This window comes from Pseudomonas fluorescens (assembly GCF_902497995.1).
Taxonomy (GTDB): Bacteria; Pseudomonadota; Gammaproteobacteria; order Pseudomonadales; family Pseudomonadaceae; genus Aquipseudomonas; species Aquipseudomonas fluorescens_BK.
Map to the genome: position 1 here is coordinate 111,686 of NZ_CABVII010000014.1, position 57,671 is coordinate 169,356.

The window sequence follows — 57,671 nt, forward strand, 5'->3', positions numbered from 1 at the left end:
TCATGGCCGCATGCGAACGAGCATTCTACCCGGAAACGGTGGTGAGGAAAGTGGCGTTATTCCACGATGCTGGCACTGCGCTGTGACGGGGCTCACTTAAAATAAGGGCTTTTTGCTGAACTTCAAGCCGTTCAGGGCATAAGTTACTCGTTGATTTAATGGGTAAAGCGCTCGCAACGCAATGGGCCGGGCGCAGGCGGTGCTTTCTGCTACCATGGCCGCTCTGTTACTTCAGGTGTCTGATCATGGCATTTCGCCCTCTTACGGCCAGAGCACCCGCCGTTCTGCTTCGCGAAGCCAAACCGCTCAAAGCCATTTTTGGCCACGCCCAGCGCCTGGGTCATTTGCAACGCCTGGTGGAAAGCCAATTGCAGCCCGCTGCTCGCGAACACTGCCATGTGGCATCGTGGCGCGAAGGCAGTTTATTGCTGATTGTCACCGACGGTCACTGGGCCACTCGCTTGCGTTACCAGCAAAAGCGTCTGCAACGGCAATTGCAGCTGTTCGATGAGTTCGCCAGCCTGACGCGGATTCTGTTCAAGGTGCAGCCGCCGACCGTTCAACAAGGAGCGGTTGGGCACACCATGGGTTTATCGACCGATGCGGCGGCGACCATTCAGGCGACGGCCGACGGGATTACTGATCCGAACTTGCGGGCGGCGCTGGAGCGGTTGGCGGCTCATGCCAAGCCCAAAACCTGAAATTGCCCCCCCCGTAGGAGCGAGGCTTGCCCGCGAAGCTTTTGGCGGCCTCAAGGGCCCCTTCGCGGGCAAGCCTCGCTCCTACAGGGGGAGGTCTGCATTTTAAAGATTTTATCGGCGTTTGCTGCCGCCGAGCAATGAGCCCATCAACCCGCGCACCAGTTGTCGGCCCAGCTGATTGGCCGCCTGTCGCATCGCCGATTTCAGCGCCTGTCCTGCCGCCGTGCCGAGGAATTCCCCGGCCTTGTCGGTGAAGCTCGGCTCCTCTGGCGCGGGTTTGCCGGGTGCCGTGTCCGGTTCTGGCGCCAGTCCTTTGCGCCCCATCAGCACTTCATACGCCGATTCGCGATCGATCGGTTTGTCGTAACGCCCCTTGAACGGCGAACCGGCGATCAGCACGGTGCGTTCGGTCTCGGTCAGCGGCCCGATCCGCGATTGCGGCGGAGCCACCAGCACACGCTGGACCATCCCGGGCGTGCCTTTATCCTGCAAAGTGCCGACCAAGGCTTCACCAATTCCGAGTTCGGTCAGCACCGACAAGGCATCGAACGCCGGGTTCGGCCGAAAGCCTTCCGCCACCGCGCGCAGGGATTTCTGCTCCTTGGCCGTGAACGCGCGCAATCCATGCTGGATGCGCAGTCCCAACTGGGCCAGGACGTCATCCGGCAAGTCGCCCGGCGATTGGGTGACGAAATACACGCCCACGCCTTTCGAGCGAATCAGCCGCACTACCTGCTCCAGACGGTCCTGCAAAGCCTTGGGCGTACCGGCGAACAACAAATGCGCTTCATCGAAAAACAGCGCGAGCAGGGGTTTGTCTGCATCACCGCGTTCCGGCAGTTGCTCGAACAGTTCGGCCAGCAGCCACAACAGGAACGTTGCATACACCTTGGGCGCTTCGTGGACCAGACGACTGGCGTCGAGCAAGTGAATACGCCCGCGACCATCGGCGCCCGGCTGCAGAATGTCTTCGAGTTGCAGCCCCGGCTCGCCAAACAGCGCTTCTGCACCCTGTTGTTCCAGGGTCGCCAGACGCCGCAACAGTGCCTGGCTGGAACCCGTGGTCATCAGCGCGGCGTCGTCGCCCAGCAATTCAGGCTGATCACGCAGGTGATTGAGCAGCGCCTTCAAATCCTTCAGGTCCAGCAGCAACAGCCCTTCGCGGTCCGCGACCTTGAAGGCGGCATACAGCGCCGACTGCTGGCTGTCGGTCAACTCCAGCAGGCTGCCCAGCAGCAGCGGCCCCATTTCACTCAAGGTGGTGCGCAAAGGGTGCCCGGACTGACCGTGAATATCCCACAGGGTCACCGGATAGGCCTGGGGCTTGTGGTTCAGCCAGGGCATTGCGGCGATCCGCTCGGCGACCTTGCCTTGAGGCGCACCGGCAGCGCCCAGGCCACACAGGTCGCCTTTGATATCTGCCGCAAACACCGCCACGCCGGCGTCACTGAAGGCTTCGGCCAGGCGTTGCAAGGTGACGGTCTTGCCGGTGCCGGTAGCGCCCGCAATCAGACCATGGCGGTTTGCCAGACGCATGGCCTGGGCAATCGGCTGTGCAGTGAGGTCGGCACCGATAACGAGTTGCAGTGAATCAGGCATTTTTCACCCCATGATTAATCTTTGATCCTTCACGGCCGATATAAAAGACTGAATAGCGTCGGTAATTCCCTAAGGAGAGTACGGAAGTATCAGCTTGCTTTCACTGCCGCCCATTGTGCGTTCCTTTATAAAAGCATGCCTTTGGCACCAAGACCCTAGCGGAACCCCAAGCCATGAACAAAAATCTGCGTTTCAGCCATAAAATCCTGCTTGCCGTCGCCCTTGTTGTCATTGCCGCCTTCGCCTCGTTCACGCTGTACAACGACTATTTACAGCGCAATGCCATTCGCGAAGACCTGGACAACTACCTCAATGAGATGGGGGATGTCACCGCCAGCAACATTCAGGCCTGGCTGACGGGCCGTATTCTGCTGATCGACAACCTCGCCCAGAACATCGCGATCACCCCCGAACCGTCCACGGTTGCCAGCCTGCTCGAGCAGAAAACCCTGACATCGACCTTCATGGCGTCCTACCTGGGCGATGCGACCGGCAGCTTCACGATTCGTCCGGATGCCAAAATGCCCGCCGGGTTCGACCCACGGGTGCGCCCTTGGTATAAAGGTGCCGAAAGCAGCAGCACCGCGACCCTGACCGAACCTTATCTCGATGCGGCCACTGGCCAGACCATCATTTCCATCGCCACCGCCTCGAAAAAAGCCGGGCAAAGCGTCGGCGTGGTGGGCGGCGACCTGAGCCTGCAAACCTTGATCGACACCCTCAGCGCCCGCGACTTCGATGGCATGGGCTACGCCTTCCTGGTCGGTTCCGACGGCAAAATCCTGGTTCACCCGGACAAAACCCTGGTGATGAAGACGCTGAGAGAGGCGTATCCGGACAATACCCCGCGTATCACCCGCGACTTCAGCGAAGTGGAGGTTGACGGCAAGACCCGCATTGTCACGTTCACCCCGATCAAGGGGCTGCCCTCGGTCAACTGGCACATCGGTCTGTCTGTGGACAAAGACAAAGCCTTCTCGATGCTGACCGAGTTCCGTGCCTCGGCGGTCGTCGCGACCGTCATTGCCGTGGCCATCATCATTGCCCTGTTGGGCATGCTGATCCGTATCCTGATCCAGCCGCTGCACGTCATGACCCGTGCCATGGCTGATATTGCCGACGGTGAAGGCGATCTGACCAAGCGCCTGACCATTCAAAACAACGATGAATTCGGCGTTCTCGGCACAGCATTCAACCGCTTTGTGGAACGTATCCACGGTTCGATCCGGGAAGTTTCGTCGGCAACCGGTCAGGTCAATGAAGTCGCACTGCGCGTGTTAGCCGCTTCCAATTCCTCCCTGTTCAACTCCGACCAACAAGCCTCACGTACCAGCAGCGTGGCCGCGGCGATCAACCAGCTTGGCGCCGCAACCCAGGAAATTGCCCGCAACGCTGCACAGGCGTCGACTCAAGCCAGCGACGCCCGCAACCTGGCCGAAGACGGCCAGCAAGTGGTGGATCGCAGCATCGCCGCCATGAACAAACTGTCGAGCATGCTCAGCGCCTCGAGCACCAACATCGAATCGTTGAACAGCAAAACCGTGAACATCGGACAGATTCTCGAAGTGATCACCAGCATCTCCCAGCAAACCAACTTGCTGGCACTCAACGCGGCGATTGAAGCGGCGCGCGCAGGTGAGGCGGGACGTGGTTTTGCGGTGGTGGCCGACGAAGTGCGCAATCTGGCGCATCGCACCCAGCAATCGGCGCAACAGGTGCAGACCATGATCGAGGAGCTACAAGTCGGCGCCCGTGAATCCGTCAGTAACATGAGCGACAGCCAGCGCCATAGCCAGGACAGCGTGGACATCGCCAACCTCGCCGGCGAGCGCTTGAACGGCGTTACATTGCGTATTGGCGAAATCGACGGCATGAACCAGTCAGTGGCCACGGCGACCGAGGAACAGACAGCGGTAGTGGAATCGATCAACGTCGACATCACCGAGATCAATACGCTGAACCAGGAAGGCGTGGAAAACCTGCAATCGACCTTGCGAGCGTGTTCCGACCTTGAACAGCAGGCGGCGCGCTTGAAACAGTTGGTGGGTAGCTTCCGGATTTAGGATAACGCCCGAGAGTCGTCAGGGTCGGACGACAAACTTGCAATACCGTTCAAGGCGTGGAGCTCGGTATCGCAACATGTGGTATAGATTTCAGGGGCGAAAGTCCAAGAGCCCCTGAGATCGGGCACCTAGACCAAGCGACAATTTTTGTTACTCTACTTGATAGCCGATATCAAAAACAATACTTGCTTAACATGCTCATTGAATTACAGTATTCAATACTCAGCTCCAGAAAGGGAAGTGCGTCACCATAGAAAACCCTGGCGGCTATATTTGTTACTCGCGCCCAGACGCCTCGGCAATCGAAACACCATTATAATGTCAACAGATATTACATCGCCTAGAACTTTCATACTGAAGGCCAAGCCACTAACCAAGAGGTGATAATGAAGGAAACTCCTGAAGCAACCGATTGCCAATACCGCTACGACTCTGTCAGTCGAAGCTTGCATTGGCTGATGGCGCTGATGTTCGCCGGGATTTATTGCTTGGCGGCTGTCCACAACCTGCTTTCTGACTCAGTGCTCGATAAACTTCTGTGGCCGTATCACAAACCCGTTGGGTTGTTATTGCTAGTGCTATTGATCCTGCGTGCCGGCTGGAGCTTGCTGAACCGGCACAACCGTCCGCCGAGCATGAATTTAGCGGCTAGCATTGGGCATGGGGCGCTCTACGGGCTTATGCTCCTGATTCCCCTGATCGGGCTATTACGTCAGTATGGCTCTGGCCGGGCGTTTTCGGCGTTTGGTTTACAGGTAATGGATGGGTTCGAAGGGGAGAAAATCCAGTGGATGATTGACTTGGGTAGTAACTTTCATGGCTGGCTGGGCTGGACGATGCTGGTGCTGATCGTAGGTCATATCGGTGCGGTGATCCTGCATCATCGGCAGGGTAATTCGCAGGTTTTGCGACGCATGACTGGAACAACCCACAAGACTTGAAGATAGTGCAGGACCTGACCGCCATTGAAAAAATAGTGTGCGTGACTTCCAACTATTTCGTAATTACCTTGATGGAACATAAGCGATTGAGCATCCCGTCTTGCAGAGTCAAACCGACTGCCAACAGGGCGGCAACAGCTCCCCGATTTCACTCGCTCACTGCCGAGGGTAGAAGGAAAAGAACATCCTTCAAATAGGCATACACATAATGCCCATTGAACTCGGCGCATTGGATCAATTTCATCAGCGGCATCGCACGTTTACCAAAGCCGCAATTTACTGTAACGCTTGCTCGGCGATTGTGCGGTGCCGCCAATTGATTGCATAAGGTCGATAGAAACGGAACCTGACACTGCAGGAATCGAGAAAGAGTCCCTTGAACGGGCGGTGACTGCGTCGCATGCGGCCTGCACCCCGCAAATCCCAACCGAACAACTATCCTTCATAAAGGTCAACCAAGGGAGAACAACGGACCGGAGGGATGTTCATCGTGCATATCGCTGACATAACCATGTTCTACGCCCCTGCCAGCGGTGGCGTGCGCACTTATCTGGATGCCAAACACCGTCGCCTGGGTATCAAGCCGGGCATTCGCCACAGTCTACTGATCCCCGGATCGTCCTTGAGTGAACAGGATGGCGTTTACACGGTTCCGGCTCCCGCCCTGCCCTTCGGCAAAGGTTATCGTTTTCCCCTCCGTCTCGCGCCCTGGCGCAATGTCCTGCAGGATTTGCAGCCCGACCTGATCGAAGTCGGCGACCCCTACCTCACCGCCTGGGCTGCGCTGGATGCCCGCAGGCAACTCGATGTCCCGGTGATCGGCTTCTATCATTCAGACCTGCCGCTGCTGGTCAGCAATCGTATGGGCAATTGGGTCACGACCAATGTCGAAGCCTATGTCAGCAGGCTCTATGGCAACTTCGACCGGGTCCTGGCGCCGAGCCAGGTGATGGCCGACAAGCTGATCGGCCTCGGGGTGAAAAACGTTTTCGTGCAACCGCTGGGGGTCGACTTGCAAACCTTCCATCCCACGGCGCGGGACCCGGGCCTGCGGGCCGAATTGGGGATCGCTGAAAATACTCACTTGCTGATCTTCGCCGGTCGCGGTTCCAAGGAAAAAAACCTGCCGGTCCTGCTCGACTGCATGAAACGACTGGGGCGGCGTTATCATCTGCTGCTGGTTGGCTCGTCGATGCCGGTCCTGGTGCCGGATAACGTCACCGTGATCGAGGAGTTCTGCCCGGCGGCGCAAGTCGCCCGGCTGATGGCCAGCGCCGATGCGCTGGTGCACGCCGGTGATCAGGAAACCTTCGGCCTGGTGATTCTTGAAGCCATGGCCAGTGGCATTCCGGTGGTGGCCGTGGCGGCAGGGGCCTTTCAGGAAATCGTCACCGATCAATGTGGCCTGCTGTGTCCGCCGAACAATGCAATGGCGATGGCCAACGCCGTGCGCGAACTGTTCGATTCGGGGAGCGCTGCTTTGGGCAAACAGGCCCGCCGCCATGCCGAGCAGCATTATTCCTGGGATACGGTGGTCAACAGCCTGCTGGGGCACTATCACGCCGTGCTCGGCAGCCATTGGCCGCTGACTGCCAATGGTTGAGCCCATGAACCCGCCCGCCCTGTTACTGGTGCTGCACGACGTTGCCCCCCAAACCTGGGCGGATTACCAACCCTTTGTCGCGGCCGTCGACGCCTTGGGCGCGGTGCCAATGACCTGGCTGGTGGTACCGGACTTTCATCGGCACGATAATCTTGAGGCCCATCCGGAATTTCGACGCATGCTCACCGACCGGGTCATCCGTGGCGACGAACTGGCACTGCACGGCTACTTTCACTGCGATGAAGCCCCCACGCCCAGTACGCCACGAGACTGGTTCATGCGCCGGATCTACACCCATGAAGGCGAGTTTTACAGCCTGCCCCCAGAGGCTGCCCTCGCCCGCCTGCGCGCGGGCATCGACATGTTCCGACGTTACGACTGGCCGTTGGCGGGCTTCGTCGCCCCGGCCTGGCTGATGAGTGAAGGCACGCGCCAGGCATTGCGCCAATTGCCGCTGAGTTACACCAGTGATCCGCATCATCTGTACCGCCTGCCGGATTTCTCGGCGATCGACGCTCCCGGGCTGGTCTGGAGTGCGCGCAGTGCCTGGCGTCGGGGCTTGTCGAAACTGCTCAGCGACCAGCGCGAACGACGCTGGCGGCAGGCACCGGTGATTCGTCTCGGCCTGCACCCGGTGGACATGTGTCATGAATTCTCCCGTACTTACTGGCTGCGAGCCCTCAAGCGCCTGCTCGACGAGGGGCGCGTGCCAATGACCAAGGCGCGTTGGCTGGCCCTGCAAACCGACCGTGTCGGACGCGCCGCATGAGTCGCGGGATTCTGCTGCTGGTCGCGCTACTCACTGCGGTGCTGATTCCGTCATTGCTGGGCGGGAACGAAACCTGGTCTCGACTGCGAAGCTTTCCGCTGCACTGGCTGTTGATCATGTTCGGCATGATTCTGCTGTGCTGGGTGCTGAACACGATGCGCTTGCGTCTGTTGCTGGGCGATCAGCGCGAAAAGGTGGGCCGGGTCAAGAGCCTTGGGGTGGTCATGGCCGCCGAGTTCGCTTACTGCGCCACTCCCGGTGGCAGCGGTGGGCCGCTGACCATCATGGCACTGCTGGCGCGCAATGGCGTGCGTCCGGCCAGGGGCAGCGCCGTGTTCGCCATGGATCAGCTGAGCGATCTGCTGTTTTTCCTCTGCGCACTGAGCGGGATTGTGATTTATGCCCTGTTCCAGCACTTGAGCGAACGCATGGAATGGCTGCTGACCGTCAGTGCCGTTTCGATGTTTGGCGGCTTGCTCACCTGTGTGATGGTGGCGCGCTATCACCGTTTACTGATTCGTCTGAGCGGTCGCCTGCTCGTTCGTCTCAATGTAAAAGGCGCGACACGCCTGCGCTGGGCGCGAAAACTCCTGCACTTCCTGGCAGCCTTTACTGACACCCTGAAGCTGCCCTTTCAGACGTTGATCACGGTGTTTGCCCTGACTTGCCTGCATTGGGTCTTGCGCTATAGCGTGCTGTATCTGGCGTTGCGCGGGCTCGGAGCGGATTTGCAGTGGGCCTGGAGCTTTCTGATCCAGATGCTTTCATTAAGTGCCGGGCAATTCAGCCTGTTGCCGGGCGGTGCCGGGGCGGCGGAACTGACCTCAGCGGCGTTGTTGGCGCCGATGGTGGGCAAATCCACTGCGGCGGCGGCGATTCTGATCTGGCGGGCGGTGACTTATTACTTCTATTTGCTGGTGGGCGGGCCGGTGTTTTTGTTGATGCTTGGGCGGCCGTTGTTGAAGAAGTTGCTGAAGTTCAAGCAGGCGTGAATTCTGAGGTCCTGTACAGAATTCCAGGACCCCTTCGCCGGCAAGCCGGGCTCCTACAGTGATCTTCAGCGTACCGCCAATTTAGGCTCGACCCCGATCACGGCCATACATATCCTCAGGTCAGAAACGGCAAAGGGCCTGAAGCGATTGAACGCCCAGGCCCTTCGAATTTCAACAGTGCCGTATTGCTGTCAGAACACAACGGTCTTGTTGCCATGCACCAACACCCGATCTTCCAGGTGATAACGCAGGCCACGGGCCAATACCATCTTCTCGACGTCGCGGCCGAAACGCACCATGTCTTCGATGCTGTCGCTGTGGCTGACGCGTACCACGTCCTGTTCGATGATCGGACCGGCGTCCAGCTCTTCGGTCACGTAATGGCAAGTAGCGCCGATCAACTTCACGCCACGCAAGGACGCCTGGTGATACGGCTTGGCACCAACAAACGATGGCAGGAAGCTATGGTGGATGTTGATGACCTTATGCGCATATTCGCTGCACAACGCGGGCGGCAGGATCTGCATGTATCGGGCAAGTACCACCACTTCGGCATCGTGCTGTTTGACCAGGCGCGAGACTTCGGCGAACGCCGGCTCCTTATCCTGCGCATTGACCGGCACATGGTAGTAAGGAATGCCGTGCCACTCGACCATGCTGCGCAAGTCGTCGTGGTTGGAAATCACGCAGGAAATTTCGCAATCCAGTTCGTCGCTGTGCCAGCGATGGAGCAAGTCGGCCAGGCAGTGAGACTCGCGACTGGCCATCAACACCACGCGCTTCTTCTGCGCGGTATCGGTGATGCGCCAGTCCATCGAGAATTCTTCGGCAATGGGTGCAAACGCTTCGCGAAAGGCTTCGATACCGAAGGGCAGCGAATCGGCACGAATTTCGTGACGCATGAAGAACCAGCCACTGAGATCGTCCGAGTGGTGGCTCGCTTCAGTGATCCAGCCATTGTGTGACGCCAGAAAGTTACTGACTTTAGCAACGATGCCGACGCGGTCCGGGCAAGCAATCACCAGCCGAAAAGTGCGCATGAGGGTCAAACTCCAGAACTTCGCAAAGGTCGCCATTCTAGCGATTGCGCAGCAAAACTGCAGTATTGATGACGTCTCGCGTTGCACGAAGGTCGGCGCCACGGGTTCCGGCGACACCCGTCACCCGTCACCCGCGCGATGGTGTTCTTATAGCCATTCTTCAAGTGCCCAAATGTGACTGTCTGTGATGCCTGGTTGACGATCATTTAACTGCGCCTCCAATCTGGACCTGTTCAACGCAACTAAATTAAATAAACTCCGGTTAAATGTTTACTTGATGAAACACCCTGACTATTATTGCCGCACTGTCACCTGGCACCCAGCGCCCAACATAAGGTAGTCCCCATGTCCTTGATCAACGAATACCGTGCCACCGAAGAAGCTATCAAAGAGCTGCAAGCCCGTTTGAAGAATCTGTCCCAAGACGACAAACTGCAAACCGAGCTGGAATTCGAAGGCAAACTGCGCACCCTGATGGGTGAATATTCCAAGTCCCTGCGCGACATCATCGCGCTGCTGGATCCTGAGTCCAAAACCAAAGCTCCGCGCGGTGGCGCAGTAAAAACTACCGGCACCAAACGTGCTCGCAAAGTTAAACAATACAAAAACCCGCACAACGGCGAAGTCATCGAAACCAAAGGTGGCAACCACAAGACTCTGAAAGAGTGGAAAGCCAAGTGGGGCGGCGATGTGGTCGAGGGTTGGGCTACTCTGCTGGGCTAAGCCGCAGCGCTTTGTCAAAGACTCGTCCGCGACAAAAGATAACGCCAGCAGCTGCTGGCGTTTTTTTATGCCCGGCTATCACGCCAGCGATATTTTCGTTTTCAAAGACTCAAGCGTTTGCGTAATTCCTGAACATAATGGTGCCAATCATTCAACACCTCCCGCTGAAAGGTTGTAGCAGTAGCGCTCAATTGGGCTGCGGCTTCCACGAAAGTTTCCAGCGTATTGGGCGCCCCCCACTCGGGTGCCGACAGACGTTTCTGACAGAATAATCGCCAGCGCTGTTGCTCTTCGGAACTCAACGTATCGGGGAAGTTGCGTGCGCGATATCGAAACAATAATTCCGGCAAGCGTTCATCATCGAAAGGCCACTGCGCTTGTGCCAATTGTGCAGGATCCGCCGCTCTGACTTGCTCACATAGACGCCGATCGCGATCACCGATAAAGCCATCGTATAACTGTTGCTCGGGATCCTGGCTCGGGGTGAAATCCTCGTTGGCATAAATGGCCTGAACTTTATCTCGCCAAACTGTTTGTGCGTCACTTAATCGCAGCGCGCGCTCCTGATAGAGCGCCATGTCCAGTCCCAGCCGTTGCTGATCTTCGGGGCGAAGCACCGACAGCGGCGCCACCACCGGACATTTATTGATGTGGATGAGCTTGAGCGGCACCGGCAACTCGCCCTCGGCCAGGTCGTCGCGACGGGTATACAACCGCTGGCGCAAGGCTTCGGCACTGAGGTCAAGCAAACCCCGGGGATCGAGGTGCAAGTCACAGACAATCAAGGCGTTCTTGTTGCGCGGATGCCAGGCCAGGGGCAGCACCACCCCGACATAGTTGCGCGCCGCCGAAAATCGCCCGGAGATATGTACCATCGGCTGCAACAGTCGAATCTGATCCATTACCTTCTGTTTACCGCGCAATTGAAACAGCCAGTCATATAGCTTCGGCTGCTTTTCGCGGATCAGCCGCGCAAGGGCAATCGTGGCGCGAACGTCCGATAGCGCTTCATGGGCATGGCCGTGATCGATACCGTTGGCGGCACTCAGGCGCTCCAGCTTCAGCGTCACCCGCCCCTCGTCGTCCGTCGGCCAAACGAGGCCATCGGGGCGCAAGGCGTAGGCCGCACGCACCACATCGATCAGGTCCCAGCGACTGTTGCCGCCTTGCCACTCACGCGCGTAGGGGTCGAAGAAATTGCGGTACAAGCTGTAACGGGTCATCTCGTCGTCGAAACGCAACGTGTTGTAACCGGCCCCACAGGTGCCGGGCGCAGCCAGTTGGGCATGCACCCGGGTCATGAAATCGGCTTCGCTCAAGCCTTGCCCGGCCAATTGGGTCGGCGTGATGCCGGTGATCGCGCACGCCGCAGGGTGGGGCAGGATGTCATCACTGGGCTGACAGTAAAGATTGACCGGCTCGTCTATTTCATTGAGTTCAAAGTCAGTGCGAATCCCCGCCACTTGCAGCGGACGGTCGCAACGGGGATTGATGCCAGTGGTTTCATAGTCGTACCAGAAGATGGAGGTCACGGGCTATTCCTGAGCTGAAGATCGGTGAAGTCTAGGCGTTCACATCCCGCCCCGGCCAGTCATCTTGCCATTCAATCACCTCTGCCGCTTAGCCGTGCAATACATAGTTATGTCGTTTTCCCCCGGGAGGCTGCTAGCATCCCCGGACAGAGACTCCCGATCAGGTCACATCATCAGGTTGCCCATGCTCGAGACCACAGCACTGCCAAGGAAAGCGACGCTGTCCCCGCCACTGGATACGCGGTATCAGATCGAAACACCGGAAGGCATCGACTTGCCATTGCGCCCGGCCGGGTTGATGGTGCGTGCATTGGCGTTCGCCATCGACCTTGGCCTGCGTGGGTTGATCCTTGGCCTGCTGTTTATTGTCCTGGCATTTCTCGGCAAGCTCGGCGCCGGTCTTGGCTCGCTTCTGCTGTTCGTGGTGAGCTGGTGGTACATGGTGCTGTTCGAGGTACTCAATCAGGGCCGCTCGCCCGGCAAGCAGTGGATGGGCCTGCGGGTGGTCCATGACGATGGCACGCCAGTCGGCTGGTCTGCTTCGCTGCTGCGTAACCTGCTGCGATTTGTCGACATGTTGCCGTTTGGCTATTTCCTTGGGGCCATCAGCTGCCTGCAGCATCCCAACTTCAAGCGCCTCGGCGACCTGGCCGCCGGCACGCTGGTGATCTACCGCGAACAACCGCTCACCCGACCCCAGTTACCCGCCGCCGAGCCCCGGCGCCCGGCCTTTGCCCTGGCGCTGGCCGAGCAACGCGCCATCCTCGGGTTTGCCGAACGCCAGGCTGAACTCTCCGAGGCGCGGGTCACTGAACTGGCGGCCATTCTCGCGCAACCCTTGCAGCTTTCAGCGCCCCAGGCGGTGGCCGAACTCAACGCAATTGCCCGCGGCTTGTTGGGCCCAGCATGAAGCAAAGTCTTTTCGAGAATCGCCACCAGGCCGAATGGGAGCAGTTTTCCCTGCTGCTTGAAAGACTGGAACGAAACCAGCACGCCTCGCGTACCGCCCGTTTCCCAAGTGATTATCGTCGTCTCTGCCATCACCTGGCCTTGGCCCGGGAGCGCGGTTACAGCAGTTTCCTGATCGACTCATTGCAGCAACAAGTCCTGCGCGGGCATCAACAGCTTTATCGGCATCGCAGTCGACTGGGTGCCAAGGCGCTGGGTTTCATCCTGGCGGACTTCCCCCGACTGGTGCGTGAACAGTGGCACTTCGTGCTCGCCGCCGGCCTGATGTTTTTTGCCAGCCTGATCGGTATCGCCCTGCTGGTGTATCTGTTTCCGGACCTGGTCTACAACCTGATCCCCGCCGAGCAAGTCAGCGAGATGCAGAGCATGTATGACCCCAACGCCGGTCACCTGGGGCGCTCGGCGGAACGGGCGGCCAGTGAAGACTGGGTCATGTTCGGCTACTACATCATGCACAACATCGGCATTGCCTTCCAGACCTTCGCCAGCGGCCTGCTGTTTGGCTTGGGCAGCGCGTTTTTCCTGTTCTACAACGGCTTGATGATTGGCGCGGTGGCCGGACACCTGACACACATCGGCTATGGCCAGACCTTCTGGTCATTCGTGATCGGACACGGTGCCTTCGAACTCAGTGCCATTGTCCTGGCGGGTGCCGCCGGCCTGCAGCTGGGTTGGGCATTGATCGCACCGGGGCGCCTGCGCCGCGCCGAAGCCTTGCGATTGGCGGCGCGCAAAAGTGTGCTGCTGATTTGCGGGGTGATGGTGTTTCTACTGATTGCAGCGTTTATCGAAGCCTATTGGTCATCGATCACCGGGGTCACGCCTATGACCAAATACCTGGTCGGCGCGGCGCTCTGGTTATTGGTGGCGATGTATCTGCTGTTTGCCGGACGGACCCGCCATGCGCCTGAGTGACGCCAGTGTGGTGATTCGCCCGCGCCTCGGTTGGGAAGCCATGGACCTGGGCGTGCTGCTGAGTCAGCGCCACCGACGCCTGCTGATGACCAGTTGGGCCATCGTGACCTTGCCGGTCTTCGCCCTGCTCAGCCTGCTGCTATGGGATTCACCCTCCCTCGCCTTGTTTATTTTCTGGTGGCTGAAACCCGCGTTCGAACGCCTGCCGCTGTTCATTCTGTCCAAAGCCATGTTCGGTGAAACACCGACATTGAAACAGGCGTTGCGCCAATGGCCGCGCTTGCTCAAGCCGCAACTGCTGGCCAGCCTGACCTGGCGACGCCTGGGCCTGAGCCGCAGCTTCCTGATGCCGGTCATGCAACTCGAAGGCCTCAAGGGTGAAGCGCGGGAGCAGCGTTTACAAGTGCTGTTGCAGCGTAACGCCGGTGCCGCGAAGTGGCTGACGATCATCGGCGTGCATCTGGAAGGCGCCTTGTGGATCGGCCTGATGGCGCTGTTCTACCTGTTGTTGCCGCAACAGATAGAGCTCGACTGGAGCTGGCAGACATTGATCAGTACCGCCACCCAGGAGTGGCGCTGGCTGGAACACCTGACCAACTTTTTTTACGCCTTGGTGCTGGTGGTCTGGGGACCGGTCTACGTGGCTTGCGGTTTCAGCCTTTACCTGAACCGGCGCACAGTGCTGGAGGCCTGGGATATCGAACTGGCGTTCCGCCGCATGCGCCAACGCCTGGGCAGCGCCGCCGTCACCCTGCTACTGGCGGCGCTGCTGCTGGTGCCAACGGCGCGCACCACTTGGGCCGCCGAGCCGATCATTTCACCCGACAGCCCGCGTCTACTGGAGCAGCCGCTGACCAGCCACGCCTCCCGGGACAGCATCGAGGCGATCCTCGACCAGCCTCCGTTCAAGAACAAGGAAACAGTCACACGCTATCGTTTTGGCGAGGACACGCCGACCGCCGCCGCCCCGAACGATGACCGAATACCCGAATGGCTGACAGCGCTGCTCAATCTATCGACCACATTGATTGAGGTGGTGCTGTGGGGGACAGTGATCGGCACCCTCGGCTGCTTGATCTGGCGATACCGGGACTGGTTGCAGGCCTTCGTCAGCCGTCGCCCGGTTTTACCCGGTAAAATCGTGCGGCCGTTACCGCAGCAGGCGTTCGGCCTGGACCTCGACCGCGAAACCCTGCCCGCCGACATCGCCGCCCGCGCCGAACACCTTTGGCAGACCCACCCTCGCGAAGCCCTCGGCTTGCTCTATCGTGCCCTGCTCAGCCACTTGCTGCATGACTTCGACATGGCATTGAAGCCCGCCGACACCGAAGGCCAGGTGCTGGAGCGCATCGAACGACTGCAACACCCTGCGTTGCTGGCCTTCAGCAAGAACCTGACCGGGCACTGGCAGAACATGGCCTACGGGCATCGCCTGCCCCCCGCCTCAGTGCAACAACAACTCTGTGATGGCTGGCGCGCCTTGTTCGGCCCGGGAGCCGCCCGTTGAATCGACGGACCGGGATTGCAGTCGGCGTGTTCCTCGCTGTGCTACTGGCCGCGCTAAGTATTTACCTGTACCTGCAGGCCACGCCCTATCAGGAGGTGATCGACCACGGTCCCTCGCCCGAGGCCCTGGCCAATCCATATCTCGCCGCCGAGCATTTCCTGCGCCGACAGGGCCTGACCGTCAGCCATGCCAACAGCCTCGACATCCTGCCCGCTGTCGAACCGCGCCAGCACAGCCTGTTGTTGCTCGATGACCGGTCCAACATGACCCCACGCCAGATCGATCAAGTGATGAACTGGACCCGGGCCGGCGGGCGCCTGTTATTCGTGGCCCAGTCGCTGTGGGATGAACAACTCGGCCAGAGCAATGACCTGCTGCTGGACCGGGTCCAGCTGCATCAGTTGCTGAGCAAAAACCTCAAGGGCCCGCCACCCGACAGCAGGGCCGATCCCTACCCCAGGTTGACCAAGCTGTACCTCGAAGACGAAGACGCGCCGGCCTACGCCGGCTTCGACACCGCCTTCCATCTCGAAGACCCGAAAAACCTCGCCCAGGCCTGGGCCAACAGTGGCAAGGCCACCCATATGATGCAGCTCAATCACGGGCTCGGTTCGATCATCGTGGTCACCGACGCCGACCTGTGGAAAACCCCGGCCATCGACCAATACGACAACGCCTGGCTGCTCTGGTACCTGACCGCGGATACCCACGTGACCCTGCTGTTCAACACCGATCACGACAACCTGCTGACCTTGCTGCTGCGCTACTTCCCCCAGGCGCTGGTAGCGCTCATTGCCCTGCTCGGTGCCTGGTTCTGGCAGGTCGGCGTGCGTCATGGCCCGGTGCTGGAACCGGCGCCGCGTGCCCGTCGGCAACTCCAGGAACACCTGCGCGCCAGTGCCGATTTTCTGTTCCGGCGCAAGGGGCAGGACACCCTGCTGCACGCCTTGCAACAAGACATCCTGCGCCGCGTTCGACGCCGGCATCCCGGTTTCGAACAACTCGGCATCGCCGAACAATGGCTGGTGCTCGCACGCCTGACCGGCCAACCCACACGCGCAATCAGCCAAGCCATGAGCCCGCGACCGAAGCAACGGCTTTCCAGCGTTGAATTCAGCCGGCAGGTCGCCCACCTGCAGACCTTGAGGAATGCCTTATGAGTGAACAGATCGAGCCCGACGCCCCGAGTCACGCCGACCAGCAACGCCAGCGCGCCAGTCAATTGGCCCAGGCAGTGCGCAGCGAATTGCAGAAGGCCGTCATCGGCCAGGACGCGGTCATCGACGACGTGCTCACGGCCCTGATCGCTGGCGGTCACGTGCTGCTCGAAGGCGTGCCAGGGCTGGGCAAGACGTTGTTGGTACGGGCATTGGCGCGCTGCTTCGGCGGCGAGTTCGCGCGCATCCAGTTCACCCCGGACCTGATGCCCAGCGATGTCACCGGGCACGCGGTGTATGACTTGCAGACCGAGCAATTCAAGCTGCGCAAGGGGCCGTTGTTCACCAACCTGCTGCTCGCCGACGAAATCAACCGCGCCCCGGCAAAAACCCAGGCGGCGCTGCTCGAAGCCATGCAGGAACGGCAAGTGACCCTCGAAGGCCGCGCCCTGCCCATCGTGCAGCCGTTCATGGTGCTCGCCACGCAAAACCCCATCGAACAGGAAGGCACCTACCCGCTGCCGGAAGCCGAGCTGGATCGCTTCATGCTCAAGGTCCGCATGGACTACCCCGACGCCGACCAGGAGCTGGACATGGTCCGCCAGGTCAGTCGCTCGACCCGGGCCGACATGCTCGACGTGCAACCGCTGCGCACGGTGTTGCAAGCCCGGGACGTGCTGGCGTTGCAGCGCATTGCCAGCGACCTGCCGCTGGACGATCAGGTCCTCGACTACGCCGTACGCCTGGCCCGCACCACCCGCAGCTGGCCCGGGCTGACCCTCGGAGCCGGACCCCGGGCTTCCATCGCGCTGGTGCGTTGCGCCCGGGCGCGGGCGCTGTTGCGCGGGGGCGAGTTCGTGATTCCGGATGACATCAAGGGGTGTGCCCTGGCGGTGTTGCGTCATCGCGTACGCCTCGCGCCGGAGCTGGACATCGAAGGGCTTGAGGTCGATCACGTGCTGCGCCAACTGCTCGATCAAGTGCCGGCGCCGCGGTTGTGAAACCCTCGCGCCTGCTGTTGATCTGGCTCGCGACCCTGCTGGTCATCGGCATCGTCCTGGGTACATTGCGCGCGCTGCACATCGCAATTCCAGCCAGTCTGCCGCCGATCAACTGGGGATTGCTCCTGGCACTACTGGCCCTGGCGATACTCGATGGCATTCGCCTCAAACGCCTGCCCTCGCCCCGCATACAACGACAAATGCCCGGCAGCCTGGCGCTCGGCCGTTGGGGCGAAGTGCGACTGGAGGTCGAGCATGACTTTGTCCAGCCACTGAACATTCAGCTCTTCGATCACTTGCCGCACGGCCTGAGTTTCGAAAACCTGCCCCTGTCGGTCGAGCTTCAACCCGGCCTGCGCAGCCAGATCGACTACCGCCTGCGCCCGCTCAAGCGCGGCCACTTCAGCTTCGAACTGTGCGAAATCAGCCTGCCGAGCCCATTGGGCCTGTGGTCCGACAAACGCCTGCTGAGCGTGACCGACGCTACCCGCGTCTACCCCGACTTCGCCCGCCTCTACGGCGGCCAGCTGCTGGCGGTGGACAACTGGCTCAGCCAACTCGGCGTACGCCAGCGCCCGCGACGCGGCCTGGGCCTGGAATTTCATCAACTACGGGAATTTCGCGAAGGCGACAGCCTGCGCCAGATCGACTGGAAAGCCACCGCCCGCCAGCGCACACCGATTGCGCGGGAGTATCAGGACGAGCGTGACCAGCAGATCATTTTCATGCTCGACTGCGGCCGGCGCATGCGCAGTCAGGACGATGAACTATCGCACTTCGACCATGCACTCAATGCCTGCCTGCTGCTCAGCTACGTCGCCCTGCGCCAGGGTGATGCCGTGGGCCTTTGCACCTTTGCGCACGAGCATCCGCGCTACCTCGCCCCGGTCAAGGGTGCCGGCCAACTCAACCGCCTGCTCAACCAGGTCTACGACCTCGACAGCGGCCAACGCAGTGCCGACTACCAGGGCGCTACAACCGAGCTGTTGGCTCGGCAAAAACGCCGGGCGCTGGTGGTCGTGGTCACCAACCTGCGGGACGAAGACGACGAAGAACTGCTCACTGCCGTCAAACGCCTGGGCAAGTCACATCGGGTGTTGGTCGCCAGTCTGCGCGAAGACGTGCTCGACCGCTTGCGTCAGGCACCGGTGCAGACCTTTTCCGAAGCGCTGACCTATTGCGGTACCGTGGATTTCCTGAATGCACGGGCCGAACTTCATGAGCGATTGAACGCTCATGGCGTGCCGGTAGTGGATACGACCGCTGTCGAGTTAGGTGCCGCGTTGGTGACGCGCTACCTGGAATGGAAGAAGGCCGGGGTGTTTTAGTGGCTGTGATGCGGTGTGCGGATCGGGAGCGTCAGACGTCCAATCTTCGATGTCTGATCGGACGCTTTCGCGAGCAGGCTCGCACACAGTGGATTGGCGGTGAACTCATTCTTTGTGATCACCACCGATCTACTGTGGGAGCGAGCCTGCTCGCGAAGGCGGTCGCCTGGGCGCTACAGACTTCAGGCCGAAGCCGGCAACGGCTGAAAACTGAAGTACTGCTTCAGCGCGCCCACCAGTTGCCCATATTCCGGGGGGGCCCATTGCAGGCTGAACCCGGCATCGTAATGGTGGGGCGTTGCGTCTTCATGGCACCACAGGCAGCAGCCCTTGACGTCTATAACCTGGTGGCAGCCACCGGCCATGGGGATTTTCAGGCGCAAATCGAAATCGGCACCGATCATCATCGGCAACTGGCTGATGAGCATCAGCCCGTCTTCGGAGACGTTACCCAGAAAACCAATGGGTTTGTCGGTAATGCTGTTGAACACTCGAAGAAAATACGGCAGTTGATGCCGCTCGATACGGCGGACAGTGAACATGCTGAATTCGCTATGCAAGGCCCTTAAGCAGAGCCGCACTAATGCTTCGGAACGTGCCTTCCACTATAAAGGCGCGCTCTCCCTGATCCTGGTGCGACAGTCCTTGAACCGCTGCCACTTACTCCTGCCGATCACAGGTGTTTCCCCGGTTTTGAAACCGATCTATTCGACTATAGCTCACCACCGCCGCTGATCCAGTCTTCAAGAGGGCTACCGCCATCAGAACCGGGTCGGGCGCACCACGGCGGCAGAGCGAGTCGGGTAATGTCCCAGGCTCTGCAAGGTTTCCAGACGCGCACGGGCGCGGTAGGCGTATTCGCTTTGCGGATACGAAGCAATGATGAACTGGTAGGTCTGGGCCGCATCGATGAACAGCTTCTGCCGCTCCAGGCATTGCCCGCGCATCATCGACACTTGCGGCCACACATAAGGCCGCGCCCTGCTTGCGCGTTCGACTTTGGACAATTCGAGCATCACCTGCTCGCAATTGCCGCGATCATAGGCGCTGTAGGCGTTATTCAAATGATGGTTCATCGACCAACGGGTACAGCCCGTGACACTGAGGGCAAGGGCGGCCATGAGCACGAATCGCATGAGGGTTCTCCTGTCTTGAGCCCTGTATCGACCCGTTGTCGGAAATCTTCAGGAACGTTCGTTTTAAAGAAACAAGCGAATAACAAAGTTCTTCACAAAAAGTAGTGCACACGAACAATGACTACACCTGCAGAGCATAGTAGCCTCACTCAGCGCTTGAACTCAGGAGTCTTTGCATGACAGTCCGTCGTACCAAAATCGTCGCTACCCTTGGCCCGGCCAGTAACTCGCCGGAAGTTCTCGAACAGCTGATTCTGGCTGGCCTGGACGTCGCCCGTCTGAACTTCTCCCACGGCACCCCCGACGAGCACAAGGCTCGCGCGAAGCTGGTGCGTGACCTGGCCGCCAAGCACGGTCGCTTCGTCGCCCTGCTGGGTGACCTGCAAGGCCCGAAAATCCGTATCGCCAAATTCGCCAACAAGAAGATCGAGCTGAAGATCGGTGATCAATTCACCTTCTCCACCAGCCATCCTCTGACCGAAGGCACCCAGACCGTGGTCGGCATCGACTACCCGGACCTGGTCAAGGATTGCGGCGTGGGCGACGAGCTGCTGCTCGACGACGGCCGCGTGGTGATGCGCGTCGACACCGCCACGGCAACCGAATTGCACTGCACCGTGCTGATCGGAGGCCCGCTGTCGGACCACAAAGGCATCAACCGTCGCGGCGGTGGCCTGACTGCACCGGCGCTGACCGAAAAAGACAAGGCCGACATCAAGCTCGCCGCAGAAATGCAGGTCGACTACCTCGCCGTGTCCTTTCCCCGTGACGCCGCCGACATGGAATACGCCCGTCAACTGCGCGACGAAGCCGGCGGTACCGCCTGGCTGGTGGCGAAGATCGAACGCGCCGAAGCCGTGGCCGACGACGACACCCTCAATGAGTTGATCAAGGCCTCCGACGCCGTCATGGTTGCCCGTGGCGACCTCGGTGTGGAAATCGGCGACGCCGAGCTGGTGGGCATTCAGAAGAAGATCATTCTGCACGCACGCCGTCATAACAAGGCCGTGATCGTGGCGACCCAGATGATGGAGTCGATGATCCAGAACCCGATGCCGACCCGCGCCGAAGTGTCCGACGTGGCCAACGCCGTGCTCGACTACACCGACGCCGTGATGCTGTCAGCCGAAAGTGCGGCCGGCCTGTACCCGCTGGAAGCCGTGCAGGCCATGGCCCGCATCTGCATCGGCGCTGAAAAGCACCCGACCAGCAAGACCTCCAGCCACCGCATCGGCAAGGTCTTCGAAAGCTGCGACCAGAGCATCGCCCTGGCCGCCATGTACACCGCCAACCACTTCCCGGGCGTGAAGGCGATCATCGCCCTGACCGAAAGTGGCTACACGCCGTTGATCATGTCGCGCATCCGTTCCTCGATACCGATCTACGCGTTCTCTCCGCACCGCGAAACCCAGGCCCGCGCGGCCATGTTCCGTGGCGTCTACACCGTACCGTTCGACCCGGCATCGTTGCCGCCTGAGCAAGTCAGCCAGGCCGCGATCGACGAGTTGCTCAAGCGCGGTGTCGTGGAGAAAGGCGACTGGGTCATCCTGACCAAGGGCGACAGCTACCACACCATCGGTGGCACCAATGGCATGAAGATCCTGCATGTCGGCGATCCAATGGTCTGAGTGATCGGCTGCTGAAAAACAAAAGCCCTGCCATGTGAATGGCGGGGCTTTTTGGTTTTTGATCCGGAAGATGTGTTGGCTGGGCCGGCCCCTTCGCTGCGGTGCGGCGATCCGACAAGCCAGCTCCTACAGGGGATCTGCGTTGGACACGCGGTCAATGTGGAAGCGAGCCTGCTCGCGAAGAGGCCCGCTGAATCACCACACATTCAATGCCGGTTGATAAACCCCGACAACGCCGCAATCGCTTCCGGCGAGCGCAAGCGCTGGGCGAACAGCGCGCCCTCTTCTTCGATGGCTTTGCGCAGCTGCTCGAGATCCGGTGCTTTCATCAATTGCTTGCTGATCCGCACCGCCTCCGGGGGCAGGCTCTCAAACCGCAAAGCCATCTCCCGCGCCTTGGCCAACGCCGCTTCGCCACTGTCCAGGGCTTCGGTCGCAATGCCCCATGCGGCCGCTTGCTCACCACTGAAACCTTCGCCCAGCAGCAACAATTGCGCCGCTTTGGCCTGCCCCAGCAACCGCGGCAGGATCAGGCTGGAACCGAATTCCGGGCACAGACCGAGATTGACGAACGGCATGCGCAACCGCGCATCCGAGCTGATGTACACCAGATCGCAATGCAGCAGCATCGTCGTGCCAATGCCCACCGCAGCACCGGCCACCGCGGCGATCACCGGCTTGCGGCATTCGAGCAGGCTGAGCATGAAGTGGAACACCGGGCTGTCGAGGCTCGTCGGCGGTTGCTGCAGGAAGTCGGCGATGTCGTTGCCGGCGGTGAAGCACTCGGCGGAACCGGTGATCAGCACTGCGTTGATCTCCGGGTCGGTATCGGCCTGTTTCAGCGCTTCGGCCAGCTGGCTGTACATGGCGCGGGTCAGGGCGTTTTTCTTGTCGGGGCGGTTCAGACGCAGGGTCAGCAGGCCGCGTTCGCGCTCAAGTTGGATGGCGTTGGTCATGGAGGTCTCGCGTCTGAAAAAATCAGCGCTCAACCGCGAGGCAGAAAAACATCGGCCAGCAGTTGATTGCGCGGCAGTCCCGCCAGGTACAGGCGCCGGGCAAAGGCGTCGACACTGTCGGGGGCCCCGCAGAGTAAGGCCTGGGTTTGCCGGGAAACAAGCCGCAGTTGTGCCAAAGCCGCGGGCAACTCGGCCGGGGTCCACAGCTCGACACTGAGATTCACACGATTGATGGCCATGGCTTGCAGGGGTTTGGCCAGATAATGCTCATCGGTATCATGGGCCAGATGAATGACACGGATAGCGCCCTGGTGATCCTGACGCAGCGCTTCACGCAAGATGCCGAACAACGGGCCAAGCCCGGTACCGGCGGCCATCAGCCACAACGGCCGGGTGTTCCAGTCCGCATCGTAATGCAATGCCCCGCCGCGCAACTCGCCAAGACGGATCCCATCGCCGATCCTCAATTGACGGGCCGCATCGCTGAATTCCCCAGGCTGGCGACAGTCGAGGTGAAACTCCAGGAAGCGGTCTTCGTCCGGCAGGCTGGCGAGGGAGTACGGCCGCGCGATGTTGCCCGCCCACAACACCAGGTGCTGCCCGGCGCTGTAGCGCAAAGGACGTTCAGGTGTAAGGCGCAATCGCAACACACTGGCGCTCAGCCAATCGACGGCAGCCACCTGGGCCGGGCGGCCGTCCTGTTGCGGGTCGAAGGTGTGCACCTGCAAGTCTTCGACCACCTGACACTGGCACGCCAGGCGCCAGCCTTGCTGACGCTGGTCGGCGCTCAGGGCATCCGGACGACTGTCGCTCGGCAGCCCTTGCACACACTGCACCAGGCACGCATGACAACTGCCGGCGCGGCAACTGTAGGGCACTGACACACCGTTGCGATTCAAGGCATCGAGCAGATTGCTACCGGCTGCAACAGACCATTGGCGCGCGCCGACCCGTAACTCGGGCATCAACGTTCTCCCATGCCGCCGACGGCCACGCTGGTCGACGGCTCATCGAAATGGCCCGTGAAAAACGCCAGCCACAGCAGCAGCAAAGCCAGGGCGCAGGTGTCGGCTGCGAGGGCAAAGCGTTTTAGCAAGAGGCGCTGGATAGCGTTATGGGTCAATCGTTGACTCACCATGCGAGGGGGGTTGTCAGAGTGTCCTACTCTACAGACCGATTGCCACTTTAGTGGGGCGACCGATAAATGACCATTCAATTTTCGGGGTGAAGAACCGGCGCCGACGCCATGGCCCCTAATACCTATGCGACCAACGTTTGACCGACCAAGCGTGTGCAGGCCGGCGAGGCGCGGTATACTGCCGCGCCTTTTTAGCGTCGCGCCAGCTTGCCCGGCGTGCCTTGAAAGGTGCTTGCAACCGACCGATGCACCCAAGCTGCAAGCACCTTATTGAATGTTCCCGTCTTTTAGAGGAGCGCGACCCATGACCGTGATCAAGCAAGACGACCTGATTCAGAGCGTTGCCGACGCCCTGCAGTTCATTTCCTATTACCACCCCGTGGATTTCATCCAGGCGATGCACGAGGCCTACCTGCGCGAAGAATCGCCAGCGGCCCGCGACTCCATGGCGCAGATCCTGATCAACTCGCGCATGTGCGCCACCGGCCACCGCCCGATCTGCCAGGACACCGGCATCGTCACCGTATTCGTACGCGTGGGCATGGACGTGCGTTGGGATGGCGCCACCATGGGCCTGGACGACATGATCAACCAAGGCGTGCGCCAGGCCTACAACCTGCCGGAAAACGTCCTGCGTGCCTCGATCCTCGCCGACCCGGCGGGCGCTCGCAAGAACACCAAAGACAACACCCCGGCCGTGATCCACTACTCCATCGTTCCGGGTAATACCGTGGAAGTGGACGTGGCGGCCAAGGGAGGCGGTTCCGAGAACAAGTCGAAAATGGCCATGCTCAACCCGTCCGACTCGATCGTCGACTGGGTCCTGAAAACCGTGCCGACCATGGGCGCCGGCTGGTGCCCACCGGGCATGCTCGGCATCGGCATCGGCGGCACCGCCGAGAAAGCCGCGGTGATGGCCAAGGAAGTGTTGATGGAATCCATCGACATCCACGAGCTGAAAAAGCGCGGCCCGTCCAACCGTATCGAAGAGATGCGCCTGGAGCTGTTCGAGAAGGTCAACCAACTGGGCATCGGTGCCCAGGGCCTGGGTGGCCTGACCACCGTGCTCGACGTGAAGATCATGGATTACCCGACCCACGCGGCTTCGTTGCCGGTGTGCATGATCCCCAACTGCGCCGCCACCCGTCACGCGCACTTCGTGCTCGACGGTTCCGGCCCGGCCTCCCTGGAAGCGCCACCGCTGGACGCCTACCCGGAAATCGTCTGGGAAGCCGGCCCGTCGGCCCGTCGCGTCAACCTCGACACCCTGACCCCGGAAGACGTGCAGAGCTGGAAGCCGGGCGAAACCGTCCTGCTCAACGGCAAGATGCTCACCGGTCGCGACGCCGCGCACAAGCGCATGGTCGAGATGCTGAACAAGGGTGAAACCCTGCCGGTGGACCTCAAGGGTCGCTTCATCTACTACGTCGGTCCGGTCGACCCGGTACGCGAAGAAGTAGTGGGCCCTGCCGGTCCGACCACCGCGACGCGGATGGACAAGTTCACCCGCCAGATCCTCGAGCAAACCGGCCTGCTGGGCATGATCGGCAAATCCGAGCGCGGCCCGACCGCCATCGAAGCGATCAAGGACCACAAAGCCGTTTACCTGATGGCGGTTGGCGGCGCGGCTTACCTGGTGGCGCAAGCCATCAAGAAATCCCGCGTGGTGGCTTTCGCCGAACTGGGCATGGAAGCGATCTACGAGTTCGACGTCAAGGACATGCCGGTGACGGTTGCTGTGGATAGCAAGGGTGAGTCGGTGCACATCACGGGTCCTGCTATCTGGCAGCAGAAGATCAGTGAAAGTCTGGCGGTGGAAGTGCAATAAACTGCGCTGAAACGCCTGATTAAAAAAACCGGCCCGTCGGCAGCGACAGGCCGGTTTTTTTTGGTTCAAGAGAACCTGGTGTTCATTTCGTGCCGATTAAATCGCGGTGACCTGTCAGTTGTGACAGGTCACAAGCCTTGCATCCCCTGATAAGTTGAACGCACTCGTTGCTTTCCTTTCAAGTGGAAATAGAAATGGCCACGGAAGAACAAAAAGGCTCCATCAATATTTCAGCCCCCGCCCAACCCAAAATAGGCGGGGCCATTGCCAGTTTTGGCGGCTGGGGAGCAGTGGGCACCACCGGTTCAGCTTCTCTGGAATTGCCACTGCCTGTTTCCAACGCACCCAACCGTGGCCTGGCGCCCGCCCTTTCGCTCGGTTACGGCAGCCATGTAGGCAACAGTCAGTTTGGTATCGGATGGCATTTGACCGTCAACGCCATTACGGTGCGCACGAGCAAGGGTGTTCCACTTTATGACCAACGCAAGGATCTGATCGTAGGCCCCGACGGTGAAACCTGGATGCCGGAGCTCGATGCCAGCGGCGAGCTCGTCGAAACACCCCATACCATTGGCGCGACGACCTATCGAAGAGTCCGATACCAACCCCGGATCGAGGGCGGTTTCGCCAAAATCGAGAGGTGGCTCACTGACAACGACGCGGCAGGCTTCTGGCTGATTCATAGCGCCGACGGCAGCATTCATATGTATGGCAAGACGTTGGCGTCGCGCCGGGCCGAACCCCGGGATGACGGTAAACCTCAGGAACCCGAACGAGTGGGAGTGTGGCTGCTGGACGAGACCGTCACCACTCGCGGTGAGCACATCGTCTATGAGTACAAGGCGGAAACGGAAGCGCCCAGCGCACCGCAGTTTCGCGATTACCGCGCCCAGCGATATCTGCACCGGGTGCTTTATGGCAATGCAGTACCGGAACCGACGCTGTACTCCTTGAAAGCCGGTTGGGAGGATGTGCATTTCCACTTTCATCTGCTGTTCGACTATGGCGAACGCAGTCACGATCTTACGACAACACCGGCCTATGGCCCGCCCTACCTACAGGACGGCGACCCGTTCGGCGATTGGCTCGAACGCAGCGACCCCTTCTGGAATCACGACTACGGTTTTGAATTGGGCACTCGACGCCTGTGCCGTCAAGTGTTGATGTTTCACCATTTCACCGCCGAGCTGGGTGACTCGCCGATCCTGGTTCAGCGCCTGTTGCTGGAGCACCACAAGGGGGATCTGGACTACCACCATTTGACCGCCGCCCACCTTCAGGCTTTTGACGGCCAGGGAAAAGTGGAAAGCCGGCCACCCATGGAGTTCAGCTACGCGCCTTTTGAGCTCGACGGAAAACAGCCCGGCTGGAAAACCTTTCCTGAGATGCCGGGGCTCAACGACGGCCAGCGCTACCAGTTGGTGGACTTGTACGGCAAAGGTATGCCGGGCATCTTATGCCGCTATGACAAGGGATGGTACTACCGCGAACCGTTGCGCGCCGACAGCGGCGGCGATGACGTGCGCTATGGCGATCTGCAAGAACTGCCGAACATTGCGCTGGCCGACAGCAGCAAAACCATGCGCCAGACCCTCAGCGACCTGAACGGTGACGGCAAGCTGGAATGGGGGCTGCACGCCCCGACCATGAGTGGTTTTTTCACGATGCACCCCGACCGTCAGTGGTCGACGTTCGTCACCTACAAAGCCTTCCCGTTGGAATACTTCCATCCCCAGGCGCAAATGGCCGATCTGGTGGGCGACGGTCGGACCCATGTGGCCCTGATCGGCGGCAACAGCGTGCGTCTATACACCAACCTGGGTGATGACAAAGGTTTCAGTGCAGGTCGTGATGTTGAGCACGACGATGACGCCCTGCCATTGCCGAGCAGTTCGCAAACGGAAGTGGTGGGCTTCAGCGACGTGTTGGGCAGTGGTAAACAGCACCTGTTCCGTATTCGCCACAACAGCCTGGAGTGCTGGCCGAACCTGGGCCACGGTCGCTTTGGACAACGGATCGAACTCACTGCGCCCAACATCCCCTACGAGCATTTCAACGCGTCGCAGGTGTTGCTGGCGGATCTCGACGGCTCAGGCGCAGCTGACCTGATCTACCTGGAATCCGACCGCCTGCGCGTATTCATGAACCATTGCGGCAAGGGCTTCGCCAGCGACTCCATCGACCTGCCCTGGCCGGATGGCGTGCGTTACGACCGCTTGTGCCAGGTCACCACGGCTGACTTGCTGGGACTGGGCTGCACCAGCCTTGTCCTGACCGTACCGCACATGTCCCCGCGGCACTGGCGCTATGACTTCGTCCACGCCAAGCCCTACCTGGTGAATCGCAGCAACAACAACATGGGCGCCCTGAGCTTCATCGACTACCGCAGTTCGGCGCAGGAATTCCTCGATGAGGAATACGAGTACCACCAGATCGACCAAGATCAGGTCGTCGAATCCGGCGTGCCGTTCGCGATGCATCTGGTCAAACGTCAAACCCAGGTCGACGAAATCACCGGTAACCGGCTGACCCAAGTGATGAGCTACCGTCAGGGTTATTACGATCCTTTTGAACGCGAGTTCCGCGGCTTTGGCCTGTTGCTGCAAACCGACACCGAGGCCAGCGAGGCGGAACGCGCGAGCGTGGGGTTCACGGCGCCAATCCTGAGCAAGACCTGGTTTCATACAGGGCAATTCATTGATCAGACCAGGGTCGGCTACTACGCCGGGGACTCACAAGCCAAGCCGTTGGAAACCACCCGGTTGGAACGTTTCCACCTGCGAGACCGGGCAGCAGAGCCCGTCGAACCACCGGACGAGCCAACCGCCCGGGAGATCGCCCGCGCCCTTAGCGGCTCGACACTGCGCACTGAAGTGTTTGCTGCCGACACGCCAGAGGTGCCCTATGCGGTGGCAGAGCATCGCTTTCAGGTACGCATACTGCGCGCGAAAAGCGAGCACTACCCTTATGCGGTACTGCAACCCATGGCACTGGAATCGATCAGCTATCAGTACGAACCTGAAATGCCCGATGACCCACGGTGCGAACATTCGCTCAATCTGAGATGGGACGAGTATGGCAACCTGCTCCACGCCTGCGTTGTCTACTACGCCCGGCGCAAAACCGACGCTGCCCCGCCCTTTGAAGACGAATACGATAACCGCTGGTGGAAGGACGCCCACGACGATGCGCAACAGTGCTGGTATATGACTGAATCCAAAGCCGAATACATTCACCTCAATCGTGACGACTGGGAACCCCTGACGCCCTTCCGACTGGGACTGCCCTACCGGGAACGCAGCAATGCGCTGGTATTGGACAAGGCGCAGCTGACCATCGAAGACATCCACCATGATAACTTCGTCGAGTGGAGCGAGGACGATGGTGAATGGGCAAAACTATCAGTGCTCGCCGGAATGTCCATGCAGTTCTATATCGATCCAGCCACCGGCCTGACGATGGAAAAGAGCAAGGCGACGGTCCATGCGCTGCCGGGCTACGTGGAAATCGCCGAACTGGATGCCAAGGCCTTGAGTGCTTACGACAAGCTCAAGGATGACAATGGCGACATGCCTTTCAACCTCAAGGAAAAGCTTGAATCACCTGAGGTGGGGTACCACATCATGCCGTGGTTTTTGCCCGAGGTCGAACCCGCTGAACCTGCCGACCCGACCGACGCGAAGCACTACCTGTGGTCCGTGCATCGTGGTTTCCCCAGCTACCATGGCGCGGAGGGCTTCTACAACATCAAACAGTTCCAGCAGACGCAGAGCCACGGCATCACCAAAGTCACCTACGACCCCTACTGGTGCCTGCACACTGCCATCGAACTGCCAGACGGTTGCATCACCCAAACCCTGAACACCGATTACTGCACGTTCCTGCCCGCGGCCATCGAAGATCCTAATCGCAATATTCAGGAAGCGCGCTACAACGCCTTCGGCGAAGTGCTGGTCACCAGTTTTTATGGCACCGAGCTGGGTGTGGAGGTCGGCTTCGATCCGCTCACCGACTATGTGAGACCCGACGACCGCAGCCCGGCCACTGCCATCGACACGCCCAAAACAGCCATCGGTAATTACGCCATGGCCATGTTCAGTGATGCGTTCAGTTGGATGGGGCAGATACCGGCGAGCGAGTCGCCGAGCGACGATTGGCTGGAGTGGGCACGCGCAGAAGGCTTTGTCCTGCCCAGTCGGCACCTCTGCGACCGCGCCCGTCAGCATCTGTCGGGGCTCGAAAACCCCAGCGAAAACGAAAAGCTTCTGCAGCAATATGTCGACGACGCCCACCGGGAACCGGTCCACGTCGCGACCTTGCAGGCGGACCGCTATCCGGGCGATCCGGAGCTGCAGATCCGCATCGCGATCATCCATCAGGATGGCTTCGGCCGGGTGTTGCAGACCAAGCAGGAAGTCGAACCCGGCAAGGCCTGGGTGGTGGCGGACGACGGCACCTTGAAACTCAAGGAGGACAACACGCCCGAAGAAGCCGAAGCCGTGCGCCGCTGGCGCGTCAGCGAACCGGTCGAATACAACAACAAGGGCGAAAAAGTACGGATCTACCGGCCTTACTTCGCCGATAAGTTCCAACGCATCAAGGACGAGTCGCTACGCGCGTTCGCCTATCACGATCAACAGTTCTACGACGCCGCCGGCCGCCCGACCCACACCGTACTGGCGAAAAAAATGGCGCAAGGGCCCGATTCGGAGCTCCTGCCATTGCGCCGGGAGATGCGCTATCGCTGCTGGTACACCATCGCGTTCGATGAAAACGACTTGTTCGACCCGCCACCGCCTGCGAAAAAGCGCAATGGCTGGACCCTCCATTGAACACAGATCGAGCCAGGGAGGCCACTGGCGCAAGATAGCTCACATGCTATCTTGCGCCTCCTTCGATTGGCCTGACTACCGCCCATGCTCCCAACACCCCGCCCCCTGCGCCTGACGCTCTATACCTTTGTTATCGTTGCCGGCGCAGCCCTCGCAGCCACCCTGGCCATCCGTCACGCCGAACGCCAGGCCCTGGTGGAGGACGCTGCCCGCGCCAATCAGCAATTGGGTCTCTACGCCACATCGCTGCACACCCTGATCGAACGCTACCGCGCCCTGCCCGCCGTGCTCGCCCTGGACCCGGAACTGCGTTCGGCACTCAAGGGCCCGCTGAGCCCTGAGCACCAGGACGCGCTGAACCGCAAACTGGAAAAAATCAACGGTGCAGCCGAATCCTCGACCCTGGAACTGCTCGATCACACCGGCCTTGCCATCGCGGCCAGCAATTGGCGTTTGCCCAGCAGTTACGTCGGCCATAACTACAGTTTTCGCCCCTATTTCAGCCAGACCCGCACCCAGGGCACCGGGCGCTTTTATGCGGTGGGGGTGACCAGCGGGATTCCCGGTTACTTCCTGTCCAGTGCGGTCACCGATGACGATGGCCGGTTTCTCGGCGCGATGGTGGTGAAGCTCGAGTTTCCGCAACTGGAGCGCGAATGGCGCCAGGGCAGCGACACGCTGCTGGTCAGTGACGCACGCGGAATCATTTTCATCGCCAACCAACCGGGCTGGCGCTATCGCCTGTTGCAACCGCTGAACGACAGCGATCATGCCGAGCTCAAAGCCACCCGCCAATACGACAAACAGCCGCTGACGCTGCTGGACTATCAATCCCTGCACCGCTTCGACGACGACAGTGATCTGACACGGGTCGATGGCCCTGACGGCAAGGCCGATTACCTGTGGGAATCCCTGCCGCTGGCCGCCGAAGGCTGGACGCTGCACCTGCTGCGCCGCCCGCAAGTGGCCTTTGAAGATGTGCGCAATGCGGCGCTGGCCGCTGCCGGGTTGTGGCTGGCGCTGGTATTCCTGCTGCTGTTCCTCAACCAGCGCTGGCGTCTGGCGAAAATGCGCCAGCGCAGTCGCGAAGAGCTCGAACAGCTTGTACAAGAGCGTACTCGCGACCTGCGCACGGCTCAGGACGGTCTGGTGCAATCGGCCAAACTCGCCGCCCTCGGCCAGATGTCTGCCGCGCTGGCTCATGAAATCAACCAGCCGCTGACCGCCCAGCGCATGCAGCTTGCTACCCTGAGGCTCCTGCTCGATCACGGTCGAGTCGATGAGGCCTACAAGGCGCTCAAGCCGGTGGATGACATGCTGACGCGCATGGCCGCCCTCACCGGTCATTTGAAAACCTTCGCCCGCAAAAGCCCCAGCGGCTTGCGCGAACGCCTGGACCTGGCGGCGGTGGTGGACCAATCGCTGCAGCTGCTCGACACCCGCCTGCGCGATGAACAGGTGAGCACGGTGTTGCATCTGACCCGTCCGGCCTGGGTGCGCGGCGATGCGATTCGCCTGGAACAGGTGCTGATCAATCTGCTGCGCAACGCCCTCGATGCGATGCGGGACAAACCCTGCAAGCGCCTGGAAATCCGCCTCGAAGCTGACGAACAACTATGGCGCCTGAGCGTGATCGACAACGGCAGCGGCATCGCCGAGGAAAACCTGGCGAAGGTGTTCGATCCGTTCTTCACCACCAAACCGGTGGGCGATGGCCTGGGCATCGGCCTGGCGGTATCCTTCGCCATCGTGCACGAATCGGGCGGACGCCTGAGTGCCGCTAATCACGACAACGGCGCGGTGTTCACCCTCACCTTGCCGATCGATCCAGAGGCCAATGGCGCATGCTGAACTCAGTGATAGTGGTCGACGATGAAAGCAGCATCCGCGACGCCGTACAACAATGGCTGAGCCTGTCGGGTTTCGAGGTGCAGCTGTTCAGCCGTGCCGATGAATGCCTGGCGCAGTTGCCGAAACATTTCCCCGGGGTGATCCTCAGCGACGTGCGCATGCCTGGCATGACCGGCCTGGAACTGCTGGCCGAAGTGCAGCGACGCGATGCCGATCTGCCGGTGATCCTCCTGACCGGCCACGGCGATGTGCCGATGGCGGTCGAGGCGATGCGCGATGGCGCCTACGACTTCCTCGAAAAGCCCTTCAGCCCCGAAACCCTGCTTGGCAGCCTGCGTCGCGCGCTGGACAAGCGCCGGCTGGTCCTGGAAAACCGTGCCCTGCACGAGCAGGCGGACAATCGCGCCAAACTCGATGCCACGCTGCTGGGCGTATCCCGGGGCTTGCAGACCTTGCGCCGGCAAGTGCTGGACCTGGCGGCGCTGCCGGTCAACGTGCTGATCCGCGGTGAAACCGGCAGCGGCAAGGAGCTGGTTGCCCGTTGCCTGCATGACTTCGGGCCACGAGCAGCCAAGCCGTTCGTGGCCTTGAACTGCGCAGCGATCCCCGAGCAGTTGTTCGAGGCCGAGCTGTTCGGTCATGAGAGCGGTGCGTTCACCGGCGCTCAGGGCAAGCGCATCGGCAAGCTCGAATACGCCGATGGCGGCACGCTGTTTCTGGATGAAATCGAAAGCATGCCCCTGGCCCAGCAGGTGAAATTGCTGCGCGTATTGCAGGAGCAGAAGCTGGAGCGACTGGGCTCCAATCAGAGCATCCGCGTGGATTTGCGGATCATCGCCGCGACCAAACCCGACTTGCTGGACGAAGCTCGGGCCGGACGCTTTCGCGAGGATCTGGCCTACCGCTTGAATGTGGCCGAGTTGCGCTTGCCACCGTTGCGCGATCGTCGCGAAGACATCCCGCTGTTGTTCGAGTCGTTTGCGCAGAATGCCGCCGAGCGTCTGGGGCGAACTTTCCCACCCTTGAGCGGGCCGCAGTTGAGCCATCTGCTGAACCACGACTGGCCAGGCAACGTGCGTGAACTGGCGAACGTCGCCGAGCGTCAGGTGCTGGGACTGGACGAGCCGGAACCGCCGGGCATCGATCCCGGGCAGTCGCTGGCGGCGCAGCAGGAAGCGTTTGAAGCGCATTGCCTGCGCGCGGCATTGACCCGGCATAAAGGTGATGTGAAAGCGGTGCTCGAAGAACTGCAACTGCCGCGCCGCACCTTTAATGAAAAGATGCAACGGCATGGGCTGACCCGGGAGATGTTTGTGCAAGGCAGCTGAATCTGGAGTGTCTGGACTGGCCTCTTCGCGGGCAAGCCCGCCCCCCACAGTGCTCAAGGGTGTCCACACATTATGTGATTGCCACAAATCCTGAGGGAGCGGGCTTGCCCGCGAAGAGGCCAGCACTGACAACACAACGCCACTCCCCCGATAAGCAATTTTCCGCTCACGGCAACCTTAAACCAAGCGGATTTCCGCTCACCCATGCTCCAACCCCCCCTCTAAACCGGCCCTCTCCCCGATTGGCACAGCTCCTGCTATAGCCCCTGCAGGCTGCGTTTAACCGCGCTCCACCACAACAATTAAATGAGGATCCTTCAATGGATAACTCCACTACCCTGCCCCTTGGCTCGGCTGCCGCACCGGCCAAGGCAAGAACCACCGCCAGCCGAATCAAGTCGATCTTCAGCGGCTCTGTCGGCAACATGGTCGAGTGGTACGACTGGTACGTCTACGCCGCCTTCTCCCTGTACTTCGCCAAGTCTTTTTTCCCCGCCGGCTCCTCTACCGCGCAACTGATGAACACTGCAGCAATCTTCGCCGTGGGCTTCCTGATGCGCCCGATCGGCGGCTGGCTGATGGGCCTGTACGCCGACAAAGTCGGGCGCAAAGCGGCATTGATGGCCTCGGTGTACCTGATGTGCTTCGGCTCGCTGCTGATCGCCCTGAGTCCCGGCTATGAGACCATCGGCATCGGCGCGCCGATCCTGCTGGTGTTTGCCCGCTTGCTGCAGGGCCTGTCGGTCGGTGGCGAGTACGGCACCTCGGCAACTTACCTCAGCGAAATGGCCACCAAGGAACGTCGCGGCTTCTTCTCCAGTTTCCAGTACGTGACCCTGATCTCTGGCCAGCTCATAGCGCTGGGCGTGCTGATCGTGCTGCAAAATACCCTGACCACCGAAGAGCTGTACGCCTGGGGCTGGCGCATCCCGTTCGCCATCGGCGCGCTGTGTGCCGTGGTCGCGCTCTACCTGCGTCGCGGTATGGAAGAAACCGAGTCGTTCACCAAGAAAGAGAAGGCCAAGGAAAGCGCCATGCGCACCTTGATGCGCCATCCGAAGGAACTGATGACCGTGGTCGGCCTGACCATGGGCGGCACCCTGGCGTTCTACACCTACACCACCTACATGCAGAAATACCTGGTGAACACCGTCGGCATGAGCATCTCCGACTCCACCACCATTTCCGCCGCCACCCTGTTCCTGTTCATGTGCCTGCAACCGCTCGTTGGCGGGCTGTCGGATAAAATCGGTCGTCGGCCAATCCTGATTGCCTTCGGCATCTTGGGGACGCTGTTCACCGTGCCGATCCTCACCACCCTTCACACCATCACCACCTGGTGGGGCGCGTTCTTCCTGATCATGGCGGCGCTGATCATCGTCAGCGGCTATACCTCGATCAACGCGGTGGTCAAAGCCGAACTGTTCCCGACCGAAATCCGCGCGCTGGGCGTAGGCTTGCCCTATGCACTGACCGTGTCGATCTTCGGTGGTACCGCGGAATACATCGCGCTGTGGTTCAAGAACATCGGCATGGAAACCGGCTACTACTGGTATGTCACTGCATGCATTGCCGTGTCGTTGCTGGTCTACGTGACCATGAAGGATACCCGCAAGCATTCACGGATCGAGACGGACTGATCCTTGTATAAACAAACTGTCACACAAGCCTGAAGCCGGATTAATCACCGGTTAATGCCCTCCATGGACCCTCCAGGTGTCTGATTTACAAGCACCTGGAGTGCCCCATGAAAACCAAGCTGTTCCTCACCCTGATCCTTGCCGTTCTGGCAGCCAACACCTACGCCGCCGACGGCTACGACAAAACCGGCTCGGCCGCCTTCACCGCCCAGGCCCACACCCCTGCGGAACGCGCCCAGTCGGGCACTTATGCTGCTGATGATTCCGCTAAAACGGGCAAAGCAGAAGCCAGCGACGGATAATGGATGGAAGGTTCACAGCCCGGCTTCGGCCGGGCTTTGTCATGTCTGGAGGAACACAAAACTTCAGGATCAGCGCATCCTCGTAGGAGCGAGGCTTGCCCGCGAAGGCGGTATGTCTGGCAATAAATAGTTGGATGAAATGGCCTCTTCGCGGGCAAGCCTCGCTCCTACAGGGGCACGTCGACTGGAAATAACGCGCTCGTCCTTGCACTATGGCCCGATCCGCGAATTAGCCCCAGGAAACCTCTCCATGCCCGACGACATCCACTTCTACGAACCCGCCAACGGCCACGGCCTGCGCCACGACCCGTTCAATGCGATCGTCGGCCCGCGCCCCATCGGCTGGATTTCCTCGCAGGATGCCAACGGCCGCTTGAACCTGGCGCCCTACAGCTTCTTCAATGCCTTCAACTACATTCCGCCGATCATTGGTTTTTCCAGCGTCGGGCGCAAAGACAGCCTGAACAACATCGAACAGACCGGCGAATTCGCCTGGAACCTGGCGACCCGGCCACTGGCCGAGCGAATGAACCAGAGCAGCGCCATGGTCGCGCCTGAGGTCAATGAATTCGAGCTTTCCGGACTGACGCCAGCCGCCTCGAAAATCATTCAGGTGCCACGGGTGGCGCAAAGTCCGGTGTCGTTCGAGTGCAAGGTCACCCAGATCATTCAGTTGCAGCGAGCCGACGGCAACGTGGTGCCCAGCTGGTTGATCCTCGGCGAAGTGGTTGCCGTACACATCGCCAAATGGTTGCTCAAGGACGGGGTGTACGACACCGCCGCGGCAGAACCGATTCTGCGCGGGGGCGGGCCAGCGGATTATTTCCAGCTGGGGCCTGAGGCACTGTTCAAGATGTTCCGCCCGGGGGCGGTCAAATGATTACCAGATCAGCTCGCCGTCTTCGCTGACGCGCTTGAGGCGGGTCAGTTCCAGTGCGGCAGCCTCGTTCGCTTCTTTGGCGGTCTTGAAAATTACCAGATCAGTTCGCCGTCGCCGCCGACGCCCTTAAGGCGGGTCAGTTCCAGGGCGGCCGCTTCATCCGCCTCTCTGGCGGTCTTGAACGTCTGCTCTTCCAGCAGTTTATTGAAGCGTGGTGCACCGGAGCCACCGATTTGCTTGGTGGCAATCGCCGCGTAGTAACCGCCCTCACGGGGCACTACGGCCGATACGGCTTCGAAGGTTTCAAAGGCTTTGCGTGCCATGTCGCGGATCCTGGCTAATGGAGAATGGCGCCATTAAACCCTCAACCGGCCAATTTGTGTACCGGTGCCTGTGGCTGGCCGAGGGCCTGGCCCACCGATACGTCCCTGAAGGTATGGAAATCCAGACTGTTGACCACCAGTTCCTGCACCAGCTCGGTAAAGATCTCCATGGCCGGGCTGTTGAAATAGGCGGTCATGGCCGGTTGGTTGATCCAGAAACCGGACACCAGCCACAATTGGGCATCGCACTGCGAATGTTGCAAGGCAAAGCTCAAGCAACCCGGTGCATTGCGCGACGGCTCGATCAAGGCACTCAGGCGCGCACCGAGTTCTGCCGAACGCCCGGCGCGGGCACGGACAAAGGCCATATGACTGACGGGGATCTGCGTAGACATGTTCAACCCTCCCAGGTAGTCGACCGCAGCCGTGGGACGGGCTGCGACAGGATCCAAGGTTAAGCGCCCGGGCGCGTCCCCGTTAGTCGATTCCTGCCGCCTTGTTGCACAATCCTGCGAGCCTGCATCCTGCACCTGTAACAACGTGTAAAAACTGCAACAGGGCTGTCATACGACTTTCAAGCAAGTTTTCCGGGCACTGAACGGCCATGGCAGCGCGACCTCTGCAGCCCGTGCAGAATCAGGCAAGCTTTTCGCAGGATGTGTCTACCGCTTTGCCTTGCACAAACTTAAGCTCTGCTCATTACCGCCCCCTGTAGAAGCTGGCTTGTCGGATCGCCGCGCCGCAGCGAAGGGGCCATCACTTTCGACAATAATGTCTGCTGATCCACCGCCTTCGCTGCGGTGCGGCGATCCGACAAGCCAGCTACTACATACCCGAAGAGGATGCCTGCATGTCGTCACTCGATCATTTTCAGGCTCCGCTGGACGCCGACATGGAGAAGCAGCGCACGGAACTGGCCGCCATCATCCGCCGCAACACGCAAGACGATGGCACTTATGCCACGGCCGTCGGCTCGCTGTTCATGTCGCGCCACAGCCAATCCCATGAATTTGCCCCGGTGCTGGCGCAACCGGCGCTGTGCATCATGGCCCAGGGGCGCAAGGAGGTGCGGCTGGCCGATGAGTTCTTCAACTACGACCCGCTGAATTACCTGGTGGTGTCGGTGTCGATGCCCTTGAGCGGACGGGTCGTGAATGTTTCCCCCCAAGCCCCCATCCTCGCCGTGCGGCTGGACATCGACCCGGCCGAAATCACCGCACTGATTGCCGACGCCGGCCCGATCGGGGTACCCGCACGGCCCACCGGCCGCGGCCTGTATGTCGAACGCCTCGACAGCGCGATGCTCGACGCCGTGCTGCGCCTGGCGCGCCTGCTGGACACCCCGAAAGACATCGCCATGCTCGCGCCGTTGATTCGGCGGGAGATTCTCTATCGATTGTTGCGCAGCCAGCAGGGCCATCGGCTGTATGAAATTGCCATCGCCAACAGCCAGAGCCACCGCATCAGCCAGGCGATCAAATGGCTCAACGGCAATTATGAGCAACCGTTGCGCATCGATGATCTGGCCAAGGAAGTGAACCTGAGCGTGTCGACGTTGCATCATCGGTTCAAGGCAATGACGGCGATGAGTCCGTTGCAGTATCAGAAGCAGTTGCGCTTGCAAGAGGCGCGGCGGTTGATGCTGGCCGAAGGGCTGGAAGCGTCGGCGGCGGGGTATCGGGTGGGGTATGAAAGCCCGTCGCAATTCAGCCGGGAGTACAGCCGGTTGTTCGGGGCGCCACCGTTAAGGGATTTGGCGCGGTTGCGGTTGACGGTTTGATCCGGCAGTTGTGGTGTTGCGGATGACGCCTTCGCGAGCAAGCCCGCTCCCACATTCGACCGTATTCTCATGAAGGAACTCGGTCAAAAGTGGGAGCGGGCTTGCTCGCGAAGGGGCCCTTACAGTCAACCCACCTCCAGAGTCAGGCGCCGAGCACCCTGCACGCCTCAGCCGGCAACGTCACCGACACCGGATTGCCAATGCTCAACCCAAACCCCTGACACGGCGTGCTCAACGCGGTAAACGACACCCCGGAACACTCCACGGTGGTTTCAATCGTCGCGCCGATATCGCGCACGAACGTCACCTTGCCCAGCAAGCGATTACCCGCTGTAGCCTGCGGCTGCGACAGTTGCAGGTCTTCCGGGCGAATCAGCATCTTGATCTTCTCCCCGACCACGATACTGCTGCAGATAGGTACTTCCAGCGCATCGCCACCCGGCAAGCCCACCTTGCCGTTGCCCAGCGCGGTGGCCGGGAAGATGTTGCCCGAGCCGATGAAGTCCGCGACGAATTCGTTGGCCGGGTGGCGGTAGATTTCGATCGGCGTCCCCACTTGCTGCACGCGATGTTCGCCCAGCACCACGACGATATCGGCCATGGTCATGGCTTCACGCTGATCGTGGGTCACCATGATGGTGGTGATGTTCAAGCGCTGCTGCAGTTGACGGATTTCCACCTGCATGGATTCGCGCAGCTTGGCGTCCAGCGCCGACAGCGGTTCATCCAGCAACAGGATTTTCGGATGGTTGGCAATCGCCCGGGCAATCGCCACGCGCTGGCGTTGACCACCGGAGAGTTTCGACACCGGACGGTCGATCATTTTCTGCAGTTGAATCAGTTGCAGCAGCTCCACCACCCGCGCCTGCTGTTCAGCCTTGCCGACCCCGCGCAGTTTCAGCGGATAGGCGATGTTCTCCCCCACGGTCATGTGCGGAAACAGCGCCAGGGATTGAAACACCATGCCGAAATTGCGCTGGTGCGCCGGCGTGTGGCCAATGTCCTCACCGTCCAGGCGAATCTCGCCGCCGCTCAGGGTTTCAAGCCCGGCGATCATGCGCAGCAAGGTGGTTTTGCCGCAGCCGGACGGGCCGAGGAAACACACCAGTTTGCCCTCGGGCAAATGCAGGTTTACATCCTTTACCGCGCAGGCCGAGCCATAATGTTTCTCGACGTTTTCCAGAATCAGACCAGTCATGTTGCACCTCAAGAATCAGAACGAAACGCCACCTTCACCGACCAGCTTCTCCAACGCCCAGATCAGGACGAAGTCGATCAGCACAATCAGCACGGCAAACGAGAACACGGTAGGGTCGAGCGAAGACACGGTGCGGCTGTACATCCAGATCGGCACGGTCATGACATCGATGGTGTAGAGGAAATAGGTCACGGTGAATTCGTTGAACGAGACGATGAACGCCAGCAGCATCCCCGCCAGGATCCCCGACTTCATCAACGGCACCACCACATCGACAATCGCCCGCAGCGGTGAGGCGCCGAGCATTTGCGCGGCCTCTTCCACTTCGCTGCCGATGGATAACATCGCGGCGGTGCAGTTCTTCACCACGAACGGCAGCGCCAGAATCACGTGGGCAATCACCAGACGCGAAGTCGTCATCTGGAACGGCAGGCTGTCGAACACCAGCAGCAACGCCAGCCCCAACACCACCATCGGGAATACCAAGGGCAACGACATCAGCTGCAGCGCCACGGCCTTGCCGCGGAACTCGCAACGGGTCAAGGCATAGGCGGCGGGCACCGCGACAATGGTGGCGAAGACCATGGTCAGGCACGCGACCATCAGGCTGGTGGTCATGGCCTTGCCCAGGCTCAGCACATCGCTGGAATCCGGCGAGACAAAGGTGTGCCAGGCGGCCTTGTACCATTGCAGGCTGTAGCTGCTGGGCGGGAAGTCGAGGTTCGACGCACCGCTGAACGACATCACGATCATGGTCAGGATCGGCAACACCGCCAGCAGCAGGATGAAGCCCGACAGGATCCCGGCAAACTTGCCGGTCTCGCCGGGCAGCAGCCCATAACGTTTCTTGATCAGGGTGCTCATTGGGAAGCCTCCAGCATGCGCCGACGACGGCCGGTGATGAATTCGGACAAGGTCATGATCGCGAGCGTGGTGACAATCAGCACCACACCGGCAGCGGATGCGGCGGGCCAGTTCATCAACGGGGCGATCTGGTCATGGACCATTACCGCCAGCATCGGTACGCGACGGCCACCGAGCAGCAAAGGCACCACGAAACTGCTGGCGTTGTAGGCGAACACCAACGTCGCGCCGGTAATGATCCCCGGCATGCTCATCGGCAGCACCACCTGGCGGAACACCTGCAAGCGACTGGCGCCCAAGGTGGCCGCGGCTTCTTCATAAGTACGGGCGACGCCGCGCATGGCGCTGGCAATCGGCAACACGGCCAACGGGAAGGCGGTTTGCACCAGGCCCATCAGTACGCCGTTCTGGTTGTAGAGCAGCATGATCGGCCGCTTGATCAGGCCCAGGCCCATCAACGCCTGATTGAGCATGCCGCCAGGTCCCAGGATCACCAGCCAGCCGTAGCTTTGCAGCAGCAGGTTGACCAGCAACGGCAACAGCACCGCTGCGAGGAAGATCCGTCGCACAAAGGGCGAGGTCAGCCGCGACATGGTGTAGGCCACCGGGATCGCCAGTACGACGGCGATCACTGCGCTGATCAGGGCCAGGCGCAGGGTCAGCAGCAAGGACTTGAGGTAGTAGGGTTCCAGCAGTTGGGCGTAACTGGCCAGGCTGAACCCGGTCCATTCCGCGCCCTTGGTGCCTACGCTCATGCGCAGGACCAGGAGGCTGGCGGCAATCAGCACGCCCAGAAACAGCATCGATGGCGAGAGGAAGAACCAGGCGCGGGTCGTTGGCGAAACGCCGAGGCGTGGGCGCACTGGCGCCGCGCTTACCGGGTGAGTCAGAGGTTGGTGTTCCATGGCAGTGGTCTCGTCAATGGAAAGCAGCTGGCAAATACAGCCCTCAAAACCACCGTGAACCCTGTGGGAGCGGGCTTGCCCGCGAAAGCAATCTGTCAGTCACATCAATGTCGACAGGAAGACCGTCATCGCGGGCAAGCCCGCTCCCACAGGGTTTTGCAGTGTTCTAGAGACTTGTGATCACCAAATGATCAGGAAGAAAAGATTTCCGTATAACGACGAATCCATTGGTCATGCACGGAGGCCAGGAAGGCGTTGTCGTGCATGATCGCCTTCTCGGCAATCTGCTCCGGCGTGAGGATGTAGGGGCTCTTGCGCGCTTCGGCGGAGATGATCGCCTTGGCGTTGACCGGACCGTTGTAGATGTCCTCGGCCATCTTGCCCTGCACCAGCGGGTCCAGGGAGTGGTTGATGAAGGCGTAGACCAGGTCGGTATCGCCCGGACGATTCTTCGGCATCACCGACAGCATCAGGTCGGTATAGAAGCCTTCCTTCATGCCGAAGGTGGCGCCCAGACCGTAGGCCGGATCGCGGATCTGTTTCGGGAAAAACGCCGGCGCGTACAGGCCGCCCATGTCCAGGGAACCGGTGCGGAACAGTTCGGCGATCTGGTTCGGGTTTTCACCCAGGGTGACCACGCGATCCTTGAGTTCGGCGAGTTTCTTGAAGCCCGGCTCGATGTTGTGTTCGTCACCACCGGCCAGTTTGGCGGCGATGATGATCAGGTCCATGGCCTCGGTCCAGTTCGGCGGCGGCAGGAAGATGTTCGGTGCCAGGTCGGCGTCCCACATCGCGGCGTAGCTGTCCGGCGCTTCTTTCACGGTGCGGGTGCTGTAGACCAGACTGTTGCACCACAGCAGGTAACCAATGCCGTGGCCGCTGGCGCCGGTGCGGTATTTCTCCGGCACGTCGACCAGATTGGGAATGCGGTTGAGATCGGGTTTTTCCAGCAGCCCGGCAGCGGCCAGACCCTCGGCACCGACGCCGGCCAGGGTGATGACGTCGTACTGCGGACGATCACCGCCGGCCTTGAGTTTGGCGACCATTTCCGAGGTGCTGCCGGTGCGGTCGGCGATGACCTTACAGCCGTACTTGTCTTCGAAGGTTGCCGCGATGTTGCGCAGAGCGGCCAGACCCGTGTCATCGGACCAGGTCAGCAGGCGCAGGGTCTTGCCCTGGAAGCGTGTGTCGCTGGCATTGGCCCGGACGAAGGGCAGGCTCATGGCCGCTGCGGCTACGGACGCCACACCCACGGTTTTGATGAATTGACGTCTGTTCAGATCATGCTCGCCCATGAAGGACTCCCTTTGTTTTTGTAAGTATGAGGTGGGTCGCAACCCTTGCATCCGCGCGGTCGGATCTGCTTGAAGCCCCGGTTTCAAAGGGCAAGAGCGGCGCCGACAGCTTCATCCTGAGGTCGTGCAGAACACCTGACTATCGATAAAAAATCATTGAAGCCATGACGCCAGCGCATGCCTCATCAAGAGGCATGCCCTGACCGTTTTCGAGCCGTCAGAGCGCCCGAATCACGTGTTTGATTTCCTGAAAGGCCTGCAAGCCCCACGGCCCCAATTCGCGACCGATGCTGCTCTGCTTGTAACCACCCCAGGCGGTCTGCGGGAAGATCACTTGCGGCGCGTTGATCCATACAAGCCCTGCCTGCAAGGCGTTGGCGACCCGATCGGCTGCTTCGGCGTCGCGCGTAACGACGCTGGCCACCAGACCAAACTGGCTGTCGTTGGCCAGGGCAATCGCCTCGGCTTCGCTGGCAAAACTGCGCACGCAGATCACCGGGCCGAAAATCTCCTCACACCACAACGCACTGTCCAGGGGCACGTCAGTGAAAATGGTCGGCTGCAAAAAATAGCCGCGTTGCAGGTCTGCCGGGCGATTGCCGCCGCAAACCAGCCTGGCCCCGGCACTCAGACCGCGATCGATGTGACCGAGTACGCGCTGGTATTGCGCCTGATTGACCAGGGCGCCCATTTCCACGTTCGGGTCGAACGGATCGGCGACGCGAATCGCTTTGGCGCGGGTTTTCAGTTTCGATAGAAACTCATCGGCCAACTCATCGGCGACCAGCACGCGGCTGGTGGCCGAACACATCTGCCCGGCGTTGAAGAAACCGCCGCCACAGGCCACTTCAACGGCCAATTCGAGATCGGCATCGGCGAGCACCAGCAGCGAGGATTTACCGCCCAGTTCCAGGCTTACGCCCTTCACCGTTTCCGCTGCCCGTTGCATCACTTGCACGCCGACCGCATTACTGCCGGTGAAGGAGATCTTGGCGATTCGCGGATCAGCCGACAGCGGCGCACCGACCGCCAGGCCCGTGCCGCAGACCAGGTTGAACACGCCCTTAGGCAGGCCCGCCCCGGCGATGATCGCCGCCAGTTCCAGCTCCGGCAGCGGGGTGACTTCCGAGGGTTTGAGCACCACGCAGCAACCGGCGGCCAAAGCCGGGGCGAGTTTCCACGCTGTGGTGACCATCGGGAAATTCCACGGCACGATCAGGCCGACCACACCGCAAGGGTCACGGCGCAGGCGGGCGCTGAAGTCGTCGGTGGGTAGCTCCACAGCACTGTCTTGCCTGGCGTCGAGTCCTTCGGCCAGACCGGCGTAATACTCGAACGTGGCGATCACGTCATCGACGTCGATGGCCGCTTCGAACAGCGGTTTGCCGTTGTTGCTCGACTGCAAGTGCATCAACTGCTCGCGACCGGCCTGCACGCCCGCGGCGATGTTGCGCAGGATGGCGCCACGCTCGGCGCCGGTAGTGGTCGACCAGCCCTTGAAGGCTTCGGTCGCAGCGCTGACGGCTTGATCGACAGCGCGTTCATCACCGCCGTTGACGGTGGTCAACAGGGCTTCCGTCGCGGGGTTGATCACCCGCAGATGTTCGCTGCCGGCAGACCATTGGCCATTGATGTACACGCCATCGAGCGTCGTAGGAAAACTCATTTCGACACCGCCTTCATCCACTGGGTCTGGTCGATTTCGATCAGGGTCGGGCCTTGGCGATCGGTGGCGGCGCGCAGTGCGCTACGCAGGTGCTCGACACCGCTGACGGCTTCGGCGGCACAACCCAGCGCCTTGGCCACGCCGATGAAGTCCGGGGTATAGATATCCACGCCGACCGGCTCGATGGCGCGGTTGACCATGTATTTCTTGATCTCTTCGTAGCCCTGGTTATTCCACAGCAGGACGATCACCGGGGTGCGCGCTTCAACGGCGCTGGCCAGTTCCGGCAGGGTGAACTGCAGGCCGCCATCGCCGATCAGGCACACCACCGGGGGCCGAGCACCCTTTTCAACACTGCCGCCGAGCCAGGCGCCAATCGCTGCCGGCAACGCATAGCCGAGGGTGCCGTAGCCGGTGGACGAGTTGAACCAGCGACGCGGGCGTTCCGGGTTGAACGTCAGGTTGCCGGTGTACACCGGCTGGGTCGAATCGCCGACGAACACGGCGTCCGGCAGTTCATGCAGGACGGTTTCCAGGAAGCGCGTCTGCGCCAGGGTCGGCGCGTCCCAGGTGGCGGCGAGTTCTTCGCGCAAGCGTGCAGCACGCACCTGGCCCCAATCGTTGCGGCGTTCGGCCAGCGACTTGTGGGACAGCGCGCTCAGCAAGGCTTGGGCCGCATTGCGCGAGTCGGACACCAGCGCCACGTGCGGCGGATAGTTGCGCACGGTCTGGTCCGGGTCGATGTCCACCCGCAGCAATTTGCCAGGAATCTCGAAACCACCGGCGAAGGTCACGTCGTAGTCGGTCTCGGCCAGTTCGGTGCCGATCGCCAGCACGACATCGGCCTCGGCCACCAGCGCACGGGTCGCGACCAGGCTTTGGGTCGAACCGATCAGCAGCGGATGATTGGATTCGAGCAGGCCTTTGGCATTGATGGTCAGGGCCACCGGCGCGTCCAGCAGTTCGGCCAGTTCAGTCAACTCGGCGGCGGCATCGATGGCGCCGCCACCGGCCAGAATCAGCGGACGCTTGGCACCGGCCAGCAACTCGGTCATGCGGGAAATGGCGGTTGGCGAGGCTCCGGCGCGGTCGATGTTCACTGGCACGCTGGCGAGCAGGTCATCGGCCTCTTCGACCAGCACGTCCAAGGGGATTTCGATGTGCACCGGACGCGGACGACCGGCCTGGAACAGAGCAAAGGCACGGGCCAGCACACCCGGCAACTCGGACGCCGACATCAGAGTGTGGGAAAACGCCGCCACTCCGCCGACCAATGCGCTCTGGTTCGGCAGCTCATGCAGCTTGCCGCGACCGCCGCCCAACTGATTGCGGGTCTGTACGCTGGAGATCACCAGCATCGGGATCGAATCGGCGTAGGCCTGGCCCATGGCGGTGGTGATGTTGGTCATGCCAGGGCCGGTGATGATAAAGCACACGCCCGGTTTGCCGCTGGTGCGCGCATAGCCGTCGGCCATGAAGCCGGCGCCCTGTTCGTGACGCGGAGTGACGTGGTTGATGCTCGAACGGGCCAGCCCGCGGTACAGCTCCACGGTGTGGACCCCGGGAATGCCGAACACCTGCTCCACACCGTAATCTTCGAGTAACTTGACCAATACTTCGCCGCACGTCGCCATGTCATTGCCCTTCTTGTTCGTTTGAGACGCCGGGCCTGCGCAGTGTTTATGATGAGTCGGCAGGACCAGGGATGGCCTCATTGGAACGGGCGACACGTAGCCGCAACAATGGATAAAAAGTCATACTAGCCATGACCTCACGTCATACCTTGGATCCCAATGAAACGATTGCCTCCCCTGCCGGCGCTGCACACTTTTCTGATCACCGCGCAGTGCTGCAACTTCACCAGGGCCGCCGAGCAGCTGTACATCACCCAGGGCGCGGTCAGTCGGCAGATCGCCGGGCTGGAAGATCATCTGGGTTATGAACTGTTCATTCGCCAGGCCCGGGGCCTGGACCTGACCGCCGAAGGACGGGAGTGGCTGCCACGGGTCCAGCAGATTTTCGGCTTGATCGACGAGGCGGTGGAGCAGATCGGCGAGAAGCGCGAAACCCTGCAACTCAAGGCCCCAACCTGTGTCATGCGCTGGTTGTTGCCGCGGCTGTTGCAGTGGCAACGGGAACGTCCGGATGTGCCGGTAGAACTGACCACCACGGTCAAGCATGGGGTGGATTTTCATCGCGAGCAGTTCGATGCGGCGGTGATGTACGGTGCACCGCCCGACAGCGCACTGGCCTCTTATCACCTGTTCGATGAGCAACTGACACCGGTCTGTTCCCGGCCAATGCTGGAAGGGCCGATGGCCTTGCAATCACCTGCAGATCTGCAACAACACCTGCTGCTGCACCCGACGCGAGATGAGCGAGACTGGAGCGCCTGGTTGAAAGCGGCGGATATTCAGTTGAGCAATGTCGGCAAGGGCCAGCATTTCGAAACACTGGACCTGGCGATGTCGATGGCGTCCCAGGGGACGGGGGTGGCGATTGGGGATTGGTCGTTGATTGGCGATGACCTGAGTGCCGGAAGGCTGGTCATGCCGTTTGAATTGAAGGTAAAGACCGGGTTGGCGTATTACCTGGTTTTCCCCGATAAACCCGGGCCTTCGCCGAAATTGCGCGAATTGATGGGGTGGTTGGTGGAGCAGGCTCAGTCGCGCTGAGTATCGGGTTTCATGGGCAGACCGCATCATTGGCATCTGATCGGCACTGACCTATGCTCAATGTAATACCCGAGGGTATTCGTTCAGAGGTCAGCGCCATGAACATCAAAACAAGAAGGTACCTCGCGATTTTCATCACCTGCGCAGCCACGCTTGCGCTGTATGGCACGGCGGCCTGGCGCGTCGAGCAGTTGCGGCAACTGCCCCGTGAAGCCGCGAGCTGCAACTTCGAGCGCTGCATGCCCCACAACACGACCTTCAACGCCCTCCGTTGACGAAGGGGATCAGGTCTCGTTGCCCTGATCGGCCTTCAAGCGGTCGCGAAAAGCCTTGGGCGAGATCCCTACCCGGCGTCGGAACAGGCGCGTGAAGTTGGTCGGATCGGAAAACCCCAACACCTCGGACATTTCATAAATGGTCATGCTGGTGTAGGTCAGCAAGCGCTTGGCCTCCAGCAACTGACGTTCATGCATGATCTGCAACGCCGGTTGCCCCGCCAGCTCACGGCATGTGCCATTGAGGTGGGACACGGAGATTCCCAACCGATGCGCCAGGTCCTCGACCTTGACATGCTGGCGGTAGGTTTCTTCCACCAGCTGAATAAAACCGTTGAGGTATTCCCGGGCTCGCTGCGGACGCTGGCTGGCGGAGCGACGCTCAAGCACCTGACGGCTGACCCATACCATGATCACGCTGACCAGCGAATGCATGAGCATTTCCCGCGCCGGTTGATGGCCGGTGTACTCGTTTTGCAGTGCGCAAAACAGGCTGTTGAGGTACTCGCCGTCCTTGCCCGCCGGATAACTTTCAGCCTGGGCCAGGGCACTCACCGAGTGGCCCAGTTGCGCCTGCAGATGGGCGACCAGCGGCGCGGCGAGGGTCACGACAAACCCTTCGACGTCCTCGGAAAAGCGAAAGCCGTGCACCGCCAGCGGTGGCAGGATCTGGATCGCCGGTTCAGTCAGTTGCGTACGTTTGCCTTCGATTTCAAGTTCCGCCTGACCTTTGAATACGAAGAGCAACTGGCATAAATCGGCGTGACGGTGGGGTTTGATTTCCCATTGGTGTTCGCGGCTGCGGTTGGAAATGGTTTCACAGTGCAGCAAGTCCGGAGTCGGCCAGTCCAGGCTTTCACCATAGAGCTTGAACACTGGAATCGAAGGCAGGTCAGGCTTGTTCATCACTTCAATCCAGGCCTCAGGGGTAGCGGGCGATAATCGCACCGATTGGCAGAATGTACGGTTTCGGCTCAGTTTTCACCTTCAATCGACAGACCCGCAAGTGAAAAATGCAAGCACCGAAAAACCGTTTGCAGAAAATCCCGTCGGTCTTGCGTATGAGGCTATCGAATAGCCTACTACCGACTTACACTGGCGAGCATCCCCCGCTCGCCTTGCCTCCGGCGGGTCAATCACTGCCCGCAGGTTTATCCGTGACCAATCTCAACCAGCCTGAGACGCCCAAACCGGCCATTCGCAGCGTGCTGACCGCCCTGATGCTGGCGATCTTCCTGGGCGCGCTGGACCAGACCATCGTCGCCGTTTCAATGCCAGCCATCTCCGCGCAATTCAAGGACGTCAGCCTGTTGGCCTGGGTCATTTCCGGCTACATGGTGGCAATGACCGTTGCAGTGCCGATCTACGGCAAACTGGGCGATCTGTACGGCCGCCGCCCGTTGATGCTGTTCGGCATGGGCTTGTTCACGCTGGCTTCGTTGTTCTGCGGCATGGCCCAGAGCATGGAGCAACTGGTGCTGGCGCGGATTTTTCAGGGCATTGGTGCCGGCGGGATGATTTCGGTCAGCCAGGCAATCATCGGCGACATTGTGCCGCCCAGGGAACGCGGTCGTTATCAGGGTTATTTCAGCAGCATGTACGCGGTGGCCAGCGTCGCCGGTCCAGTGCTCGGTGGCTACATGACCGAATATCTGTCGTGGCGCTGGGTGTTCCTGATCAATCTGCCGCTGGGCCTGGGCGCGTGGCTGGTGGCCAATCGCACTTTGGTGGGGCTGCCGGTGCCGCAGCGCAAACCGATCATCGATTATTTCGGCACGTTATTGATGATCATAGGGTTGACCGCATTGTTGCTGGGCATCACCGAGGTCGGCCAGGGCCATGCGTGGCGCAGTGCAGAAGTGTTGGGCCTGCTCGCCTGCTCGGTCGTGGTCCTGGGGTTGTTTGTCTGGCATGAGCGTCGGGCGCGGGAGCCGTTGCTGCCGATGCATCTGTTCGCCAACCGCACTGCAATCCTGTGCTGGTGCACGATCTTCTTCACCAGTTTCCAGGCGATCTCGCTGATTGTGCTGATGCCGCTGCGCTACCAGAGCGTCACTGGCGCCGGGGCCGACAGCGCCGCGCTGCACCTGCTGCCATTGGCCATAGGCTTGCCGATCGGGGCGTATTTCGCCGGTCGCCGAACCTCGGTGACCGGACGTTACAAACCGATGATCCTGACCGGCGCCGTGCTCATGCCGGTTTCGATCCTTGGCATGGCGTTCAGTGCGCCCCAGGCCTTTTTCCTGAGCAGCCTGTTCATGGTACTCAGCGGTATCGCTGCCGGCATGCAGTTCCCGACTTCGTTGGTGGGGACCCAAAATTCGGTGGACCAGCGCGATATCGGTGTGGCCACCAGCACCACCAACCTGTTCCGCTCCTTGGGTGGCGCCGTGGGCGTGGCGTTGATGTCCGCGTTGCTGCTCGCATTGCTGCAGGATTCGAGTTTCGCTCACCTGGCCGGCTCGTCGATGGTTGCCGAGGGCAGTTCGGGCAATGTGTTGTTGGACGGCTTGAACGCCACGCCGGGGGAGGCGCAGAACGCCTTGCGGGCGGAGTTGCTGCTGACTTTCCGGCATTTGTTGATGGTCAGTGCGGCGGTGTCGCTGTTGGGGCTGGCAGCGGCGATTGCCATGCCGAACAGGGTTTTGCGGGGGCGCGAGGATAAAGTTCGGTAGATGGACCGAGTCGCGGCCTTCGCCGTAGGAGCCAGGCTTGCCGGCGAAGAACGATAACGCGGTGGAACAGATACACCGCAGCGCCTGGTTCGCTGTAGGAGCCAGGCTTGCCGGCGAAGAACGATAACGCGGTGGAACAGATACACCGCAGCGCCTGGTTCGCTGTAGGAGCCAGGCTTGCCGGCGAAGAACGATAACGCGGTGGAACAGATACACCGCAGCGCCTGGTTCGCGGGCAAGCCTCGCTCCTACAGGCGAAGAACGATGACGCGGTGGAACAGATACACCGCAGCGCCTGGTTCGCGGGCAAGCCTCGCTCCTACAGGGCGAAGAACGTTAACGCGGTGGGACAGATACACCGCGACTGCAGTCTGTCAGCCAGACGATCATGGGCGGGCGCGCAGCTGCTGCGCCAGATTTTGAACCTGCGCCTGCAGGGTGTTGATGTTGCGCGTGACCTGGCCACGGAAGGCGTCGAATTCGGCGGTCGAGGCGCCTTGTGCCGCACTCGGACGATTGTCTTGCTGGCTCTTGAGCACAATCATGTCTTGCTCCAGACGGTCGATGGCAGCGCTCGGGTTGCCTTGCTTCTTCAGTGCGGCGATGTCGGCGCCGAGACTTTTCAGCTGAGCGTCAATCTTGCCGGTGTCGGCCGGGGCACTTTTCAGCGTGGCCAATTCACTGTCCAACGCTTTGACCTGCGCCTGCAACTGGGTGTTGGCGCTCTGATGTTCAGTGTTCTGGGTGACCATCTGCGCCAGTCGTTTGTCCAGCTCGGTGTTCTGGGTGGCCATCTGCGCCAGTCGCTTATCCAGCTCGGTAGTTTGCGCAGTCATCTGCGCCAGGCGCTTGTCCAGCTCGGAGGTCTGGCCGGCGACACCTTGCTGCTGCCGGCCCTGGTCCTGAAGTTTGCTTTCCAGCTGTTTGATCTGCAGTTTCAAGGCTTCGCTGTCGCTGCTGACGTTGGTCTGGCTGGCGACCACCTTGCCGGAAATGTCCTGCAGGCGCCCCGCCGCGTCCTCGCTGATACGGGCGAAGCTTTCCTGAGTCGCCACCAATTGCTGTTCCATCAGCGAGATTTGCTGAAAGCTCCACCAGGCAAGGCCGGCGAACGCAAAGAACAAGGCGCCAACCAGCGCCCACAACGGGCCGGTGCTAGGACTTTTGACCTTGGCCACGGGCGTTGGGCGCGAACGCACCGAGTTGCGAGCGGTGGGCACAAAATCATCGTCGTCGAGGCTGTCGGCACGCAGGCTCGGTACATCGTCGAAGTCGTCGTTGGCATCGTTACGCATGGACATTGAGTCAACCTTTGTGGAACGCGGTGATGGCTTGATGCGGCGAGTATAACCCCCACTGCCGCACCGATTGACCCTGAACCCCCGGACTCGGTTCATTACTGGATTTTTCAGTGGATGTCCTGAGCCTTCCACCAGCCACAGAACTCATCCAGTGCCGTCCAGAGACTGACCTTCGGATCGTAATCCAGATAGTGCCGCGCCCGGCTGATATCCAGGGTGAAATTTTTGTTCATGACCTGCATGCCCAGGCGCGACAGGGTCGGCTCGGGACGGCCCGGCCATAGCTTGCACACGCCTTCGTTGAGCGCCGCCACGGTGTAGGCCAGACCGAAGGAACGGTAGCGGGTGACCTGTGGCACATCCATCTTGCGCATCACGTAATTGACCACATCCCACAACGGCACCGGCGCACCGTTGCTGATGTTGTAAGCCTTGCCCAAGGCTGAGCCCGTCGCCAGCAAGCTGCTGAGCAACGCTTCATTGAGGTTCTGTACGCTGGTGAAATCCACCTTGTTCAAGCCGTTGCCGATAATTGCCAGGCGACCTTTGCGTTGCATGTTCAGCAACCTTGGGAAAATGCTCATGTCGCCGGCACCCGTCACAAAGCGCGGGCGCAAGGCCAGGGTTTCGAGGCCGAATTCCTGGGCACCGAAGACCTTTTGCTCGGCCAGGTATTTGGTCGCCGCGTAGGGATGCTTGAAGCGCTTGGGCACCTGGTCTTCGGTCAATCCCAGATGATCGCGGCCATCGAAATAGATCGATGGCGACGACAAGTGAACCAGCCGCCGGACGCGCTGTTTCAGGCAGGCTTCGACCACGTTTTCGGTGACCTGAACGTTGCCTTGATGAAAATCCTGGTAGCGCCCCCACAAACCGACAGCGCCAGCGCAATGCACCACCGCTTCGACGTCGGAACACAGGTCTCGCGCCAGTTGCGGGTCGCTCAGGTCGCCCTGAATGAACTCGGCGCCACGGCGCACCAAGTGCTCCACACTCTCGGCCCGGCGACCGTTGACCCGCACGTCCAGGCCCTGTTCCAAGGCGAAACGCGCAAAGCGCCCGCCAATGAAACCGCTGGCGCCGGTAACCAGAATCTTCATGAATTGCTCCAACAAATGCTTTTGCAAGCTTCAAGCTGCAAGCTGCAAGCTGCAAGTAAAAAACGGTCCGCAAGCGCTCGCTTGCAACTTGCAGCTTGACGCTCAAGGCTGCTCCCAAGGCACCAGCCATTGCTTCGATGAGCGCACCAATTGATCGGTGAGCAACCCCAACAGCTGACCGCCATTGCGCCAATGATGCCAGTACAGCGGCACATCGATCGGCTTATCTGGCAAAAGCTCGCGCAACACGCCTCGCTCCAGTTGATCGCGCACCTGCAGCTCAGGCACCAGCCCCCAACCCAGGCCCGCCTCCGTGAGACGGATAAAGCCTTCGGACGATGGGCATAAATGGTGTTCAAAACCGCCGTCCACGCCCAGAGAGGCCAGATAGCGATGCTGCAGGAAGTCGTCCGGACCGAATACCAGCGCCGGGGTTCGGGCCAACTGATCGGCACGCACACCTTCGGGGAAATGCCGGGCAATGAAGGCCGGGCTGGCCAGCGCGCGGTAGCGCATCGCGCCCAGCAACACACTGCGCGCGCCAGCCACCGGGCGCTCGCTGGCGCAGACGCAGGCCGCCACTTCGCCTGCGCGCATGCGTTTGAGGCCGACGGTCTGGTCTTCGACCACCAGGTCCAGCAGTAGATGTTGTTCGGCACAGAAGTCGCCCACCGCCACCGCCCACCAAGTGGCCAGGCTGTCGGCATTCAGGGCGATGCGCAGGCGTTCCGGCTGCCCTTCTTCGTCCAGCGCCGGTACCAGCGTTTGCAGATCCCGCTCAAGCAACCGCACCTGCTGCACATGGTTGAGTAATCTGCGGCCGATGTCCGTCGGGGCGGGTGGCGTCACCCGCACCAACACCGGCTGGCCAACCCGCGCCTCCAGCAACTTGATGCGCTGGGAGACAGCCGATTGGGACAAACCCAGCACCTGCGCCGCGCGCTCGAATCCAGCCTGCTCGACCACCGCGGCCAAGGCAGAAAGCAATTTATAGTCGAACATCAGTTTTCCTAATGAGCGATCAGTACTATTGGTTTTTCTTATACAACGTTGCACCGCAGAATAGCCAGCAAGCACTCTTGAACAAGGAACATCCACATGGCTGGCGAAACCTCATTGGCAACCCTGCTGCGCAGCATGAGCCCGCAACTCAACGCCGGCGAATACGTGTTCTGCACCCTGCGCGATGGCAAGCTGCCTGTTGGCCTTGAGATCGTCGGCAGTTTCCGCGAACAGGAAGGGTTGACCGTGATTCTCGAACGTTCCCACGCCGAGAAGGCCGGTTTCAGTTTCGACTACCTCGCGGCCTGGATCACCCTGAACGTGCACTCGGCCCTCGAAGCCGTCGGCCTGACCGCCGCGTTCGCCACCGCATTGGGCCAGGCCGGAATCAGCTGCAACGTGGTTGCCGGCTACTACCACGATCACCTGTTCGTCGGCCTGGCCGATGCCGAACGGGCCATGCAGGTGCTACGGGGCCTGGCAGCCAACGCGGAGTAAAACCTTATGTGGCAAAGCTATGTGAACGGCCTGTTGGTGGCCGCGGGGCTGATCATGGCGATCGGCACCCAGAACGCCTTTGTGCTGGCCCAGAGCCTGCGGCGCGAACATCACCTGCCGGTGGCGGCGCTTTGTGTCATCTGCGATGCGTTGCTGGTGGCGGCCGGGGTATTTGGCCTGGCAACGGTGCTGGCGCAGAACCCGACCCTGCTGGCCATTGCCCGTTGGGGTGGCGCGGCGTTTCTGCTGTGGTACGGCAGCCTGGCGCTGCGTCGGGCCTGCTCGAAACAAAGTCTGCAACAAGGCGAAAATCAGACAGTCCGCTCACTTCGGGCAGTGATGCTCAGCGCGCTGGCCGTGACCTTGCTCAACCCGCATGTGTATCTGGACACCGTGCTGCTGATCGGCTCCCTCGGAGCGCAACAAACAGAGCCGGGCGCTTATGTCGTAGGCGCGGCGAGCGCTTCGTTGCTGTGGTTTTTCACCTTGGCGCTCGGTGCCGCGTGGCTGGCGCCGTGGCTTGCCCGCCCAAGTACCTGGCGAATTCTTGACCTGTTGGTGGCTGCCATGATGTTCGCCGTGGCGTTCCAGTTGATCAGCGCGCCCTGATTTATTCCAAAAGGCTCTGGAACCTCTATTCCACACAGTTGTTGCGTGGTTATGCCGCCCCCCCGGTGCTATGATCCGAACCCTGCGCCGCAAAGAGTACAAACTCCCCGGCGCTTGTTTGGCCGCCCGTGATCGGCCTTGCGCTCACCGCAACTGACCTGATTAGGAGAATCATCATGGCTTTCGAATTGCCGCCGCTGCCGTACGCACACGATGCCCTGCAGCCGCATATTTCCAAGGAAACGCTGGAATACCACCACGACAAGCACCACAACACCTATGTCGTGAACCTGAACAACCTGGTGCCAGGCACCGAGTTCGAAGGCAAGACCCTGGAAGAGATCGTTAAATCTTCCTCGGGCGGTATCTTCAACAACGCCGCTCAGGTCTGGAACCACACCTTCTACTGGAACTGCCTGGCGCCAAACGCCGGCGGTCAGCCAAGCGGCGCACTGGCGGAAGCAATCAACGCTTCGTTCGGTTCGTTCGACAAGTTCAAGGAAGAATTCAGCAAGACGTCCATCGGCACCTTCGGTTCCGGTTGGGGCTGGCTGGTGAAAAAAGCTGACGGTTCCCTGGCCCTGGCCAGCACCATCGGCGCCGGCAACCCACTGACCAACGGCGACACCCCGCTGCTGACCTGCGACGTCTGGGAACACGCCTACTACATCGACTACCGCAACCTGCGTCCGAAGTATGTTGAGGCGTTCTGGAACCTGGTCAACTGGAAGTTCGTGGCTGAGCAGTTTGAAGGCAAAACCTTTACTGCTTAAGATCGATGCCAGTCAGAAAACCCGGCTTATTGGCCGGGTTTTTTATGTGTGGATCTTGAGTCACCCCATTTGACCGTATTATCCGCCGCAAACGAAGCGTCGATTAACGTCCGGTAGAGCTCGTAAAATTCACTCTCTCTGAAAAAACGATTATCCGGTTTCGTTACAATCACAATGATCTAATTAAGGGTTCGCACTGAATCTCAAAATTGACGGAATTGGCCAAAAAGCACTCACGGTGAGCCTGTTCATGTAGTTTACTGGCGAGCATTCTGTCTGAATTCAAAGTAATCTCAACTTCCGGATGCAATATCACCTTGGTGAAATGCCCTTTACGAGTAGGGTGTTCATCCACCATGAACCCCACCGCGTTATCAACGTAACCAGTGACGACGATCTTATTGATGGCGCATAAATGCAAATACCATAACTTGTGGCAAGCAGCAATCGACGCCACCAGCATATCCTCTGGATTCCATTTGGCGGGATCGCCCAAAAATGCGGGGTCTGACGATCCTTGCAGGACAGGTTTGCCTTTGGATGTGACGGTATAATCTCGATCGTAAGCGCCATAAGTAGACGTGCCCACGCCGCGATTACCGGTCCAGCGGATTTCTACCTGGTAGCTGTGTTCACTCATGTAGTGCTCTCTCGCTGGTCAAAATTTTGAACTGGTTTAGGCGTTTTTGCAAACGGCCTTTTCGTTAGAATTTTTGGGTTTTAAGATAAAGTAAACGGGCGATTTTTTGGTTCCGCGCCGACTAAACATAGTCTCAGAGTAGCTATAAAATACTGCAAGCCTATGATTTTTTTTCAAACCCGGCCTGCAGTATTTTTAAACATTTAAATCATTAAGTGCAAAATCAATAATAGGCGTAACTGGAAGTAGGTCAATCGAAATCCTCGTAAGACATTTCGCACATTTGTGTAGTTCGACTCCTACAGATTAGCCATCCAAAAGCAAACAATTAATAAAGGTAATATTTTACGCTCGAACAACTGAAGGATACGCTGATTCTAGTAGGTCCGACTTCACAAGAAAGCCGGACCGGTCAAGACGATAACGCGGTTAAACAGACTTGACGTTTACCCCTGCGGATCGACGTTATCCAGCGCCCGATTCACCGCCAGTTCCGCCAGCATGACGATCTGCGCGATGGCCAGCGCGGTGCTGCGCTGGGGGCCGGTCAGGTAGGTGGCGAAGTCATTGGCGATGACGTTGGCTGAAGCTAATGATTCGCAGGCGTGGGCGAGGAGGGATTCGGTATCCGTGTCGGGGACGATCATGAAGAGGGTGTTGGGGCTGTAGGGTTTGGTGGTGTTGCAGGGGGGATCGGGGATTAACTTATTCATGTAACACTCCTTAAAAAATCGGAGCCATCACTTGCCGTTTCTCACGCGGGCGAAGAGGTGGCAGCTATGTGCGGAGTGAGAAACCGGCAAGGAGCAATCCGGCCAGACCGAGGTCTGCCCGCACACAGCCGCCATAACGAATCTGCAGGCAGCGGATAAGCTGGCAGCAATTATGGTGGTACTGGCACTGGATTAACACTCTCTGCCGGGTTCTCACGCCCGATCGCTGAGTTTTCAGCGACAGCTACAGGCTATTGAGTCGGCTTCCGACGGGCAACCTGAAAACTGTGTGGGAATCGTCTGATGTTTTTACATGTGTTTAAACACGTAAAAACGGAACGCGGAGTGTCCCTCGCTGCTTGCCACGCGAGAAGGTGGCAATGTGATCAATCGGGTACAACGGGAATTGATTGGTCGGCCTTCAGGCCCTCATCGCTGGCAAGCCAGCTCCCACAGGGTTTTGGGTACATCTGCAGAATCAGGTCGGCTGGCAGGCCGTCTTCGCGGGCAAGCCTCGCTCCTACAGGGGTTTCGTGTACATCCGCAAAATCAGTGCGGCGGGCAAGCCTCAATGCCGGTCAGGAAATTGTAGGAGCGAGCTTGCTCGCGATGGACTCAAGAGCGCCGCGTTTAACCAGTAAACACGCGTTATCGTTAACGACCATCGCGAGCAAGCTCGCTCCTACCGGGGGCCGGGTACACCGGTGCTTCTCACCACTCATCAGGCCGAGCGTTAGCTCGCCTGCAGCTCTTGATCTTGATCCACCCGCCCCTTCGGGAGGCTGAGTGGAGGTGTTCATCCGGGGAGTGGCGCGCAGCGCCGTTCGACGCAGTCGAACACGCTGCATGTAGGTCGTAGCGAAGCAGACCGGAGGGCAGTGTCCCCGGATGAATACCGGAGCGAAGGAACGCCGAGCCTTAGCGAGGGGCCGGACGCCGGGGCGAGCCTTTTTGGGTACTTTTTTGGCGTTTGAAAAAAGTGCCTCGCCGTAAGGGCGAAACCATAGGTGGCCGTTACCG

50 protein-coding genes and 2 pseudogenes are annotated in these 57,671 nt (G+C 60.3%); 29 read left to right on the plus strand and 23 right to left on the minus strand.

From position 1 onward, the window contains the following. Positions 1-245: 245 nt before the first annotated feature. Entirely contained in the window at positions 246-701 is a 456-nt protein-coding gene (locus F8N80_RS17670) for a DUF721 domain-containing protein (RefSeq protein ID WP_150745912.1), read from the plus strand. A gap of 111 nt (positions 702-812) precedes the next feature. On the opposite strand, the gene F8N80_RS17680 is transcribed toward F8N80_RS17670, so the two are convergent. Next, a complete protein-coding gene (locus F8N80_RS17680; RefSeq protein WP_150745911.1) occupies positions 813-2,300 on the minus strand; it encodes a helicase HerA-like domain-containing protein in 1,488 nt (495 codons plus the stop codon). Between the two features lie 173 nt (positions 2,301-2,473). On the opposite strand from F8N80_RS17680, the pseudogene F8N80_RS32195 reads away from it, so the two are divergent. From F8N80_RS32195 to F8N80_RS17690, 3 genes and pseudogenes are all read left to right on the plus strand, one after another. Then, positions 2,474-3,505, plus strand: a pseudogene (locus F8N80_RS32195) (HAMP domain-containing protein); the annotation flags it as partial. Between the two features lie 132 nt (positions 3,506-3,637). Then, positions 3,638-4,363 (plus strand): methyl-accepting chemotaxis protein, encoded by a 726-nt coding sequence (locus F8N80_RS32200; RefSeq protein ID WP_440131189.1) that lies wholly within the window; start codon positions 3,638-3,640, stop codon positions 4,361-4,363. 386 nt (positions 4,364-4,749) lie between these two features. After that, positions 4,750-5,304: a cytochrome b gene (locus F8N80_RS17690; RefSeq protein WP_150745909.1), complete on the plus strand. Its 555-nt coding sequence runs from the start codon at positions 4,750-4,752 to the stop codon at positions 5,302-5,304. Between the two features lie 108 nt (positions 5,305-5,412). On the opposite strand, the pseudogene F8N80_RS32205 reads toward F8N80_RS17690, so the two are convergent. After that, positions 5,413-5,569: pseudogene (locus tag F8N80_RS32205) on the minus strand (transposase domain-containing protein); the annotation flags it as partial. Between the two features lie 216 nt (positions 5,570-5,785). Between F8N80_RS32205 and F8N80_RS17695 the strand changes: the two are divergent. From F8N80_RS17695 to F8N80_RS17705, 3 genes are read left to right on the plus strand one after another with little or no spacing between them, the layout of a single operon-like run. Beyond that, positions 5,786-6,907, plus strand: a complete 1,122-nt coding sequence (locus F8N80_RS17695) for a glycosyltransferase family 4 protein (RefSeq protein WP_150745908.1) — start codon at positions 5,786-5,788, stop codon at positions 6,905-6,907. Then, positions 6,900-7,676 (plus strand): DUF2334 domain-containing protein, encoded by a 777-nt coding sequence (locus F8N80_RS17700; protein WP_150784340.1) that lies wholly within the window; start codon positions 6,900-6,902, stop codon positions 7,674-7,676. The genes F8N80_RS17695 and F8N80_RS17700 overlap by 8 nt, the downstream gene beginning before the upstream one ends. Then, positions 7,673-8,668, plus strand: a complete 996-nt coding sequence (locus F8N80_RS17705; RefSeq protein ID WP_150745906.1) for a lysylphosphatidylglycerol synthase transmembrane domain-containing protein — start codon at positions 7,673-7,675, stop codon at positions 8,666-8,668. Before F8N80_RS17700 ends, F8N80_RS17705 begins: the two co-directional genes overlap by 4 nt. Before the next feature lie 191 nt (positions 8,669-8,859). On the opposite strand, the gene purU is transcribed toward F8N80_RS17705, so the two are convergent. Beyond that, on the minus strand, positions 8,860-9,708 hold the full coding sequence (gene purU / locus F8N80_RS17710) for a formyltetrahydrofolate deformylase (protein ID WP_150745905.1): 849 nt from the start codon (positions 9,706-9,708) through the stop codon (positions 8,860-8,862). 345 nt (positions 9,709-10,053) lie between these two features. Between purU and mvaT the strand changes: the two genes are divergently transcribed. Then, positions 10,054-10,431: a histone-like nucleoid-structuring protein MvaT gene (gene mvaT, locus F8N80_RS17720; RefSeq protein WP_007933316.1), complete on the plus strand. Its 378-nt coding sequence runs from the start codon at positions 10,054-10,056 to the stop codon at positions 10,429-10,431. A gap of 101 nt (positions 10,432-10,532) precedes the next feature. Here the strand turns inward: mvaT and sbcB are convergent, their stop codons facing one another. Continuing rightward, entirely contained in the window at positions 10,533-11,963 is a 1,431-nt protein-coding gene (sbcB, locus tag F8N80_RS17725) for an exodeoxyribonuclease I (RefSeq protein ID WP_150784342.1), read from the minus strand. Between the two features lie 184 nt (positions 11,964-12,147). On the opposite strand from sbcB, the gene F8N80_RS17730 reads away from it, so the two are divergent. The 6 genes from F8N80_RS17730 to F8N80_RS17755 are packed head-to-tail and all read left to right on the plus strand — an operon-like array spanning position 12,148 to position 18,840. Beyond that, on the plus strand, positions 12,148-12,873 hold the full coding sequence (locus tag F8N80_RS17730; protein ID WP_150745903.1) for an RDD family protein: 726 nt from the start codon (positions 12,148-12,150) through the stop codon (positions 12,871-12,873). Beyond that, positions 12,870-13,847 (plus strand): stage II sporulation protein M, encoded by a 978-nt coding sequence (locus tag F8N80_RS17735; RefSeq protein WP_150784343.1) that lies wholly within the window; start codon positions 12,870-12,872, stop codon positions 13,845-13,847. Before F8N80_RS17730 ends, F8N80_RS17735 begins: the two co-directional genes overlap by 4 nt. Further along, complete coding sequence (locus F8N80_RS17740; RefSeq protein ID WP_150784344.1) at positions 13,834-15,354, plus strand: DUF4129 domain-containing protein; 1,521 nt, start codon at positions 13,834-13,836, stop codon at positions 15,352-15,354. Before F8N80_RS17735 ends, F8N80_RS17740 begins: the two co-directional genes overlap by 14 nt. Next, a complete protein-coding gene (locus F8N80_RS17745) occupies positions 15,351-16,514 on the plus strand; it encodes a DUF4350 domain-containing protein (RefSeq protein WP_150745900.1) in 1,164 nt (387 codons plus the stop codon). The genes F8N80_RS17740 and F8N80_RS17745 overlap by 4 nt, the downstream gene beginning before the upstream one ends. After that, positions 16,511-17,512, plus strand: a complete 1,002-nt coding sequence (locus F8N80_RS17750; protein ID WP_150784345.1) for an AAA family ATPase — start codon at positions 16,511-16,513, stop codon at positions 17,510-17,512. The genes F8N80_RS17745 and F8N80_RS17750 overlap by 4 nt, the downstream gene beginning before the upstream one ends. Then, positions 17,509-18,840, plus strand: coding sequence for a DUF58 domain-containing protein (locus tag F8N80_RS17755; RefSeq protein ID WP_150784346.1), 1,332 nt, complete (start codon positions 17,509-17,511; stop codon positions 18,838-18,840). Before F8N80_RS17750 ends, F8N80_RS17755 begins: the two co-directional genes overlap by 4 nt. Positions 18,841-19,022: 182 nt before the next feature. Here F8N80_RS17755 and F8N80_RS17760 read toward each other — a convergent pair whose 3' ends face one another. Further along, on the minus strand, positions 19,023-19,382 hold the full coding sequence (locus tag F8N80_RS17760; RefSeq protein ID WP_150749180.1) for a PilZ domain-containing protein: 360 nt from the start codon (positions 19,380-19,382) through the stop codon (positions 19,023-19,025). Between the two features lie 219 nt (positions 19,383-19,601). Then, positions 19,602-19,976, minus strand: a complete 375-nt coding sequence (locus F8N80_RS17765) for a tetratricopeptide repeat protein (RefSeq protein ID WP_150749179.1) — start codon at positions 19,974-19,976, stop codon at positions 19,602-19,604. Positions 19,977-20,152: 176 nt separating this feature from the next. Here F8N80_RS17765 and pyk point away from each other — a divergent pair, with 176 nt between their 5' ends. Continuing rightward, on the plus strand, positions 20,153-21,604 hold the full coding sequence (pyk, locus tag F8N80_RS17770; RefSeq protein ID WP_150749178.1) for a pyruvate kinase: 1,452 nt from the start codon (positions 20,153-20,155) through the stop codon (positions 21,602-21,604). A gap of 206 nt (positions 21,605-21,810) precedes the next feature. Here pyk and F8N80_RS17775 read toward each other — a convergent pair whose 3' ends face one another. Genes F8N80_RS17775 through F8N80_RS31215 form a run of 3 tightly spaced genes read right to left on the minus strand, consistent with a single transcriptional unit; the run spans position 21,811 to position 23,683 of the window. Further along, positions 21,811-22,560, minus strand: coding sequence for an enoyl-CoA hydratase-related protein (locus tag F8N80_RS17775; protein ID WP_150784347.1), 750 nt, complete (start codon positions 22,558-22,560; stop codon positions 21,811-21,813). Positions 22,561-22,589: 29 nt separating this feature from the next. After that, the gene (locus F8N80_RS17780; protein WP_150784348.1) at positions 22,590-23,525 is read right to left on the minus strand and encodes an iron-sulfur-binding ferredoxin reductase; all 936 of its coding nucleotides are present in this window, start codon (positions 23,523-23,525) and stop codon (positions 22,590-22,592) included. Further along, a complete protein-coding gene (locus tag F8N80_RS31215) occupies positions 23,525-23,683 on the minus strand; it encodes a hypothetical protein (RefSeq protein WP_191632944.1) in 159 nt (52 codons plus the stop codon). Before F8N80_RS31215 ends, F8N80_RS17780 begins: the two co-directional genes overlap by 1 nt. Positions 23,684-24,002: 319 nt before the next feature. Here F8N80_RS31215 and F8N80_RS17785 point away from each other — a divergent pair, with 319 nt between their 5' ends. The 7 genes from F8N80_RS17785 to F8N80_RS17815 all read left to right on the plus strand — a co-directional run bounded on the left by F8N80_RS17785 (position 24,003) and on the right by F8N80_RS17815 (position 36,359). Then, on the plus strand, positions 24,003-25,526 hold the full coding sequence (locus tag F8N80_RS17785; protein WP_150748390.1) for a fumarate hydratase: 1,524 nt from the start codon (positions 24,003-24,005) through the stop codon (positions 25,524-25,526). Between the two features lie 194 nt (positions 25,527-25,720). Further along, the gene (locus tag F8N80_RS17790; protein ID WP_150784349.1) at positions 25,721-30,358 is read left to right on the plus strand and encodes a SpvB/TcaC N-terminal domain-containing protein; all 4,638 of its coding nucleotides are present in this window, start codon (positions 25,721-25,723) and stop codon (positions 30,356-30,358) included. 84 nt (positions 30,359-30,442) lie between these two features. Further along, positions 30,443-32,209, plus strand: coding sequence for an ATP-binding protein (locus F8N80_RS17795; RefSeq protein ID WP_150784350.1), 1,767 nt, complete (start codon positions 30,443-30,445; stop codon positions 32,207-32,209). Further along, positions 32,203-33,537 carry a sigma-54-dependent transcriptional regulator gene (locus tag F8N80_RS17800; protein WP_150748393.1) on the plus strand — a complete coding sequence of 445 codons (1,335 nt, stop codon included), beginning with the start codon at positions 32,203-32,205 and terminating at the stop codon, positions 33,535-33,537. The genes F8N80_RS17795 and F8N80_RS17800 overlap by 7 nt, the downstream gene beginning before the upstream one ends. A 320-nt stretch (positions 33,538-33,857) precedes the next feature. Further along, positions 33,858-35,177 (plus strand): MFS transporter, encoded by a 1,320-nt coding sequence (locus tag F8N80_RS17805; RefSeq protein WP_150784351.1) that lies wholly within the window; start codon positions 33,858-33,860, stop codon positions 35,175-35,177. Positions 35,178-35,284: 107 nt separating this feature from the next. Beyond that, positions 35,285-35,479, plus strand: a complete 195-nt coding sequence (locus tag F8N80_RS17810; protein ID WP_150748395.1) for a hypothetical protein — start codon at positions 35,285-35,287, stop codon at positions 35,477-35,479. 250 nt (positions 35,480-35,729) lie between these two features. Continuing rightward, positions 35,730-36,359 carry a flavin reductase family protein gene (locus F8N80_RS17815; RefSeq protein ID WP_150748396.1) on the plus strand — a complete coding sequence of 210 codons (630 nt, stop codon included), beginning with the start codon at positions 35,730-35,732 and terminating at the stop codon, positions 36,357-36,359. Between the two features lie 92 nt (positions 36,360-36,451). On the opposite strand, the gene F8N80_RS17820 is transcribed toward F8N80_RS17815, so the two are convergent. Together F8N80_RS17820 and F8N80_RS17825 are read right to left on the minus strand one after the other, a co-directional pair. Further along, positions 36,452-36,682 carry a hypothetical protein gene (locus tag F8N80_RS17820; protein ID WP_150784352.1) on the minus strand — a complete coding sequence of 77 codons (231 nt, stop codon included), beginning with the start codon at positions 36,680-36,682 and terminating at the stop codon, positions 36,452-36,454. A 41-nt stretch (positions 36,683-36,723) separates the two neighbouring features. Then, positions 36,724-37,077 carry an antibiotic biosynthesis monooxygenase family protein gene (locus F8N80_RS17825; RefSeq protein WP_150748398.1) on the minus strand — a complete coding sequence of 118 codons (354 nt, stop codon included), beginning with the start codon at positions 37,075-37,077 and terminating at the stop codon, positions 36,724-36,726. A gap of 455 nt (positions 37,078-37,532) precedes the next feature. Between F8N80_RS17825 and F8N80_RS17830 the strand changes: the two genes are divergently transcribed. After that, positions 37,533-38,462 (plus strand): AraC family transcriptional regulator, encoded by a 930-nt coding sequence (locus tag F8N80_RS17830; RefSeq protein WP_150784353.1) that lies wholly within the window; start codon positions 37,533-37,535, stop codon positions 38,460-38,462. Between the two features lie 142 nt (positions 38,463-38,604). On the opposite strand, the gene F8N80_RS17835 is transcribed toward F8N80_RS17830, so the two are convergent. The 6 genes from F8N80_RS17835 to F8N80_RS17860 all read right to left on the minus strand — a co-directional run bounded on the left by F8N80_RS17835 (position 38,605) and on the right by F8N80_RS17860 (position 46,024). Continuing rightward, positions 38,605-39,660 carry an ABC transporter ATP-binding protein gene (locus F8N80_RS17835; protein ID WP_150748400.1) on the minus strand — a complete coding sequence of 352 codons (1,056 nt, stop codon included), beginning with the start codon at positions 39,658-39,660 and terminating at the stop codon, positions 38,605-38,607. A gap of 15 nt (positions 39,661-39,675) precedes the next feature. Continuing rightward, the gene (locus F8N80_RS17840) at positions 39,676-40,524 is read right to left on the minus strand and encodes an ABC transporter permease (RefSeq protein WP_150748401.1); all 849 of its coding nucleotides are present in this window, start codon (positions 40,522-40,524) and stop codon (positions 39,676-39,678) included. Then, a complete protein-coding gene (locus F8N80_RS17845; RefSeq protein ID WP_150748402.1) occupies positions 40,521-41,429 on the minus strand; it encodes an ABC transporter permease in 909 nt (302 codons plus the stop codon). The genes F8N80_RS17840 and F8N80_RS17845 overlap by 4 nt, the downstream gene beginning before the upstream one ends. Before the next feature lie 191 nt (positions 41,430-41,620). After that, entirely contained in the window at positions 41,621-42,724 is a 1,104-nt protein-coding gene (locus F8N80_RS17850) for an ABC transporter substrate-binding protein (protein ID WP_150748403.1), read from the minus strand. Positions 42,725-42,941: 217 nt separating this feature from the next. After that, positions 42,942-44,390 (minus strand): aldehyde dehydrogenase family protein, encoded by a 1,449-nt coding sequence (locus F8N80_RS17855; RefSeq protein WP_150784354.1) that lies wholly within the window; start codon positions 44,388-44,390, stop codon positions 42,942-42,944. Then, positions 44,387-46,024, minus strand: coding sequence for a 5-guanidino-2-oxopentanoate decarboxylase (locus F8N80_RS17860; RefSeq protein ID WP_150784355.1), 1,638 nt, complete (start codon positions 46,022-46,024; stop codon positions 44,387-44,389). Before F8N80_RS17860 ends, F8N80_RS17855 begins: the two co-directional genes overlap by 4 nt. A gap of 159 nt (positions 46,025-46,183) precedes the next feature. On the opposite strand from F8N80_RS17860, the gene F8N80_RS17865 reads away from it, so the two are divergent. Together F8N80_RS17865 and F8N80_RS31220 are read left to right on the plus strand one after the other, a co-directional pair. Next, positions 46,184-47,065: a LysR substrate-binding domain-containing protein gene (locus tag F8N80_RS17865; protein ID WP_150784356.1), complete on the plus strand. Its 882-nt coding sequence runs from the start codon at positions 46,184-46,186 to the stop codon at positions 47,063-47,065. 98 nt (positions 47,066-47,163) lie between these two features. Then, the gene (locus tag F8N80_RS31220) at positions 47,164-47,340 is read left to right on the plus strand and encodes a hypothetical protein (protein ID WP_191632941.1); all 177 of its coding nucleotides are present in this window, start codon (positions 47,164-47,166) and stop codon (positions 47,338-47,340) included. Positions 47,341-47,349: 9 nt separating this feature from the next. On the opposite strand, the gene F8N80_RS17870 is transcribed toward F8N80_RS31220, so the two are convergent. Continuing rightward, positions 47,350-48,246, minus strand: coding sequence for a helix-turn-helix domain-containing protein (locus F8N80_RS17870; protein WP_150748407.1), 897 nt, complete (start codon positions 48,244-48,246; stop codon positions 47,350-47,352). A 251-nt stretch (positions 48,247-48,497) separates the two neighbouring features. Between F8N80_RS17870 and F8N80_RS17875 the strand changes: the two genes are divergently transcribed. Then, a complete protein-coding gene (locus F8N80_RS17875) occupies positions 48,498-50,015 on the plus strand; it encodes an MDR family MFS transporter (protein ID WP_150748408.1) in 1,518 nt (505 codons plus the stop codon). A 386-nt stretch (positions 50,016-50,401) separates the two neighbouring features. Here F8N80_RS17875 and F8N80_RS17885 read toward each other — a convergent pair whose 3' ends face one another. The 3 genes from F8N80_RS17885 to F8N80_RS17895 form a co-directional block, all read right to left on the minus strand. Next, positions 50,402-51,316, minus strand: coding sequence for an ATPase (locus F8N80_RS17885; protein WP_150784357.1), 915 nt, complete (start codon positions 51,314-51,316; stop codon positions 50,402-50,404). Between the two features lie 107 nt (positions 51,317-51,423). Continuing rightward, the gene (locus F8N80_RS17890) at positions 51,424-52,416 is read right to left on the minus strand and encodes an NAD-dependent epimerase/dehydratase family protein (RefSeq protein ID WP_150744522.1); all 993 of its coding nucleotides are present in this window, start codon (positions 52,414-52,416) and stop codon (positions 51,424-51,426) included. 102 nt (positions 52,417-52,518) lie between these two features. Continuing rightward, entirely contained in the window at positions 52,519-53,418 is a 900-nt protein-coding gene (locus tag F8N80_RS17895; protein WP_150744523.1) for a LysR family transcriptional regulator ArgP, read from the minus strand. A gap of 96 nt (positions 53,419-53,514) precedes the next feature. On the opposite strand from F8N80_RS17895, the gene F8N80_RS17900 reads away from it, so the two are divergent. The 3 genes from F8N80_RS17900 to F8N80_RS17910 all read left to right on the plus strand — a co-directional run bounded on the left by F8N80_RS17900 (position 53,515) and on the right by F8N80_RS17910 (position 55,298). After that, positions 53,515-53,916, plus strand: a complete 402-nt coding sequence (locus F8N80_RS17900) for an ACT domain-containing protein (RefSeq protein WP_150784358.1) — start codon at positions 53,515-53,517, stop codon at positions 53,914-53,916. A 6-nt stretch (positions 53,917-53,922) separates the two neighbouring features. After that, positions 53,923-54,525 carry a LysE/ArgO family amino acid transporter gene (locus F8N80_RS17905; protein WP_150744525.1) on the plus strand — a complete coding sequence of 201 codons (603 nt, stop codon included), beginning with the start codon at positions 53,923-53,925 and terminating at the stop codon, positions 54,523-54,525. 176 nt (positions 54,526-54,701) lie between these two features. After that, the gene (locus F8N80_RS17910; RefSeq protein ID WP_150744526.1) at positions 54,702-55,298 is read left to right on the plus strand and encodes a superoxide dismutase; all 597 of its coding nucleotides are present in this window, start codon (positions 54,702-54,704) and stop codon (positions 55,296-55,298) included. Positions 55,299-55,467: 169 nt separating this feature from the next. Here the strand turns inward: F8N80_RS17910 and F8N80_RS17915 are convergent, their stop codons facing one another. Together F8N80_RS17915 and F8N80_RS17920 are read right to left on the minus strand one after the other, a co-directional pair. Next, complete coding sequence (locus F8N80_RS17915; RefSeq protein WP_150784359.1) at positions 55,468-55,938, minus strand: OsmC family protein; 471 nt, start codon at positions 55,936-55,938, stop codon at positions 55,468-55,470. Between the two features lie 446 nt (positions 55,939-56,384). Beyond that, positions 56,385-56,651, minus strand: a complete 267-nt coding sequence (locus tag F8N80_RS17920) for a DUF6124 family protein (protein WP_150784360.1) — start codon at positions 56,649-56,651, stop codon at positions 56,385-56,387. Between the last annotated feature and the right edge of the window lie 1,020 nt (positions 56,652-57,671).

Coding starts and splice junctions, on each gene's coding strand:
- F8N80_RS17760 (WP_150749180.1), bottom strand. CDS start 19,382: ATGTTCACTGTCCGCCGTATCGAGCGGCATCAACTGCCGTATTTTCTT.
- F8N80_RS17885 (WP_150784357.1), bottom strand. CDS start 51,316: ATGTCCATGCGTAACGATGCCAACGACGACTTCGACGATGTACCGAGC.
- F8N80_RS17855 (WP_150784354.1), bottom strand. CDS start 44,390: ATGAGTTTTCCTACGACGCTCGATGGCGTGTACATCAATGGCCAATGG.
- F8N80_RS17695 (WP_150745908.1), top strand. CDS start 5,786: ATGTTCATCGTGCATATCGCTGACATAACCATGTTCTACGCCCCTGCC.
- F8N80_RS17750 (WP_150784345.1), top strand. CDS start 16,511: ATGAGTGAACAGATCGAGCCCGACGCCCCGAGTCACGCCGACCAGCAA.
- F8N80_RS17790 (WP_150784349.1), top strand. CDS start 25,721: ATGGCCACGGAAGAACAAAAAGGCTCCATCAATATTTCAGCCCCCGCC.
- F8N80_RS17825 (WP_150748398.1), bottom strand. CDS start 37,077: ATGTCTACGCAGATCCCCGTCAGTCATATGGCCTTTGTCCGTGCCCGC.
- F8N80_RS17775 (WP_150784347.1), bottom strand. CDS start 22,560: ATGACCAACGCCATCCAACTTGAGCGCGAACGCGGCCTGCTGACCCTG.
- F8N80_RS17670 (WP_150745912.1), top strand. CDS start 246: ATGGCATTTCGCCCTCTTACGGCCAGAGCACCCGCCGTTCTGCTTCGC.
- F8N80_RS17840 (WP_150748401.1), bottom strand. CDS start 40,524: ATGAGCACCCTGATCAAGAAACGTTATGGGCTGCTGCCCGGCGAGACC.
- F8N80_RS17700 (WP_150784340.1), top strand. CDS start 6,900: ATGGTTGAGCCCATGAACCCGCCCGCCCTGTTACTGGTGCTGCACGAC.
- F8N80_RS17835 (WP_150748400.1), bottom strand. CDS start 39,660: ATGACTGGTCTGATTCTGGAAAACGTCGAGAAACATTATGGCTCGGCC.
- F8N80_RS17680 (WP_150745911.1), bottom strand. CDS start 2,300: ATGCCTGATTCACTGCAACTCGTTATCGGTGCCGACCTCACTGCACAG.
- F8N80_RS17820 (WP_150784352.1), bottom strand. CDS start 36,682: ATGGCACGCAAAGCCTTTGAAACCTTCGAAGCCGTATCGGCCGTAGTG.
- pyk (WP_150749178.1), top strand. CDS start 20,153: ATGACAGTCCGTCGTACCAAAATCGTCGCTACCCTTGGCCCGGCCAGT.
- F8N80_RS17690 (WP_150745909.1), top strand. CDS start 4,750: ATGAAGGAAACTCCTGAAGCAACCGATTGCCAATACCGCTACGACTCT.
- F8N80_RS17870 (WP_150748407.1), bottom strand. CDS start 48,246: ATGAACAAGCCTGACCTGCCTTCGATTCCAGTGTTCAAGCTCTATGGT.
- F8N80_RS17810 (WP_150748395.1), top strand. CDS start 35,285: ATGAAAACCAAGCTGTTCCTCACCCTGATCCTTGCCGTTCTGGCAGCC.
- F8N80_RS17800 (WP_150748393.1), top strand. CDS start 32,203: ATGCTGAACTCAGTGATAGTGGTCGACGATGAAAGCAGCATCCGCGAC.
- F8N80_RS17815 (WP_150748396.1), top strand. CDS start 35,730: ATGCCCGACGACATCCACTTCTACGAACCCGCCAACGGCCACGGCCTG.
- F8N80_RS17910 (WP_150744526.1), top strand. CDS start 54,702: ATGGCTTTCGAATTGCCGCCGCTGCCGTACGCACACGATGCCCTGCAG.
- F8N80_RS17895 (WP_150744523.1), bottom strand. CDS start 53,418: ATGTTCGACTATAAATTGCTTTCTGCCTTGGCCGCGGTGGTCGAGCAG.
- F8N80_RS17730 (WP_150745903.1), top strand. CDS start 12,148: ATGCTCGAGACCACAGCACTGCCAAGGAAAGCGACGCTGTCCCCGCCA.
- F8N80_RS17850 (WP_150748403.1), bottom strand. CDS start 42,724: ATGGGCGAGCATGATCTGAACAGACGTCAATTCATCAAAACCGTGGGT.
- F8N80_RS17780 (WP_150784348.1), bottom strand. CDS start 23,525: ATGCCCGAGTTACGGGTCGGCGCGCGCCAATGGTCTGTTGCAGCCGGT.
- F8N80_RS17890 (WP_150744522.1), bottom strand. CDS start 52,416: ATGAAGATTCTGGTTACCGGCGCCAGCGGTTTCATTGGCGGGCGCTTT.
- F8N80_RS17785 (WP_150748390.1), top strand. CDS start 24,003: ATGACCGTGATCAAGCAAGACGACCTGATTCAGAGCGTTGCCGACGCC.
- F8N80_RS17915 (WP_150784359.1), bottom strand. CDS start 55,938: ATGAGTGAACACAGCTACCAGGTAGAAATCCGCTGGACCGGTAATCGC.
- F8N80_RS17705 (WP_150745906.1), top strand. CDS start 7,673: ATGAGTCGCGGGATTCTGCTGCTGGTCGCGCTACTCACTGCGGTGCTG.
- F8N80_RS17865 (WP_150784356.1), top strand. CDS start 46,184: ATGAAACGATTGCCTCCCCTGCCGGCGCTGCACACTTTTCTGATCACC.
- F8N80_RS17900 (WP_150784358.1), top strand. CDS start 53,515: ATGGCTGGCGAAACCTCATTGGCAACCCTGCTGCGCAGCATGAGCCCG.
- F8N80_RS17765 (WP_150749179.1), bottom strand. CDS start 19,976: ATGCGATTCGTGCTCATGGCCGCCCTTGCCCTCAGTGTCACGGGCTGT.
- F8N80_RS17795 (WP_150784350.1), top strand. CDS start 30,443: ATGCTCCCAACACCCCGCCCCCTGCGCCTGACGCTCTATACCTTTGTT.
- F8N80_RS17860 (WP_150784355.1), bottom strand. CDS start 46,024: ATGGCGACGTGCGGCGAAGTATTGGTCAAGTTACTCGAAGATTACGGT.
- F8N80_RS17905 (WP_150744525.1), top strand. CDS start 53,923: ATGTGGCAAAGCTATGTGAACGGCCTGTTGGTGGCCGCGGGGCTGATC.
- mvaT (WP_007933316.1), top strand. CDS start 10,054: ATGTCCTTGATCAACGAATACCGTGCCACCGAAGAAGCTATCAAAGAG.
- F8N80_RS17845 (WP_150748402.1), bottom strand. CDS start 41,429: ATGGAACACCAACCTCTGACTCACCCGGTAAGCGCGGCGCCAGTGCGC.
- purU (WP_150745905.1), bottom strand. CDS start 9,708: ATGCGCACTTTTCGGCTGGTGATTGCTTGCCCGGACCGCGTCGGCATC.
- F8N80_RS31220 (WP_191632941.1), top strand. CDS start 47,164: ATGAACATCAAAACAAGAAGGTACCTCGCGATTTTCATCACCTGCGCA.
- F8N80_RS17805 (WP_150784351.1), top strand. CDS start 33,858: ATGGATAACTCCACTACCCTGCCCCTTGGCTCGGCTGCCGCACCGGCC.
- F8N80_RS17735 (WP_150784343.1), top strand. CDS start 12,870: ATGAAGCAAAGTCTTTTCGAGAATCGCCACCAGGCCGAATGGGAGCAG.
- F8N80_RS17740 (WP_150784344.1), top strand. CDS start 13,834: ATGCGCCTGAGTGACGCCAGTGTGGTGATTCGCCCGCGCCTCGGTTGG.
- F8N80_RS17830 (WP_150784353.1), top strand. CDS start 37,533: ATGTCGTCACTCGATCATTTTCAGGCTCCGCTGGACGCCGACATGGAG.
- F8N80_RS17920 (WP_150784360.1), bottom strand. CDS start 56,651: ATGAATAAGTTAATCCCCGATCCCCCCTGCAACACCACCAAACCCTAC.